The 57671-nt window shown below is 70.5% G+C and carries 51 protein-coding genes, 1 tRNA gene and 1 pseudogene (1 of these 53 running past the window's edge); 35 read left to right on the top strand and 18 right to left on the bottom strand.

Annotated features, from left to right (window positions below; genetic code table 11):
- Together BMY97_RS47340 and BMY97_RS33370 are read left to right on the top strand one after the other, a co-directional pair.
- A partial coding sequence (locus BMY97_RS47340) for a hypothetical protein (protein ID WP_218156933.1) occupies positions 1 to 328 on the top strand: 328 nt, incomplete at its 5' end.
- A 31-nt stretch (positions 329 to 359) separates the two neighbouring features.
- Entirely contained in the window at positions 360 to 539 is a 180-nt protein-coding gene (locus BMY97_RS33370) for a YegP family protein (protein WP_091624921.1), read from the top strand.
- A gap of 708 nt (positions 540 to 1247) precedes the next feature.
- Here BMY97_RS33370 and BMY97_RS33375 read toward each other — a convergent pair.
- Positions 1248 to 1318, bottom strand: a tRNA-Gly gene (locus BMY97_RS33375).
- Positions 1319 to 1424: 106 nt separating this feature from the next.
- Here BMY97_RS33375 and BMY97_RS33380 point away from each other — a divergent pair.
- The gene (locus BMY97_RS33380; RefSeq protein ID WP_245787627.1) at positions 1425 to 2738 is read left to right on the top strand and encodes an oxygenase MpaB family protein; all 1314 of its coding nucleotides are present in this window, start codon (positions 1425 to 1427) and stop codon (positions 2736 to 2738) included.
- A gap of 24 nt (positions 2739 to 2762) precedes the next feature.
- Positions 2763 to 3344 (top strand): dCTP deaminase, encoded by a 582-nt coding sequence (gene dcd, locus BMY97_RS33385; RefSeq protein WP_091624924.1) that lies wholly within the window; start codon positions 2763 to 2765, stop codon positions 3342 to 3344.
- On the opposite strand, the gene BMY97_RS33390 is transcribed toward dcd, so the two are convergent.
- Entirely contained in the window at positions 3341 to 4531 is a 1191-nt protein-coding gene (locus BMY97_RS33390; RefSeq protein WP_091624926.1) for an FAD-dependent oxidoreductase, read from the bottom strand. The two genes, dcd and BMY97_RS33390, sit on opposite strands and share 4 nt — an antisense overlap.
- A gap of 73 nt (positions 4532 to 4604) precedes the next feature.
- On the opposite strand from BMY97_RS33390, the gene BMY97_RS33395 reads away from it, so the two are divergent.
- From BMY97_RS33395 to BMY97_RS33410, 4 genes are all read left to right on the top strand, one after another.
- Positions 4605 to 5069, top strand: coding sequence for a MarR family winged helix-turn-helix transcriptional regulator (locus BMY97_RS33395; RefSeq protein WP_091624929.1), 465 nt, complete (start codon positions 4605 to 4607; stop codon positions 5067 to 5069).
- On the top strand, positions 5066 to 10825 hold the full coding sequence (locus BMY97_RS33400) for a DUF7507 domain-containing protein (protein WP_245787628.1): 5760 nt from the start codon (positions 5066 to 5068) through the stop codon (positions 10823 to 10825). Before BMY97_RS33395 ends, BMY97_RS33400 begins: the two co-directional genes overlap by 4 nt.
- A 103-nt stretch (positions 10826 to 10928) precedes the next feature.
- A complete protein-coding gene (locus tag BMY97_RS33405) occupies positions 10929 to 12353 on the top strand; it encodes a sugar porter family MFS transporter (RefSeq protein ID WP_177231666.1) in 1425 nt (474 codons plus the stop codon).
- A 165-nt stretch (positions 12354 to 12518) separates the two neighbouring features.
- Positions 12519 to 13145, top strand: coding sequence for a CAP domain-containing protein (locus BMY97_RS33410; RefSeq protein ID WP_091624931.1), 627 nt, complete (start codon positions 12519 to 12521; stop codon positions 13143 to 13145).
- Here the strand turns inward: BMY97_RS33410 and BMY97_RS33415 are convergent.
- From BMY97_RS33415 to BMY97_RS33430, 4 genes are all read right to left on the bottom strand, one after another.
- The gene (locus BMY97_RS33415) at positions 13139 to 14143 is read right to left on the bottom strand and encodes a cation diffusion facilitator family transporter (RefSeq protein ID WP_091624934.1); all 1005 of its coding nucleotides are present in this window, start codon (positions 14141 to 14143) and stop codon (positions 13139 to 13141) included. The genes BMY97_RS33410 and BMY97_RS33415 overlap by 7 nt on opposite strands.
- 28 nt (positions 14144 to 14171) lie before the next feature.
- A complete protein-coding gene (locus BMY97_RS49205; RefSeq protein ID WP_281246947.1) occupies positions 14172 to 15647 on the bottom strand; it encodes a DUF742 domain-containing protein in 1476 nt (491 codons plus the stop codon).
- A 650-nt stretch (positions 15648 to 16297) separates the two neighbouring features.
- Entirely contained in the window at positions 16298 to 17236 is a 939-nt protein-coding gene (locus BMY97_RS33425; protein WP_091624936.1) for a hypothetical protein, read from the bottom strand.
- 121 nt (positions 17237 to 17357) lie between these two features.
- Positions 17358 to 19643, bottom strand: coding sequence for a (Fe-S)-binding protein (locus tag BMY97_RS33430; protein ID WP_091624939.1), 2286 nt, complete (start codon positions 19641 to 19643; stop codon positions 17358 to 17360).
- 167 nt (positions 19644 to 19810) lie between these two features.
- On the opposite strand from BMY97_RS33430, the gene BMY97_RS33435 reads away from it, so the two are divergent.
- Positions 19811 to 20137, top strand: coding sequence for a DMT family transporter (locus BMY97_RS33435; protein WP_091624941.1), 327 nt, complete (start codon positions 19811 to 19813; stop codon positions 20135 to 20137).
- On the top strand, positions 20134 to 20694 hold the full coding sequence (locus BMY97_RS33440; RefSeq protein WP_091624944.1) for a TetR/AcrR family transcriptional regulator: 561 nt from the start codon (positions 20134 to 20136) through the stop codon (positions 20692 to 20694). Before BMY97_RS33435 ends, BMY97_RS33440 begins: the two co-directional genes overlap by 4 nt.
- Positions 20695 to 20701: 7 nt before the next feature.
- Here the strand turns inward: BMY97_RS33440 and BMY97_RS33445 are convergent, their stop codons facing one another.
- From BMY97_RS33445 to BMY97_RS33465, 5 genes are all read right to left on the bottom strand, one after another.
- Positions 20702 to 21514 (bottom strand): IclR family transcriptional regulator, encoded by an 813-nt coding sequence (locus BMY97_RS33445; RefSeq protein ID WP_245787629.1) that lies wholly within the window; start codon positions 21512 to 21514, stop codon positions 20702 to 20704.
- A gap of 76 nt (positions 21515 to 21590) precedes the next feature.
- Entirely contained in the window at positions 21591 to 22253 is a 663-nt protein-coding gene (locus tag BMY97_RS33450; protein ID WP_091624949.1) for an iron-sulfur cluster assembly protein, read from the bottom strand.
- The gene (locus BMY97_RS33455) at positions 22250 to 23290 is read right to left on the bottom strand and encodes an amidohydrolase family protein (protein WP_091624951.1); all 1041 of its coding nucleotides are present in this window, start codon (positions 23288 to 23290) and stop codon (positions 22250 to 22252) included. The genes BMY97_RS33450 and BMY97_RS33455 overlap by 4 nt, the downstream gene beginning before the upstream one ends.
- 14 nt (positions 23291 to 23304) lie before the next feature.
- Positions 23305 to 24330 (bottom strand): NAD(P)-dependent alcohol dehydrogenase, encoded by a 1026-nt coding sequence (locus tag BMY97_RS33460; protein WP_091624954.1) that lies wholly within the window; start codon positions 24328 to 24330, stop codon positions 23305 to 23307.
- 102 nt (positions 24331 to 24432) lie between these two features.
- Entirely contained in the window at positions 24433 to 24972 is a 540-nt protein-coding gene (locus BMY97_RS33465) for a YbhB/YbcL family Raf kinase inhibitor-like protein (RefSeq protein WP_091624956.1), read from the bottom strand.
- 158 nt (positions 24973 to 25130) lie between these two features.
- Here BMY97_RS33465 and BMY97_RS33470 point away from each other — a divergent pair, with 158 nt between their 5' ends.
- The 7 genes from BMY97_RS33470 (at position 25131) to BMY97_RS33500 (ending at position 32406) form a co-directional block, all read left to right on the top strand.
- Complete coding sequence (locus BMY97_RS33470; RefSeq protein ID WP_091624959.1) at positions 25131 to 25898, top strand: DUF4097 family beta strand repeat-containing protein; 768 nt, start codon at positions 25131 to 25133, stop codon at positions 25896 to 25898.
- Positions 25895 to 26581 (top strand): hypothetical protein, encoded by a 687-nt coding sequence (locus BMY97_RS33475; RefSeq protein ID WP_245787630.1) that lies wholly within the window; start codon positions 25895 to 25897, stop codon positions 26579 to 26581. The genes BMY97_RS33470 and BMY97_RS33475 overlap by 4 nt, the downstream gene beginning before the upstream one ends.
- Positions 26578 to 27990: an alpha/beta hydrolase gene (locus BMY97_RS33480; RefSeq protein ID WP_091624962.1), complete on the top strand. Its 1413-nt coding sequence runs from the start codon at positions 26578 to 26580 to the stop codon at positions 27988 to 27990. Before BMY97_RS33475 ends, BMY97_RS33480 begins: the two co-directional genes overlap by 4 nt.
- Before the next feature lie 188 nt (positions 27991 to 28178).
- Entirely contained in the window at positions 28179 to 30038 is a 1860-nt protein-coding gene (dnaK, locus tag BMY97_RS33485; protein ID WP_091624964.1) for a molecular chaperone DnaK, read from the top strand.
- Positions 30035 to 30748, top strand: a complete 714-nt coding sequence (grpE, locus tag BMY97_RS33490; RefSeq protein WP_091624967.1) for a nucleotide exchange factor GrpE — start codon at positions 30035 to 30037, stop codon at positions 30746 to 30748. Before dnaK ends, grpE begins: the two co-directional genes overlap by 4 nt.
- Positions 30749 to 30781: 33 nt before the next feature.
- Positions 30782 to 31966: a molecular chaperone DnaJ gene (gene dnaJ / locus BMY97_RS33495; RefSeq protein ID WP_091624970.1), complete on the top strand. Its 1185-nt coding sequence runs from the start codon at positions 30782 to 30784 to the stop codon at positions 31964 to 31966.
- Positions 31967 to 31971: 5 nt separating this feature from the next.
- A complete protein-coding gene (locus BMY97_RS33500; protein WP_091625397.1) occupies positions 31972 to 32406 on the top strand; it encodes a heat shock protein transcriptional repressor HspR in 435 nt (144 codons plus the stop codon).
- A 52-nt stretch (positions 32407 to 32458) separates the two neighbouring features.
- On the opposite strand, the gene BMY97_RS33505 is transcribed toward BMY97_RS33500, so the two are convergent.
- The 3 genes from BMY97_RS33505 to BMY97_RS33515 all read right to left on the bottom strand — a co-directional run bounded on the left by BMY97_RS33505 (position 32459) and on the right by BMY97_RS33515 (position 35742).
- A complete protein-coding gene (locus BMY97_RS33505) occupies positions 32459 to 33151 on the bottom strand; it encodes a dienelactone hydrolase family protein (protein WP_091624973.1) in 693 nt (230 codons plus the stop codon).
- A 48-nt stretch (positions 33152 to 33199) separates the two neighbouring features.
- Complete coding sequence (locus tag BMY97_RS33510; RefSeq protein WP_091624976.1) at positions 33200 to 34375, bottom strand: globin domain-containing protein; 1176 nt, start codon at positions 34373 to 34375, stop codon at positions 33200 to 33202.
- A 191-nt stretch (positions 34376 to 34566) separates the two neighbouring features.
- Entirely contained in the window at positions 34567 to 35742 is a 1176-nt protein-coding gene (locus tag BMY97_RS33515) for a globin domain-containing protein (protein ID WP_091624979.1), read from the bottom strand.
- A 374-nt stretch (positions 35743 to 36116) separates the two neighbouring features.
- On the opposite strand from BMY97_RS33515, the gene BMY97_RS33520 reads away from it, so the two are divergent.
- From BMY97_RS33520 to BMY97_RS48755, 5 genes and pseudogenes are all read left to right on the top strand, one after another.
- The gene (locus BMY97_RS33520) at positions 36117 to 36590 is read left to right on the top strand and encodes a MarR family winged helix-turn-helix transcriptional regulator (RefSeq protein ID WP_091624981.1); all 474 of its coding nucleotides are present in this window, start codon (positions 36117 to 36119) and stop codon (positions 36588 to 36590) included.
- A gap of 52 nt (positions 36591 to 36642) precedes the next feature.
- Complete coding sequence (locus BMY97_RS33525; protein ID WP_091624983.1) at positions 36643 to 38727, top strand: MFS transporter; 2085 nt, start codon at positions 36643 to 36645, stop codon at positions 38725 to 38727.
- A gap of 160 nt (positions 38728 to 38887) precedes the next feature.
- Complete coding sequence (locus BMY97_RS33530; RefSeq protein ID WP_091624986.1) at positions 38888 to 40075, top strand: MFS transporter; 1188 nt, start codon at positions 38888 to 38890, stop codon at positions 40073 to 40075.
- 93 nt (positions 40076 to 40168) lie between these two features.
- Entirely contained in the window at positions 40169 to 42766 is a 2598-nt protein-coding gene (gene clpB / locus BMY97_RS33535; protein ID WP_091624989.1) for an ATP-dependent chaperone ClpB, read from the top strand.
- Positions 42767 to 42948: 182 nt separating this feature from the next.
- Positions 42949 to 43593: pseudogene (locus BMY97_RS48755) on the top strand (hypothetical protein); the annotation flags it as partial.
- Between the two features lie 368 nt (positions 43594 to 43961).
- Here BMY97_RS48755 and BMY97_RS33545 read toward each other — a convergent pair.
- Positions 43962 to 44963, bottom strand: a complete 1002-nt coding sequence (locus tag BMY97_RS33545) for a hypothetical protein (protein WP_091624996.1) — start codon at positions 44961 to 44963, stop codon at positions 43962 to 43964.
- A gap of 71 nt (positions 44964 to 45034) precedes the next feature.
- Between BMY97_RS33545 and BMY97_RS33550 the strand changes: the two genes are divergently transcribed.
- The 4 genes from BMY97_RS33550 (at position 45035) to pyrE (ending at position 49775) form a co-directional block, all read left to right on the top strand.
- The gene (locus BMY97_RS33550; RefSeq protein ID WP_091624999.1) at positions 45035 to 45799 is read left to right on the top strand and encodes an SDR family NAD(P)-dependent oxidoreductase; all 765 of its coding nucleotides are present in this window, start codon (positions 45035 to 45037) and stop codon (positions 45797 to 45799) included.
- A 76-nt stretch (positions 45800 to 45875) separates the two neighbouring features.
- Positions 45876 to 46646 carry an ABC transporter ATP-binding protein gene (locus BMY97_RS33555; protein WP_091625001.1) on the top strand — a complete coding sequence of 257 codons (771 nt, stop codon included), beginning with the start codon at positions 45876 to 45878 and terminating at the stop codon, positions 46644 to 46646.
- Positions 46646 to 49174 (top strand): ABC transporter permease, encoded by a 2529-nt coding sequence (locus tag BMY97_RS33560; protein ID WP_091625002.1) that lies wholly within the window; start codon positions 46646 to 46648, stop codon positions 49172 to 49174. Before BMY97_RS33555 ends, BMY97_RS33560 begins: the two co-directional genes overlap by 1 nt.
- Positions 49175 to 49211: 37 nt before the next feature.
- Positions 49212 to 49775, top strand: a complete 564-nt coding sequence (gene pyrE / locus BMY97_RS33565) for an orotate phosphoribosyltransferase (protein ID WP_091625005.1) — start codon at positions 49212 to 49214, stop codon at positions 49773 to 49775.
- 45 nt (positions 49776 to 49820) lie between these two features.
- On the opposite strand, the gene BMY97_RS33570 is transcribed toward pyrE, so the two are convergent.
- Entirely contained in the window at positions 49821 to 50015 is a 195-nt protein-coding gene (locus BMY97_RS33570; RefSeq protein ID WP_091625007.1) for a CsbD family protein, read from the bottom strand.
- Between the two features lie 160 nt (positions 50016 to 50175).
- Between BMY97_RS33570 and BMY97_RS33575 the strand changes: the two genes are divergently transcribed.
- The 8 genes from BMY97_RS33575 (at position 50176) to BMY97_RS33610 (ending at position 54889) form a co-directional block, all read left to right on the top strand.
- Entirely contained in the window at positions 50176 to 50742 is a 567-nt protein-coding gene (locus BMY97_RS33575; RefSeq protein WP_091625009.1) for an RNA polymerase sigma factor, read from the top strand.
- Positions 50733 to 51305 (top strand): anti-sigma factor, encoded by a 573-nt coding sequence (locus tag BMY97_RS33580; protein WP_091625012.1) that lies wholly within the window; start codon positions 50733 to 50735, stop codon positions 51303 to 51305. Before BMY97_RS33575 ends, BMY97_RS33580 begins: the two co-directional genes overlap by 10 nt.
- The gene (locus BMY97_RS33585) at positions 51302 to 51688 is read left to right on the top strand and encodes an Asp23/Gls24 family envelope stress response protein (protein ID WP_091625015.1); all 387 of its coding nucleotides are present in this window, start codon (positions 51302 to 51304) and stop codon (positions 51686 to 51688) included. The genes BMY97_RS33580 and BMY97_RS33585 overlap by 4 nt, the downstream gene beginning before the upstream one ends.
- Positions 51685 to 51987 (top strand): hypothetical protein, encoded by a 303-nt coding sequence (locus BMY97_RS33590; protein ID WP_091625017.1) that lies wholly within the window; start codon positions 51685 to 51687, stop codon positions 51985 to 51987. The genes BMY97_RS33585 and BMY97_RS33590 overlap by 4 nt, the downstream gene beginning before the upstream one ends.
- Before the next feature lie 102 nt (positions 51988 to 52089).
- A complete protein-coding gene (locus BMY97_RS33595) occupies positions 52090 to 52587 on the top strand; it encodes an Asp23/Gls24 family envelope stress response protein (protein WP_091625019.1) in 498 nt (165 codons plus the stop codon).
- 164 nt (positions 52588 to 52751) lie between these two features.
- Positions 52752 to 53138: a DUF2784 domain-containing protein gene (locus tag BMY97_RS33600; protein WP_091625400.1), complete on the top strand. Its 387-nt coding sequence runs from the start codon at positions 52752 to 52754 to the stop codon at positions 53136 to 53138.
- Positions 53139 to 53154: 16 nt separating this feature from the next.
- Positions 53155 to 53814: a TrmH family RNA methyltransferase gene (locus BMY97_RS33605; RefSeq protein ID WP_091625022.1), complete on the top strand. Its 660-nt coding sequence runs from the start codon at positions 53155 to 53157 to the stop codon at positions 53812 to 53814.
- Positions 53815 to 53866: 52 nt separating this feature from the next.
- A complete protein-coding gene (locus tag BMY97_RS33610; protein WP_091625025.1) occupies positions 53867 to 54889 on the top strand; it encodes a glycoside hydrolase family 76 protein in 1023 nt (340 codons plus the stop codon).
- A 5-nt stretch (positions 54890 to 54894) separates the two neighbouring features.
- Here the strand turns inward: BMY97_RS33610 and BMY97_RS33615 are convergent, their stop codons facing one another.
- Positions 54895 to 55761 carry a LacI family DNA-binding transcriptional regulator gene (locus BMY97_RS33615; protein ID WP_091625027.1) on the bottom strand — a complete coding sequence of 289 codons (867 nt, stop codon included), beginning with the start codon at positions 55759 to 55761 and terminating at the stop codon, positions 54895 to 54897.
- 107 nt (positions 55762 to 55868) lie between these two features.
- Positions 55869 to 56897 (bottom strand): LacI family DNA-binding transcriptional regulator, encoded by a 1029-nt coding sequence (locus BMY97_RS33620; RefSeq protein WP_091625030.1) that lies wholly within the window; start codon positions 56895 to 56897, stop codon positions 55869 to 55871.
- Between the two features lie 113 nt (positions 56898 to 57010).
- On the opposite strand from BMY97_RS33620, the gene BMY97_RS33625 reads away from it, so the two are divergent.
- Positions 57011 to 57671: the 5' portion of a substrate-binding domain-containing protein gene (locus tag BMY97_RS33625; protein ID WP_091625402.1), read on the top strand. 359 nt of this gene lie beyond the right edge of the window; 661 of the gene's 1020 nt are visible here — the first part of the coding sequence; its start codon is at positions 57011 to 57013; the stop codon falls past the right edge of the window.

Genomic DNA, 57671 nt, shown 5'->3' on the forward strand with positions numbered 1-57671 from the left:
GTGGCAGGTCTGGCACCTGACCGGCGGACTGCCGGTCGCCGTCGACCTCGCCCTTGAGATCGACCTGCTGTCCGACGCGACTTCCACAGCGAAGGCCAATGCCTTGTTCCACCTTTCCAAAGAGGCGATCAAGCGACGGCTGCTGGACGAGCTCTGGAAGGCGAAGGCGGCCACCGCCCCGCGTTCGCTGGCCGCAGTGCTCGTTTCTGAGCCGGTGCTGGAAGCGGTGCGCAAGGAAGTCCGCCGGAGGACGACGTACAACAGCGATGTCCGGGAAATCGAAAAGATCATCAGGGCCGACGTCGTCCGAGCCGAGCTGCAAACCTGAGATAGCCCAAGAAATCGAAGAGGAGAATATCATGGCCGGCAAATTCGAACTGTACAAGGACAAGTCAGGCCAGTTCCGTTTTCGACTCAAGGCAGGAAACGGCGAGATCATCGCCACGGGTGAATCCTACCCAGCCAAGGCCTCCGCACAAAAAGGTATCGACTCCGTCAAGCGAAACGCCGGCGACGCGGAGGTCGTGGACCTGACCTGAGCTGGTCGAAAGATTTCGGGAAAAAGAACGGCTTCGGCAAGATGGTTAAGTATCTTGCCGAAGCCGCTTTCCGAGCGGATGACCTGCGGTATGCGGGGTGCCCTGCTGACGGTGGTGACCGGGGCGCGTTGCTGTGGTCTGCGTGCGCTCGACCCGATCATCGGTCGGCGGTGCTGACCTGTCCTCCCTCGGGCGCGCCGTGAGGGGTCACCGGACTGTCGTTCCCCTGATCTCTGAAGCGGTGTCGGGGTTGGGGCAGAGCCCCGGCCGCCGGAGGCCTATTCGTCCCGGACCTCGTCTACGTGGAAGTAGCCGACCGGCTTGGGACCCTCGCTGATCACGACGACCGTTCCCGGCTGGATTTGGTACGGCCCGATGTTCTCGACCATCAGCCAGCGCCCTTCGGCCAGCGAGGCCGGAGCTGGCTGTATGTGGTGGCACGAACGCGTTCGCCGCGTAGTCATGTTCGCGACCGGCTCGCGGCGGTCCGGAAGTGCGTCCGCCCTGTTCGGGGGTCAGCCACACGACCTGTCCACGGAACGGGAACGGCGCATCATCCGCTATTTTCGCCATGAGCCTGAGTATGCCCGTGGGTGGATCCGCCGAATGATGTCGCTGGGATATTGTTGGAACAGTCCGTAAAAAGCCAGAAGGGGTGCTTTCCAAACTAGGAAAGCACCCCTTCTGAGCTACCAAAACAACGATGAGAGCGGATGACGGGAATCGAACCCGCGTATTCAGCTTGGGAAGCTGATGTTCTACCATTGAACTACATCCGCAGTGCCTTGTCAGCATACACGGGGCCGGGACGAGTCTGTCCAGTGGGTTGACGGCGCGTCGGGAAAGTGACAAAGCTTGTTGTCTACTTCTGCGGAGGTGACGGTGATGGACGACCCGGTGTTGTTCCGCCAGGGTGGGTTTCGGCTGGCGGCACGTGGGCGAGGTGCCGGGGTGAGTGCGGACGAGGCCCAGGTCAGGCGGCTGCGGGAGTTCGCGCAGCGGGAGGACCAGGCTGCCGACGACCTTGTGGCGTGGAGCCGGGGGACCCGAGACAGCCAGGGAAGCCAGCCGAGCCGTGGCAACCAGGCGAGCCGCAACGACCAGCCGAGCCGCGGCAACCAGTCAAGCCGGGGAAGCCAGCCGAGCCGCGACAAGCAAGCGAGCCGCGACAAGCAAAAGCAGCTGGACCTGGCCCTGACCCAAGGCATCGACGCCGTCCCCAACCCCGCGCCGGAACTCGAGGCGTTCTTCCGTCAGGTCGAGGCCACCCCATACTGGGTCGACAGCGAGCGTCTGCAGCGCGGCGCCAAAGCGATCACCCGCGCGGGTCTGCTCGGCCTCTTCCCCCTCGGTGACATGTCGTTGATGGGCGGTTACCTCGCCTCGCGCGCGACGAAATCGCTGGTCGGGACCGGGGAGATCGAGTACCGCGCCACGCGGCGGCTGGTCGAGACCGCGACGTGGTGGATCGACGTCACCACGCCCGGCGCGATGGTCAAACACCAGACCGGCTATACCGCCGCGGTCCGGATTCGGCTGGTGCACGCCCATGTCCGGCGGGCCATGAACGAGCGCGAGGACTGGGATTACGAGGCGTGGGACCGGCCCGTCAACCAGGTCCAGACCGCCGGCACCCTCCTGCTCTTCTCCCTCGTCTACGTCTTCGGCACGCAGCTGCTCGGCCTCCGCTACTCCGCGCGCGAGCGCGCCGACATCCTGCACCTCTGGCGCTACATCGGCTGGCTGATGGGCGTCGACGAGGGGCTGCTGCCCGCCGACGAGGACGACGCGTGGCGGCTGCTCTGGGTGCTCGCCGCCACCGAGTTCATTCCCGACGAGGACTCGAAACGGCTGGCCAAGGCCCTTGTCGAAAGCCACGCGTCGATCGGTGCGGGACGGGGCGCTGCCGGGAAGGTGCTGGCGCACGTGAACGTCGGCGTCCACTCCGCGATCAGCCGGCTCGTGCTCGGGAAGGACAACGCCGACTTCCTGGAGCTGCCGAACGACCCGGTCGCGCAGGCGGCCGTGTTCGCCGTGGCGGGGCTGAACTTCGCGGCCGAGACGGTGCGGCTCTGCGTGCCGGGCGCGACCGCGCTGCAGGAGCTGCTCGGCCAGGCCGGCCGCCGCCGTTACCTCAAGCGGCTGCACGAAGTGTTCAAGCTGGACCCGTCGTACCAGCAGCACATGCGCGCGGCCTGAACCGGCCCGGATAGGCTTCGCCCTGTGTTGCTCAGTGACCGTGACCTCCGCAAAGAGCTCGATGCCGGCCGGCTCGGCATCGACCCCTTCGACCCCGCCATGGTCCAGCCGTCCAGCATCGACGTCCGGCTGGACCGGTTCTTCCGCGTGTTCGACAACAGCAAGTACACCCACATCGACCCGCAGCTGCAGCAGGACGAGCTGACGTCGCTGGTCGAAAAGGAGGGTGACGAGCCGTTTGTGCTGCACCCCGGCGAGTTCGTGCTCGGCTCCACGTTCGAGCTGGTCACGCTGGCCGACGACCTCGCGGGCCGGCTCGAGGGCAAGTCCTCGCTCGGCCGCCTCGGGCTGCTCACACACTCGACGGCGGGCTTCATCGACCCCGGTTTCTCCGGCCACATCACGCTGGAGCTGTCGAACGTGGCGAACCTGCCGATCACGCTCTGGCCGGGCATGAAAATCGGCCAGCTGTGCATTTTCCGGCTTTCCAGCGCGGCGGAATTCCCGTACGGCTCAACCCAGGCCGGCTCCCGCTACCAGGGCCAGCGCGGGCCGACGCCCAGCCGCGCGTACAAGAACTTCCACCGCGTCGACACCTGGCGCTAGGCCGAAACCGGCTCCGCCCAATCGATCCGGTGGCTCCACATGAATTCGTTCGGGTCATCGGCGGACGGCTTGCTCAGGGCGCGCGTCATGAAGAAGTCGCGCAGCAGACGGCCGACGAGTCCGGGTGCGCCCTTCGCGTCGCCGTTGCGTTTGCCCTGCGCGACCACCGCTTCGACGCGGGCGCGGCGCAGCGATTCGAACGTCGCCAGCGCGGTTTCCGGCACGTCACGCAGGCAGCGAGCCAGCGTGACGGCGTCCTCGATCGCCATCGACGCGCCCTGGCCGGCGGCCGGTGACGTCGCGTGCGCCGCGTCGCCGATGATGCCGATCCGGCCGCGGTGCCAGACCGGGACCGACGGGAAGTCGTACGTCGCCCACGGCTGGTAGATCTCCTCGGTCGCCTCGATGATCCGCGTGGCCGGGGTCCGGTCGCGGGCGAACAGGCGCAGCAGCTCCGCCCGCCAGGCTCGGCCCGAGAGCGCGGCCAGCTCGGCGCGGCCGGGCTCGGCGGCGTGTGGCACGTTCGCGAACCACCACACTGAACCGTCCGGGTGCACGACGTGCGCGAAGAACGCCTTCCGGCCGAACGCCATGCGCATCACGCCCGGTTCGTCGCCGAGGTCTAGGCCGGTGACGCGGCCGCCGGTGTTCAGCAGCGGCACGTAGCGCGGCTCCGGCGCCGACGGGTCGATGATCCGGCGCACGCGCGAGCGCAGGCCGTCGGCGCCGATCAGCAGATCGCCCGAAGCCGTGGTGCCGTCCTCGAACTGCGCGGTGACCTGGGAAGACGTCTGGCTCGCGTCGACCAGCCGCTTGTCGTACGCGGTCGGCACGCCGCGTCTGGCCGCTTCGTCGCGAAGGGCGGCGTACAGGTCGGCGCGCCAGACGGTCTGGCTCACGGTCCCGTCCGGCAGCGGCCCGCCCAGCCGGAACTCCGCCAGGCGCTTGCCGTTGCCGAGCCCGATCGACATCCGCGGAGTGTCGAAGCCAACGTCCTTGACCAGCGGTTTCAGCCCGAACGGCGTCAGCGCGTCGAGCCCGTTCACCGCCAGCGTGAGGAACGCGCCGACGCCGTCCGCGCTCTTGTCATACGCCTCGTACAGCACCGGCTCGTGCCCCACCTCGTGCAGCGCGATCGCCGTGATCGTGCCCGCGATGCCCCCGCCGGCGATCAGTACGCGTGCCATGTCCACTCCCCTGATAAGTATCTCTGAAACTAATTCGTTCTGTCGAACTAAATACTCCGGCTAGACTGGGCGCGTGTCAAGCGAGCGCGAGAAGCTGGTGGACGAGCTGCTGCAGCAGTCCCGGGTGTTGTCCACGGAGACGGTGATGTTCCACGCGGCGCTCGCCGAGCAGCGCGGGCTGTCGGCGGTGGAGAGCAAGGTGCTGGACTACCTCGCGCGCCTCGGCCCGCTCACCCCGAAGGACCTGGTGAAGTACTCCGGCCTGGCGCCCGCGTCGATCACCGCGTTGATCGACCGGCTCGAGCGCAAGGGGGTGGTCAACCGCGCGCCGCACCCCGGCGACCGGCGCCGGGTGCTGATCGAGCTGGACGCGAGCAAGGTCCGGTCGTCGGTGTGGGACTACCTGGTCGGCGCGGTCAAGGCGCGCGCCGAGGGCTACACGGATGAGGAGCTCCGTACGGTGATCGGGTTCCTTCGCGACGCGGCCGAGATCACCCACGAGTCAACTGTGCGAGTGGGAGATCGCTCAGCGGAGTGACTTGCTGCCACGGCCGGGTAGGAAAGGGCCCTTCGCGTTCCGGTTCCTGGAAAGCTCGCGGGCATGTTACTGATCCGGCCGGAAGTAGGCGGACACGGGCCGCAGCCGATCTGCTTGCAGGAACCGATTCCGCCGTGGCTGTAGCCGGATCAGTAACGAATGGCACAGTCTCGGCCGGGAAACGTCTGCTCTTGGTGCTCGGCCTGATGGTCACGATGCTGGCGCCGGTCGCGCACGCGGACGACGTCAAGGATTTCCGGCAGAATTCCCACCAAGTGGTGTACGGCGATTTCCTCTACGCCGGCAACAGCGTGGTGGAATGCGCCCCGGGTGACGCTGTTTGCGCGAAAACCGCGGCCCGCACCGAGAAAAAGCCCGCCGCCGGATTCGCGCTGCGATGGTCCGATGTGGACAAAGATCCCACGACGTTCGACTCCTCCGCCGCGTCGGTGACCATCCCGCCCGGTGCGAAAGTCACCTTCGCGCGGCTGAGCTGGGGTGGCTCGCTCGGCTCGGATTGCTCGCGACCGCCGGGGAAGGCTGATGGCCAGGCTGTGCGATTCACTGTCGGCGGCGGGAAAGCCGTCGACGTCGGGCCCGGTTCGTACAGTGGCGATCCGCAGTCCTACTCCGCGTACGCCGACGTCACCGGCCAGTTCGCGACGGCGCCCACAGGTGCGCCACTGGAGCTGACCACTGGCAACGTGTGGACCGCCGTCGGACGCGGGTGCAGTGGCGGCTGGTCGGTGGCGATCGTGTTCGCCTACCCGGACCGCGATCCGCAGTACGCGCCGGACAAGCGCGCGGTTTTCGTCTACGACGGCCACGCGCGCGGCACTGTGAACACCACCGCCACCATCAGCGGGTTCCGCGCCGCTTCCGCCGACGCGCACATCGGCGTGACCGCGTTCGGCGGCGACTGGGGCACGGCGGGCGACCGGTTCCTGATCAACGGCAAACCCGTCGCGGAGCCGGCCACGGGCGCGACGGACAACTTCTTCATCGCCGCGGCCGACAACTCCACGCGCCCCGACGCGAAGAACAATTTCGGCGTCGATGCCAAGGCGTTCAACAGCGATGCGGTGCCGAGCGGTGCCACGAGCGTGAAGCTCGGCTTCAGCGGCACCGGATTCCTGGCGCAGGGGCTGGTGTTTTCCGTGCCGGTGCCCGACTTGCGCGTGGTGAACCACGCCTCGCCCGCCCGGGTGCACGCGGGCGACCGGGTGACGTTCACGGTCGGGGTCACCAACCCGAACGACACGGCGGCCGACGGTGTCGCGGTTGCCGACGACCGGTTTCCGGCCTGTGCCAAGAAGATCGGCACCTTGGCCGCGGGCGCGACCACCGGTTACCAGTGCACCGTCACCGCGCCGGGCGACGACTTCACGAGCACGGCCGTCGTGACCGGAACCAGCACACTCGGTGACGCGCTCGACGGTTCCAGCACCAGTCGCGTCGACGTCATCCACCCTGCGATCGGGCTGAAGCATCAGGTCGACAAGCCGGCCTATCGCGCCGGCGACCAGGTGACGTCGACGGTCACCGCGACGAACGCCGGTGACGTTCCGCTGCACGACGTCGCCGTGACCGGCGCGTGCGCGAGGACGGTGGGGACTCTCGCGCCGGGTCAGTCCACCACGGGCACCTGCGCGGCGAAGGCGCCGGTGCCGGACGGCGTGACCACCGCGGACGTCGCCGGCACCGACCCGCTCGGCCAGGTCGTCACCGCGACGGCCGGCGCGAAGGTCCCCGTCATCGCGCCCGCCGTCAAGGTGACGAAAACCGTGGACCAGGCCGTGGTCCACGCGGGCGAGCCGGTGACGTTCACCGTGGAGGTCACCAACACCGGCGACAGCCCGCTGGATCCGGTGACGGTATCCGACGACACCACCACGTCGTGCTCCCGGACGTTCGGCGCGCTCGCCGCCGGGGCTTCCCAGCGTTATACGTGTACTGCCAATCCGTCGTTGACCAGCACGAACACCGTCACCGCGAGCGGCACCGACCTGTCCGGGCAGACGGTCACCAGCACTGCCGCGACCACCGTGACGGTGATCCACCCGCAGCTCACGATCACGAAAACGGCCGCGCCCGCGCTCGTCCGCGCCGGGGATCAGGTGACCTTCACGATCACCGTGACGAACGTCGGGGACGTGCCGCTTGACGATGTCGCCGTGGTGGACGACCGCACTCCGGGCTGCGTGCGTACCTTCGGAACCCTTGCGCCACAAGGGAAGCAGACGTACGGCTGCACGATGCTCGCACCGGCGGACGACTTCACCGACACCGCCGTCGCGACTGGTAAGGATCAGCTCGGCCGGGTACTCAAGGTGGCCGCGGACGCGCCGGTTGACGTTGTCCACCCCGCTGTGGCTGTTGCTGTGGCAGTTGCGCCTTCGGTTGTCCGCGAAGGGGACTCGGTGACCTTCACGGTCACGGTGAGCAACACCGGGGATGTGCCGTTGCACGACGTTTCGGCTGCGGACGATCAGCTGCCGGATTGCGCACGATCTCTGGGAACCATTGCGCCGCAAGGAAAACAGGTCTACAGCTGCACGACGGTCGCGGGCTCGGGTGGACTGACGAACACCGTGGTCGCGACCGGGACCGACCCGACGGCGCGACCGGTGACGGGGTCCGCGAACGCCGCGTTTTCCGTCGTGCATCCCGCGCTGACGCTCGCCGCCGACGTGCCGGGCGGCCCGTTCCGCGAGCACGACACGGTGCCGTTCCAGCTCACCGTGAAGAACACCGGCGACGTGCCGCTCACCGACGTCCACGTGGCCGATGCTCTGGTCGCGGACTGCGCGCGGCCACACGACGGCGCGCTGGCGGCGGGCGCGACCTGGACTTTCGCGTGCGCCGGCACCGCGCCCGCCGACGACTTCACGAACTCGGCCACGGTCGCCGGCACACCACCGGTCGGCGCTCCGGTCACGGCGGGTGACGAGGCGGCGGTGGACGTGATCCACCCGGCCGTCGCGATCACGCAGAGCGCGGCGCCCACCGCCGTCCGCGCGGGGCAACCGGTGACGTTCACGGTGGTGGTGACCAACACCGGCGACAGTGACCTGCACGAGGTGACCGTTGACGATCCGGCCGCACCCGAGTGTGTCAAACGGCTGGGAGTCGTTGCCGCACAAGCGAAGCAGACGTACACGTGCACGCATGCCGCTGGGGACGACTTCACCAGCAGTACCCGGGTCACCGGCACGGACGCGACGAACCGCCTGGTCACGGCGGCGGCCGATGCGCACGTGGACGTCGTGCACCCGGCGGTGGCGGTGGCTTCGGTCGTTGCCCCTCCTGCGGTCCGCGAGGGGGACTCCGTGACCTTCACGATCACGGTGAGCAATACCGGCGATGTGCCGCTGACGCGTGTGTCCGTTGTGGACTCTCGAACGCCTTCATGTGGACGTGACTTCGCGGGGTTGGCGCCGGGCGCGGTGGAGAAGTACAGCTGTGACACCAAAGCGGGCGCGGACGGGTATACGAACACCGCCGTGGTGACCGCGGCCGATCCGCTCGGCGGCACCGTGACGGCATCCGCCGACGCGACGTTCACCGTGGTGCATCCGGGACTCTCGCTCACCAAGACCGTGCACGGCGGTCCCTTTCGCGCCGGTGACCCGGTCACCTTCACGCTGACCGTCACCAACACGGGAGACTCGCCCGTCACCGCGGTCAAGGTCACGGATCCGGCCTGTGCGAAGACGTTCGACACGCTCGCGGCGGGCGCGAAGCAGGCGTACGACTGCACCACACCCGCGCCGGCGGACGACACGATCACCACCGCGACGGCCACCGGCACGGCGTCGAGCGGCCCGCCGCTCACCGCGACGGCCGACGCGAAGATCGACGTGATCCACCCGGCCGTCACGATCAAGCCGGCCGCCGCGCCGACGGTGGTGCGCGCGGGTGACGACGTCACGTTCACCGTGGTCGTCACCAACACCGGCGATGTCCCGCTGACGAAGCTGTCGGTCACCGATCCCGGCTGCGCCAAGTCGATTGACATCTTGGATGTCAGCGCCGCGGAGACCTACCAGTGCAAGATCAAGGCGACGCCGGACGATTTCACGAACACTGCTTCGGTCACCGGCACCGACCCGACGAACCGCGCGGTGACGGCTTCGGGCAGTGCGGCGGTCGACGTGATCCATCCGGAGATCGCGATCATGGCGGACGCCGAGCCGTACGAGGTCCGTCAAGGTGACACGGTGACGTTTTCCGTGCTGGTGAAGAACGTCGGCGACGTGCCGCTCGCGCTGGTGTCCGTTGTGGACGATCAGATCCCGCCGTGCGCGCACCAGGTGCCGTCGCTGGCGCCGGACGCGGAGGAGACGTACAGCTGCACCACCGTCGCGGGCGCCACGGGGCTCACGAACACGGTGAAGGTGACCGGGACCGACCCGACCGAGCGGCCGGTGGACGCGTCGGCGCAGGCGTCGTTTGTGGTGAAGCAGCCGGGTTTCACGATCAGCCGACGCACTGACGGCGGCCCGTTCCGCGCGGGCGACTCGGTTCCGTTCGAGGTGACGGTCACGAACACCGGCGATTCGGCCCTGCGTGACGTCGTGGTGACCGACCCGGGCGCGCCGGAGTGCGCCCGGACGTTCGTGAACCTGCCGGTCAACGGGATTCAGCGGTATTCCTGCACGGTCGCGGCGGCCGGGGTGACTGACGTCGTGAGGGGCACGGCCACGCCCGTGGTGAGCCTGCGTAGCTCGGCGGCCCGGCCGGTCACCGCCTCCGCTGAGACACCGATCGACGTCGTCCGCCCGGCGGTCCGGGTTGAGCGTGACTACTTGCGGCAGCCGATTCGGCCAGGGGATCCCGTCACCTATTTCACGACGGTCCGTAACAGCGGTGATGCTCCGCTGCGCGAGGTGACCGTTCGCGACCCGTCGGCGGACTGCGCGTTCACGCTGGCCTCCCTGGCCGCGGGCGCCACCGCGGTGCGGGACTGCACGGTGCCCGCGCGCGTCGACGGCACGACAGTGACCACCGTGACCGGCGTCGATCCGGCTGGGCGGACCGTCGCGAGCGACACCGCCACCACGCTCGACGTCACCGGGCCCGGCCTCACCGTGACGGCGACAGGCCCGGCGAAACCGGTGCTTCCCGGACAGCCCGCCCACGTGACGGCGGTGGTGACGAACACCGGTGACGTTCCCCTGCATGCCGTCGTCATCACTGGCGATCGAGCCTGTGCCGCCGCGCCGCTGGACCTCGCTCCCGGCGCGGCCTCGCCGCCGTTGTCGTGTTCCACCAGCACGTTCACCGCGGTCGGAACAACTGACGCCGGGGCGCGGGTCAGCGCGCAAGGCCAGGCCGAGCCGCGTGTCGGGCGGCCCCGGCTCCAGCTCATCGAACGGGCCGAGCCCACCGCGAGGCCTGGGGACGTGGTCACCTTCAGCGTCGAGGCCGTCAACACCGGGGATGTCGCGCTGGCCGCCCCCGGGTACCGGCTCGAGCCCGGGGAACGGCGGGAATGGACCAGGACCGCCCAAGCCCCGGCCGGTGGGGTGCTCACCGACGACGTCGCCGCCACTCTCGAAGCGGATACCGAGACGCCCGTTGCCCTCACGGTCCGGGCGGCGGCAACCGTGCGGGTCGTCCCGCCCGGTGGCGAACAACACGTGGCCCCGAAGGCGTTCCCCGAAACCGACCCGGACCTGCCGACGTACGGGCTGGCCGGGCTGGGGCTGCTCGGCGCGGGCGCGCTCCTGTTGCGGATCACCCGCCGTCCTTGATCATCAGGGGTGCGAGAGGTCACCCCGGCACCTGACACGATCCGGCCCGGGGCCGAGGTTACTTCGATCGAGTAAGTAATTTTCCACGGCGAAAGGCGGGGTCATGACCGACGTTGTTCCCGGCGAGCGGGCTGGCCAGCAGCACCTCGCCCACGTCGTGTTCATCGCGGGCGCGGCGGCGGTCGGCGGGTTCTTGTTCGGTTATGACAGCTCCAACATCAACGGAGCCGTGCTCGGCATCCAGAAGCACTTCGAAGTCGGCGCCGCCGCCACCGGGCTCACCGTCTCCAGCGCCCTGATCGGCTCCGCCGTCGGCGCGTGGTTCGGCGGGCTGCTGTCCGACCGGGTCGGGCGCATCCGGACGATGCAGCTGGCCGCGGTGCTCTTTTTCATCAGCGCGATCGGGGCGATGTTCCCGTTCGGGATCTGGGACCTCGCGCTGTGGCGGGTGATCGGCGGGGCCGCGATCGGCGTCGCGTCGGTGATCGGGCCGTCCTACATCGCGGAGGTCGCGCCGCCCGCCTACCGCGGCCGGCTGGCGAGCCTCCAGCAGCTCGCGATCGTGCTCGGCATCGGGGTGTCCGCGCTGGTCAACTGGGTGATCAAGGCGTTCGCGCCGGTTCTGCCCGACGGCTCCCACAACCTGAACGGCCACCTCGGCGGACTAGAAGCCTGGCAGTGGATGCTGGGCGCCGCCGCCATTCCCGCGGTGATCTACTTCGTGCTCGCCTCGATCATCCCCGAGTCTCCGCACTACCTGCTTTCGATCGGCAAGACCGACCGCGCGCGCAAGGTGCTCGCCGAGGTCGAGGGCTCCGACGGGGTCGAGGCGAAACTCGCCGACATCAGCCGCGGCCTGCGCACCGAGCGCCAGTCGAAGGTGCGTGACCTGCTCGGCGGGAGGTTCGGGCTGCTGCCGGTGGTCTGGATCGGCATCGCGCTCGCCGTGTTCCAGCAGTTCGTCGGCATCAACGTGATCTTCTACTACTCCGACACGCTGTGGCACTCGGTCGGGCAGAACACCGACTCGCTGCTGATCTCCATGGTCAGCCCGGTGATCAACATCCTCGGCACGTTCATCGCGATCGCGTTCATCGACCGCGTCGGGCGCAAGCCGCTGCTGCTCATCGGCTCGGTCGGCATGGCGATCGGGCTCGGTGTCGCGGCCATCGCGTTCGGCCACGCGCAGAAGGTGAACGGCGACCTGAGCCTGCCCGGCGCGTGGGGGCCGGTGGCGCTGGTGTTCGCGAACGTCTTCGTGCTCTCGTTCGCGCTGTCCTGGGGCGTGATCCTCTGGGTGCTGCTCGGCGAGATGTTCCCGCTGCGCATCCGCAGTGCCGCCCTCGCCGTCGGCACGGCCGCGAACTGGGTGGCGAACTGGCTGGTGACGGTCAGTTTCCCGAGCATGTCCGACTGGAATCTGAGCGCCACGTACTGGATCTACGCGGCCTTCGCGCTGCTGTCGATTCCGTTCACGGTGAAGTTCATCCGCGAGACCAAGGGGACCGCGATCGAGGACGTTTCTTGATCATTTCCCCCATTTGATCGAGTGGGGCACTGGGCCTTTCGGTGGTAACGGCCGTAATCTGTTCGTGATACTTTCCGCTTCGTGTCCCCCATTGGTGCTCGTGGTCGTGTGGTTTTGGTGTCGCTGAGTGTTCTCCTGGGCGGGTTTGCCGCCGCTGGAGGGACGATGTGGCTCCACGACCCGGCCGGCGCGGCGACTCTCAGTAGTGCCGCGTCCGGCCAGTCCGACCTCGGCGGGGACCCCACCGGCTCGTTCGCGAAACCGCCCTCGCCCAGCACCTCGAGCACCCCGACGGTCACGAGTTCCGCGCCGGCCCCGTCGACCTCCGACAGCCCCTCCCCGACGCCTTCCTCGCCGCCGGTCCCCACTCCTTCGTCCTCGCCGCCCAGCACCCCGAAGCCGACCCCTCAGCCGAAGGTGGACACCTCGCTGGCGGGCCAGATCGTGAGCCTCGTCAACGACCAGCGCGCCGACGCCGGCTGCGACCCCGTCGCCGAGGAACCGCACCTCGACACCGCCGCGCAGAAGCACAGTGACGACATGTCGGCCCGCGATTACTTCTCGCACGACACCCCCGAGGGCGTGCACTTCGACGAGCGCATCCGCGACGCCGGCTACAGCAAGCCGGGCGCCGAGAACATCGCGAAGGGCGCGACGAGCGCCGCGCAGGTGATGGAGATGTGGATGAACTCCAGCGGCCACCGCGCGAACATCCTCAACTGCTCGCTGACGAAACTCGGCGTGGGCGTTGCCAAATCCGGCTGGTACTGGACGCAGGACTTCGGCTACTGATAATCCTCGACCGGGTTCGCCCGGAGGTCGCCGTAACGCGCCAGCACCGTCGCGCGCAGGTTCGGGTCGGTGCGCGGCACGGGCTCGATGAACACCTCGGTGACGTCGTGGAATCCCTCGGCCAACTCGGCGGCGATGCGCACACAGGCGCGTTCCACGTCGGCCGCGCCCAGCGCGTCGTCGAAGTCGACGCGGGCGCACACCAGCACCTGGTCGGTGCCCATGAGCATGGTCTGCAGGTCCACCAGCGCCTCGATTTCGGGCGCGGCCGCGAGGTGGTCGCGCACCCCGCGCACGAGCCGCGGGTCGGCCTGGCGCCCGATGAGCAGGCCGCGATTGGTGCGCCCCAGCAGGTACGCGACGCAGGCGAGCAGCAGTCCGATCAGGATGGACGCCAAGCCGTCCCAGACCGACGAGCCGGTGAGCTGGTGCAGGCCGATGCCGGCGAACGCGAGCACCAGCCCGACGAGCGCGGCGGAGTCCTCGAACAGCACGGTCTTCGGCGCGGGGTCGTCGATCATCCGCAGGTAGCCGAAGAACGAGCGGCTCTCGGCCTTCGCCTCCGTGCGCACCTGCCTGATCGCCTGCAGCCACGACCTGGACTCGAGCACGAACGCGACGGCCAGCACGATGTAGCCGACGAGCGGGTTGTCCTGGTCGCTGTTCTCGCCGAACACCGTGGTGAAACCCTCGTACAGCGCGAACATCGCGCCCGAGGCGAAGATCGAGACGGCGGCGAGCAGCGACCAGAAGTAGCGCTCCTTGCCGTAACCGAAGGGGTGCACGCGGTCGGCCGGGCGCTCCGAGCGTTTCAGCGCGGTGAGCAGCAGGGCCTCGGTGATGGTGTCGGCGACCGAATGCGCGGCCTCCGAGAGCATCGCGCCGGAGCCGGTGATGATGCCGGCGACCAGCTTCAGGATCGCGATGGCCAGGTTGACCCCACCGGCCAGCAGAACGGTGAGGGTGCTCTCGCCGCCCTTTTCTTCTTCCTCGGTCACTCGCCGAAGCGTAGTCGGAGTGGGCGGTTCAGAGGCGCTGGAGCCCGGAGAGCACCCGTTCCATCAACTCCAGCGCCGGCCTGCCGTCGCCCGCGCCTTCGTTCTCGTGGATCCGCACCAAGCCCAGCTCGGCCATGTCGTCGAGCAGGATCCGCGCGACGCCCAGCGGCACGCTCAACGTCGCGGCCACCTCGGCAACCGACCGCGGCGAGTGGCACATCATCCGCACGGACCGGAATTCCCCGCTCACCTGCGGCGCATCCCACTGCCCCTCCCCGGCGCAGGTCGACACGAGCGCCTCGATCGCGAGATGCCGCCGCGACTGCGTACGCCCGCGAGTGAGGACATACGGGCGGACGAGCGTGCGCGGCCCCGGCTGCGACGGCGGCTCCTCGGCCCAGTCGTCCCACTGCCGGTGGGCGAAGTCGGGCTCGTCTGGCGGCTGGGTGGGATCCGGGTGGGCGTGTGGCCGGACGGGGTCTTCGCCGAGGGTGCCGGGGTAGACGGCATCGGTGCGGTTGGTGCGGTTGGTGCGGTTGGTGCGGTTGGTGCGGTCGGGGTGGTCGGGGTGGTGCGGGTGGTTGGGGTCGTCGGGGTGTTCGGCGGTCCGGGCGGTCAAGCGGGATTGGTCGGTCAAGTCGGCCTGGCCAGCGCGGACGGGCTGGCCTGCCTGGTCGGGATGGTGGGGGGCGTTGGCGCGGCCGAGGAGGTCGGCTCGGCCGGAGCGGTTGGTTTGGGCGGTCGAGGTGGTCAGGTCGGGGTGGTCGGTCGGGTTGGGCTGGCCGGTCCAGTCGGTCCGGTCAGTCCAGTCGGCCCAATCGGGTTGGTCTGCCCAGTCGGGGTGGTCGGCCCAGTCGGGTTGGTCGGCCCAGTCGGGTTGGTTGGTTGGGTTTGGCCGGATGGCTTCGTTGGGGTGGTTGGTCGGGTTTGGTCGGGCGGTTTCGTTGGGGTGGTTGGTTGGGTTTGGCCGGGCGGTTTCGTTGGGGTGGTTGGTTCGGGTGGGCCGGTTCGAGGGCGAGTCGGCGGGGGTGGGGTGGGTTTCGGGTTCGCCGGTCAAGCGGTTGGCGACCTTCGGGCTGGGGAAGCGGGCGCCGGCGCGGCCGACGGTGCTGTGGTCCGGCTCGGGCACCTCCGCCATCCGCTCGGCGAGCTCGGCACTGGCGAACTTCGCCCGCACCCGGGTGACGGGTTCCGGCTCGTCGCTCAGGCGGGCGGCGAGTTGCGGGGCGGGGAAACGGGCGCCGGTCGGGCCGTGGATGGGACCGCCGGCTTCGGATTGGGACGGGGCAAAGGCAGCCGAGCCGGAGTCAGCCGAGCTGGACTTTGCCGAGCCGGAATCAGCCGGGGCGGAATCGGTCGAGCCGGACTTTGGCGGAACGGCCTTGCGCGGGTTGGACTTGGCCCGTCGCTTCGTGGCCTTGGCGCTCGGGAAGCGGGCGCCGACGGGACCCTGGACGGGTTCCGGCTCCAGCTCGGGTTCCGGTTCGGCGAGTCGCTCGGTCACCTTCGCGCTCGGAAACCGCGCGCCTGCCCGGCCGACGGCACTCTTCGGAGCCGGAGCCGGAGCCGGAGCCGGAGCCGGAGCCGGAGCCTGGGGAGGGTCCTGCCGGGCCGAGGGCGAGGGAAAGTCCGGGCCGCTCGCTGGCTGGGGAGGGTCCTGCCGGGCTGAGGGTGAGGGGAAGTCCGGGCGGCTCGCGGGCTGAGGAGACGCTTGCCGGGCTGAGGGCGAGGGAAAGTCTGGGCCGCTCGCGGGCCGGGGGAGCTGGTTCGTCGGCCGGGGCGGGGTCCGGTGGTTCGCGGGGTCGGGAAGGCCCGGCTGGTCCGGTGGCGCGGGAACAGGTTCGGCGGCCGGGGAATCCGTTACCACGGGGGTTTCGCCGGTCAGTCGTTCCGCTTGTTTGGCCGAGGGAAACCGGGCGCCGGAACGGCCGGTCGGTCGTGCTTCACGGTGCCCGCCCATCCCGCGCTCCCCTTTTTCCCGTGCTCAATTTCGACCCCGCGGGCGGCGGTGGTCGCGAGGAAAAGCCAGGATACGCCCGTTGTCCAGTCCTTCGGTTCGAATGTGACATCGGGCGTTCGAGTGTGCAGCGAATATGCACCAAGACTCCGCGGAAACCGTTTACCACCGGAATTCCGGTACGGTCGTACCTTTCTTCAAACGGTTAACAGAATGTTTCGTCGAGTGGCGCTTCCGAGTAACACGAGCGTCCCCGCCACGAGCACGCCTTGCTCCACGAGTGCGGCGAATCCGGCGTCGGCCGCGGTGGAAAGGCCCAGCCAGCAGTACGTGACGGCGGCGCCCGCGGCGAGTGAGACGGCCGGCGGGCGCGCCTTCAGCACATATCCGACGGCCACCGCCTCCAGTGCCAGCAGCACACCCGTCTGCAGCCACGGCGAGATCCCGAGGCCCGTCTTCATCACCTGGAACGCGCTGCTCAGCCCGAGCGCGACCGCGAAGCCCAGCCAGGCGTTGCCCGAAGGCGCCTGCGCCGGCGCACGCAGCCGCAACGCCACCAGGATCAGCGCCACCACCACGACAAGCGCGCCGGCCAGCTGTCCCGGCGCCGCCAGGAAGTGCGCGGCGTCCAGCCCGAGTGACACCGCGAAAGTCCCCACCGCGCCGACGGCCAGCAGGACGCTCCACGACCACGTGCCCGGCGTCCGCAGCCACGGCGAACGGCCGAAAAACGCCTCCGCGATCGCGATCGGTGTCGCGATGCTCCAGACGACGTGCAGCGTCAGCACGTACACCGTCCACGGGGCTCCGAGGCCGAGTACCGGGATGTGGCCGGGGCTGAGCAGGTCGAGGCCGAGGTAGTGCGGGTTGAACAGCGTTTCGGTGAGCAGCCCCTCTTCGGCGACGCCGAAAGCCAGCGCCAGCACCAAGATCGTCGGCCAGCCGAGGCCGCGTCGACGTGCGGCCTCGCGGATCAGCAGCGCGCCCGAGCCGTACAGCGCGACGTACATCGAGTACATGCCCAGCTGCTTCCCGATCTCCGGGGGACCGGCCAGGTACTGGTCGCCGAGCAGGAACTCGGCGATGAACGGGGCGAGCAGGGCCAGCGTGGCGAGCGCGGTCTTCCGTTTCGGCATTCCCCGATGGTTCCGCCGCGGGGCCGGGCGCACGCGGGCCGTCGATCACGATCGGGCCATGACAAATGTCCCGGGCAGCAAAACGGCCCCTCCGCGTGCGGAGGGGCCGTTCGCCCGAAGATTACTCCTTGTCCGGCAACGGTTCCGGCTTGTCCTCGGCGGGCTCGGCCGCCAGCTCCGCGTCCGCCGCATCGCCTTCCAGCGAAGGCGCGCCGGCCGCCACCAGCGCCGGCTCCGGCTTCCGCTTCACGGAGGTGAGCAGCAGCTGGGCGACGTCGACGACCTCGACCCGCTCGCTCGCCAGCCCGTCGCTCTGGCGCGCGGTGACGCCGTCGGTGAGCATCACGCGGCAGAACGGGCAGCCGGTCGCGATCTTCGACGGTGCGGTGCCGAGCGCCTCGTCCACCCGCTCGACGTTGATCCGCTTGCCGATCTTCTCCTCCATCCACATCCGCGCGCCGCCGGCGCCGCAGCACATGGACCGGTCGCCGTGCCGCGGCATTTCGCGCAGCTTGGCCCCGGAAGCCCCGACGAGCTCACGCGGCGCGTCGTAGACCTTGTTGTGCCGGCCCAGGTAACACGGGTCGTGGTAGGTGACGTCCTCGGCGACGGGCGCCACCGGCGTCAGGTACTTCTCGCGCACCAGGCGGTTCAGCAGCTGCGTGTGGTGCACGACGTCGAACTGGCCGCCCAGCTCCGGGTATTCGTTGGCGAGGGTGTTGAAGCAGTGCGCACAGGTGACGACCACCTTGCGCGCCTTGCGTTCGCGGCCCTCGAACACCGAGTTCAGCACCTCGACGTTCTGCTGGGCGAGCATCTGGAACAGGAACTCGTTGCCCGCGCGGCGCGCCGGGTCACCGGTGCACGACTCCTCCGAGCCGAGCACGGTGTACTTCACGCCCGCGATGTGCAGCAGCTCGGCCACGGCGCGGGTGGTCTTCTTCGCGCGGTCCTCGAACGCACCGGCGCAGCCGACCCAGAACAGGTACTCCGCGTCGCCGAGGTCACCCTCGAAGACCGGCACCTCGAAGTCGAGGTCTTCCGTCCACTGTAGACGGTCCTTGGCGTTCTGGCCCCACGGATTGCCCTTGTTCTCCAGGTTCTTGAACATGCCGTTGAGCTCAGTCGGGAACGACGACTCGATCATCACCTGGTAGCGGCGCATGTCGACGATGTGGTCGACGTGCTCGATGTCCACCGGGCACTGCTCCACGCAGGCGCCGCAGCTGGTGCAGGACCAGAGCATGTCCGGGTCGATGATGCCGTTTTCCTCGGCGCCGCCGATCAGCGGACGTTCGGACTCGGCGAGCGCGAGCACGTCGATGCCGGCGTGCGGGTTGTCGCCGGTCAAGCCGATCTCGTCGCCCGCCATGTCACGCTTGCCGCCTGCGAGCAGGTACGGCGCCTTGGCGTACGCGTGGTCGCGCAGCTGGGTGATCAGCAGCTTCGGCGAAAGCGGCTTGCCGGTGTTCCACGCGGGGCACTGCGACTGGCAACGGCCGCATTCGGTGCACGTCGAGAAGTCGAGCCAGCCCTTCCAGCTGAAGTCCTCGACCCGGCCGACGCCGAAGGTGTCCTCGTCCGGGTCGGCCTCCTCGAGGTCGAGCACCTTGCCGCCGGACATCATCGGCTTGACCGCGCCGAGCGCGACCCCGCCGTCGGCCTCGCGCTTGAAGTAGATGTTGAAAAACGCGCTGAACCGGTGCCACGCGACGCCCATGGTCATCGTCCGGGCGACCACGATCAGCCACACGGTGGCGCTCATCAGCTTGACGAACGCGAAGACCGAGACCAAGGCGGCGCTCGAGGGCAGCAGCTCGCTCAACGGGTTCGACACGAACGCGGCCCAGGTCGGCACCTCGTGGACGTGCATCGCGGCCTTGCCCGCGCGCACGCCGATGATCCCGATGCCCTCGATGATCACCACGGCTTCGACGAAGTAGGCCCACTTGAAGTTCGAGCCCGCGAAGCGCGACTGCCGGTCGGCGCGGCGGGGGTGGTTCAGCTGCCGGATGACCGCCAGCGCGACGCCGCCGACGACGGTGCCGACGCCGAGCAGCTCCATCAGCAGGCTCCACAGCGACCAGTCCTCGAGCACCGGCCAGCCCCAGGTCGGGACGAACACCTCGCCGTAGGCCTCGAACAGCGCGAGCGACCCGATCAGGAAGCCCCACATCACCATCCAGTGCCACGGGGCGACCTGGCGGAACTTGGCCATCCGGGTGTGGGCGGCGAACTCCTTGACCATGGTCATCAGCCGCGGCGTGAACGGCCCGTTGCGGGTCGGGTCGGGCTGGCCGAGGCGGATCACGCGCACGAACCGGGCCACGGTCGCGATGAACATTCCCCAGGCGACGATGCCGAGGAGAACGGAGATCCCCCCGAGCGTCAGCTGTACAGCGCCCATCGTCGGGTGCCTTTCGTCCGGTGTGGTGGTGCCGGTGCCGAAGCCCCGGTTGTCGAGCAGGGTAACGCTTCTTACTGATGGGTAACCGGTTGGAGAGCCCTAAGTCCCACCGATGTGGTGCACGCCTCGCTAGCTAGTGGGACGATGGTTCAGGTAGTTTCGCAACCATGGGTGCTTACTTGTACCTCGCTTTGGCCATCGCCGCAGAAGTGACCGCGACCGTGTCGCTGAAGCTCTCCGACGGTTTCTCCCGCCTCGGGCCGTCGATCTTCGTGGTGATCGGTTACGGCGTGGCGTTTTTCGCGCTCGCGCGGGTGCTGAAGCTGGGGTTGCCGATCGGGGTGGCGTACGCGGTCTGGGCCGCGGCGGGCGTGGCGCTGGTCGCGATCGTCGGGGTGCTGTTCCTCAAGGAGCCGTTCAACCTCGCGATGGCCGCCGGGCTGGTGCTGGTGATCGGCGGCGTGGTGCTGATCGAGGTGGGGAGCAGCCAGTGAAGATCCAGGTCGACGGGCGCAAGGCGCGCGGGGACAAGCGGCGCGCGGAGATCATCGCGGCCACGCTGCGGGTGATCGAGCGCGACGGCGTCGCCGGGGTCACCCACCGCACCGTCGCGACGGAGGCGGGCGTGCCCACGACGTCGACGACCTATCACTTCTCCTCACTCGACGACCTGCTCGTGGCCACGCTCATCTCGTGCGCGCGGGACATGGCGACCGAGGTGTACTGGATGATCGACCGCGCGCGCTCGCGCGGCAGCCGCGGCGCCGAGGAGGTGGCCGGGCTGCTCGCGGAGGCGCTGGGCCCGCGGCGCGGCCGCACGATGGCGGAGTACGAGCTGTACCTGCTGGCCGCCCGCAAACCCGAGCTGCGCCCGGCCGCGCGCCGCTGGCTCGACGTGCTGACGTCGATGGTCCGGCACGACGACGAGGTCGCGTTCCGCGTGTTCCTGGCGGGGATCGACGGGCTGCTGATCCAGGGCCTGATCGACGACGAGCCGCCGTCGGCCGACGAGCTGCGGCCGGTGGTGGACTACCTGCTCAAGCCGCACTGAACAGCACTTATGAGGGTTTTGCCGCCAGCAGCCGGGAAAAGCGGGCGGCGCCGGCGCGAGCCGCGCGCTCCAGGTGCCAGCGGCGGGAAGCGAACTGCTCCGCGGGGACGGAGAAGGCGACCGCGCCCGTGACGTTCTGGGCCGCGTCCAGCACCGGCGCCGAGAGGCAAGCCAGCTCCGGCAGGAACTCCTCGATCTCCAGCGCCATCCCGGAATGCGCGACGGCCTGCAGCTCCGTCTCGAGGTCGGGCGAGCGGACCGTGGTGTGCGCGGTGAGGCGCGGCATGCCCGCGCTCGTCAGGTAATCGCGGCGCTGCTTCGCCGGCAGGGACGCCAGCATGACTTTGCCGAACGCGGTGGCGTGCGCGGCTTCGTGGAAGCCGAAGTCCAACGGTTGCGCGCGCGGGAACTCCGGCGAGTCCGCGACCGCGGCGACGACCACCTCGGTGTCGCGGAACACCGTGTAATACGCCGCCGCGCCCGCGCGCAGGTGGAGCTTGTGCAGGCCGTCGCGCAGCTCGCGGCCGACGTCCAGCTCGTCGAGCAGGCTCTCGTGCAGCCCGCCGATCTTGTAGCCGAGGCCGAAGCCCCGGCCGTGGCCGAGCCGGATCAAATAGCCTTCGTGGACCAGGGTGTTCAGCAGGTGGTACGTGGTCGACAGCTTGTAGCCCGCGCGCCGGGCGACGGCCTTGGCGGCGATGCCGTCGCCCGCGCCGGCCACGATCTCCAGCACCCGCAGGGCCCGCTGCGCCGAACCGATCAAGCCGCTGGGCTCCTCGGCATTCCGGTCGTCCGGACTCGGCTGGGCGGGGACTGACACGGCGTGACCTCCGCGAGTGGCGTTCGGCGGTGAACGAGTGAGGCATGCAACGTCCACCATACTTGCTCCGAACGGCTCAAGCGGAGTATCTGGTCTGCAACAATCCCCTGCAGAGCCCGGCGTTGCCGTCGATGCTGATCCGGACCGCCCGCGCGAACCGCAGCCGCAACGCCGCTTCGCCCGCCGGGATCACCACTCCCTTCTCGTCCACGAGCAGTGGCGCGTCCGGGCCGCAGTCGATGTCGAGGTCGCGCCGCCTTCGCAGCAGGCTGGACCGAACGGGTGACTCCGGCACGTCGCCGAGGGTGAGCCCGGCGATCTCCGCCGGGGTCCGCCCGTCCTGCACCAGTTTTGTGCCCAGCCGGTCGAGGCCGGCCAGGTAGGCCTTGCGCCGGAAGATCAGCCGCAGCTCGTCCAGCTCCCCGATCGCCTCCGTCGGGAACGTGCCCTCGAAGCCCGCCTGGCCCGCGACCCCGGCGTTGATCTCTTCCGACGCGAAGTGGTCGTCCAGCCGGATGTCGACCGAGGTGACGCCCTCGACCGCGGTGACGGCGTCGTGCGCGTCGGCCACCATCAGGTAGGCGAAGTTCGGCGCGCAGAAGTACGTCGGCAGCCGCAAACGCACCTCCGCGTGCCCTTCGACCAGCGTCGCCGAGTGCACAAAACCCAGCTCTGTCACGGGTTCGTCCAGTTCGGGGTCGCGCACCGTGTCGAGCGCGGCCCACAACCGCGGGTTCACGCCGGCACCTTGGGCGCGGACCCGACGGCGTCACCGCTGTCGGCGGACGCCTCGCTGACGCCGAGGCCTTCGGGCACTTCGAGGTCGTACAGCTTCGCCACGTTCAGGCCGAGGATCTTCTTCTTGATGTCGGTGGTCAGCACGCCGTACTCGCTCTGCATGTCCTCCGGGATTTGGAAGTCCACAAAGGCCTCGATCAGCCACTTGGGCGTCCAGATCGCGTAGTCGCTGGCGAAGGTGATCCGGTTTTCGTCCGTCCAGTACAACAGTTCGCCGATGATCTGCGCGAAGTACCGCGGCCGCGTGTGGATGAACGGCAGCGCGACGGCGAGGCCGCCGTATACGTTCGGCTCCTGTGTCGCGATCCAGCAGTAGTCCTCCAGCCGCGGCAGGCCGACGTGCTCGACGATGAACCGCAGGTCCGGGAACGCGCTGGCCACGTCGTCGATGTCGGCCACGTCGAAGGCGTCGCGGTTGAGCGGGTAGATCGTCGGTCCTTTGTGGACGTGAATATTGCGGATGCCGAGTTCCTGGCACTTCTCCAGGTACCGGTACGACCACGGGTCGGACAGCTTCCAGCCCTTCGAATCGCCCTTCCACTCGGCCGTGTAGAGCTTGACGCCCTTGAGGTTCCAGCGTTCGGCGAGTGCTTCCAGCTTCTCGAGGCCGGCTTCGCCGTCACGCGGGTCCCACGCGCCGTTGACGGTGAACTTGTCCGGGTGCTTCTCGGCGAGCACGCCGTCCTGCTCGGTGGTGTTGAAGCCGTTGACGTAGAAGTCGGTGAGGTAGGTCGGCTGGAACACCGCGTGGTCCACGTAGCCGACCTCGAACAGGTCGTGGAGGATCTTTTCCTCGCTCTGCTGCCAGAACTGCTCCAGCGTCCACTTCGCGTGGTCCGGCGAGAGGTTCTTGTGGTAGTCGTAGAAGCAGTTGATGAAGCCCTCGCCGTAGCGGTTGGCCTGGTTGGCCGGGCGCGCGTCCCAGAAGTGCACGTGCCCGTCGACGATGAAGTAGCGCTCGCCGTCCTTTTCGTACATGAGCTTCGACTCCCTTACGGTACGAGGATTCCGCGGCCCTGCAGCCGGCCGTTGTCCAAGTCGTCCATGGCTTCGTTGACCGCGTCCAGCGGGTACGTCCTGGTGTGCAGGCGGACCTTGCCCTGCGCCGCGAGCGCCATCAGCTCGTCCAGGTCGTTGTAGGAGCCGACGAGGTTGCCGACGATGTTGATCTCGGTCGAGATGATGTCGATCGTGGGCACGTCCACGTGGCCGCCGTAGCCGATCACGAAGTACGAGCCGGCGCGGCGCAGCATCTTGATGCCCTGGGCCTCCGTGCCCTTCTCGCCGACGAAGTCGAGCACCACCTGCGCGCCCGCGCCGCCGGTCAGGTCGAGCACGGCGTCGACCTGGCCGCCGTCGGCGAGCACGGTGTGCGCGGCGCCGTAGGACTTGGCGAGGTCGAGCGCGGCCTGGTTGGCGTCGACCACGATCACCTCGGCCGGCACCATCGCGGCGAGGCACTGGATGCCGATGTGGCCGAGCCCGCCGGCGCCGATCACCGCGACCTTCGTGCCGGCGTACAGCAGCGGCACGGCCTTGCGGACGGCGTGGTAGGCGGTCAGCCCCGCGTCTGCCAGCGCGGCGACGTCCGCGGGCTGCAGCGAAGGATCGAGCTTGACCACCGAGCGCGCGTTGGTGAGCAGGTACTCGGCCATGCCGCCGTCGGTGTCGATGCCCGGGAACTGGGAGTTCTCACAGTGCACGTCGTCGCCGGCGCGGCAGGCGCGGCACAGCCCGCAGGTGGCCAGCGGGTGCAGGATCACCGGGTCGCCGGGCTCCACTGTGGACACTGCCGAGCCGACCGCCTCGACCCAGCCCGCGTTCTCGTGGCCGATCGTGTAAGGCAGCGTGACGCCGGACTTCTCGGCCCACTGCCCCTCGATGATGTGCAGATCGGTGCGGCACAACCCGGCGCCGCCGATCCGCACCACGACGTCGAGCGGCCCGGTCACCTCCGGCTTGGCGACGTCCTCCACCACCGGGCGTTTTTCGTACTCGTGGACCCGCACCGCTTTCATGACCCGCTCCTCGTCCTCGTCGACGTCCTTTGATCGTCGGACGGCGGGGAGGGCGGGTCAACGGCCGGGATTTCACCCAGCGGGAAATCCCGGCCGCCGGGGTCAGCCCTTGTTCTCGTAGACCGGGGTCAGGGTCGCGCGGCCGAGGGTGTGGCCGAGCAGGTTGAAGCCGAGGAACGCCGGGGTGGCGTCGCCGTCGATGTCGAGCGAGTCGACGTCGAGGGCGTGCACCACGAAGTAGTAACGGTGCGGGCCGTGCCCGGGAGGCGGGGCGGCGCCGAGGTACTGCTTGACGCCGCCGTCGCCCTTGAGCGTCACGGCGCCCTCGGGCAGGCCCGAGCCCTCCGCGTCGCCGGCGTTCGCCGCCAGCTCCGTCACCGAAGCCGGGATGTTGAACACCGCCCAGTGCCAGAACCCGCTGGCCGTGGGGGCGTCGGGGTCGTACACCGTCACCACGAAGCTTTTCGTCTCCGCGGGGAAGCCCTCCCAGGACAGCTGCGGCGACCGGTCTTCGCCCCCGGCCCCGAAGATGCCGGATCGCTGCGGGATCGCCAGCGTCTCGCCGTCGGCGATGTCGGTGCTGCGCAGCGTGAACGACGGCGCGGAAGGCAGGAAGTCGTAGGGGTTGGGTGACTGAGGCATGAATCCTCCTGAGCACGGAAGTCCGAACGACGCCAGGCTAGGCCCGCCGACCCCGGGCGTCTCCTCAGGGATGTATCGGGGGGTTTACCGGATGTCGAGCACCCCGGCCTGCTCATAAGGTCACCCGGGACGGATCGTTACTGAGGGGACGGATCGAAATGGCGCGCCCGCTGCTGGCACTAGGTGGGATAGTTCTGATCGGGGTCGGGGTGGCCATCGCGCTCGGCTGGGGGCTGGGCTCTTCGGTGGTGCGTGACGCGAAGGTGGCGCAGCCGATCCACAGCGTGAAGCTGGCCGCCGATTCCGGGGACGTCAAGATCCGCGTCGGCACCGGGGCCGTGACCGTGCACCAGAAGCTGCACTACAACTTCCGCTCGGCGCCGGACGACGCCTTCCGCGTGGAAGGCGACCAGCTGGTGCTCGGCAGCTGCGGCCGCAACTGCACCGCCGACTTCGACGTGGTCGTCCCCGCCGGCGTGCCGGTCACCGGCTCCACCAGCTCGGGCGGGGTGGACATCGTCGGCGTGGCCAGCGTGGACGTGTCCTCCAACTCCGGTGACGCGAATGTGGAGAACGTCGCCGGGCTGGTGAAGCTCACCCTCGACAGCGGGTCCATCGACCTGCGCGACGTCGGCGTGGTCCAGGCGCACAGCGACTCCGGCCACGTCTCGGGCGACGGGTTGCGCGGGCCGGTCGACGTCTCGTCGGACAGCGGCAGCGTGAAGCTCAAGCTCGCGCAGCCCAGCGACGTCAAGGTGAAGGCGGAGTCCGGCAGCGTCGACGTGCGCGTGCCCGACGGCTCGTACCGCGTGATCGGCGACAGCGACAGCGGCAGCCGGTCGATCGACATCCCGCCGGGCTCGTCCGAGGTGAAGACGCTCGACCTGAACACCAGCAGCGGCTCCGTCTCGGTCAAGGCCGCATGAACCGCGAAGCCCTGGGGCACAACACAAAGCGGCTGCTGATCGGGGCGGTGCTGCTGGGCTCGGCGGTCGCCGTGGCCGGCTGCTCGGGGATCGGCCGGCCGGACAAGCTCTCCGACGGCCAGCCGGTGACCACGCCGATCACCGCCGTCCGGGTCGACGTGCCGGCAGGCGGGGTGCAGCTGCGGGTCGAGGACGGCGCGCCGGTTTCGGTGCGCCGCGAGGTCGAGTACCGCGGCAACCGCCCGGGCCGGACGCACCGGGTCGAGGGCACCACCCTCGTGCTCTCCGGCTGCGGCCAGGACTGCGAGGTCCGCTACGACGTGGTCGTGCCGCGCGCGCTGCCGGTCAGCGGCTCACTCGACACCGGGACGGTCACGCTCGACCGGCCCGCCGACGTCGACCTGCGGCGCGGCACCGGGACCACCACGCTCACCCGCGTGACCGGCCCGGTCAAGCTCGACGGCGGCACCGGCACCGCGGAGATCGGGCTCGAGCAGCCCGGCGCCGTGCAGGCCAGGGTGAGTACCGGCGACCTCACCGTCTCCGTCCCGCCGGCCGCCTACCGGGTGGACGCGCACGTCGGCACCGGCCGGACGAACCTGGGCGTGGCACAGGACCCGGCCTCGCCGAACCGGCTCGACCTGCGCGTCGACACCGGCAGCATCACGGTGCGAACAGCGTGAAACTCGTCGCGGCGGCTCTTCTTCTCCTGCCCTTGCTCACGGTTCCCGCTTCCCCGGCGCTTCAGTGGACGCCGTGCGCGACGCGGCCGGAGCCCACAGCTCGGTGCGCGCACGTCGATGTCCCCCTCGATCGCACCCGGCCCGAAGCCGGCACGGCACGGCTCGCGCTGGCGGAGCTGCCTGCGACCGACCCGGCGCACCGCATCGGGTCGTTGCTGATCAACCCGGGCGGGCCGGGCGGCTCCGGGGTCGGTTACGTGCAGTTCGGCGGCTTCTCCGGCCCTGAATTCGCCCAGCTGCGGCAGCACTTCGACCTCGTAGGCTTCGATCCGCGCGGCGTCTGGTTCAGCACGCCCAAGATCACCTGTGATCCGGCGAAGCTGTACGACCCGGCCGTGAACCGGTATCCGGCGACGGAAGCGGAGTACGCCGCGCTGCTCGCCCACAACCGCGCGGCCGGCGAGGACTGCCTGGCCAAGACCGGGCCGATGCTCGGGCAGGCCGACACGCAAAGCGCGGCCGAGGACGTCGAGTCGATCCGGGTCGCCTTGGGCGAGCCGAAGATCTCGTGGCTCGGCGTCTCCTACGGCACTGAGCTTGGCGCCGTTTACGCCTCGAAGCACCCGGACCACGTGCGGGCGATGGTGCTCGACGGCGCCGTCGACCACGCCCGGCCGCTGCGTCAGGCGATCATCGAGGAGGCGGCCGCGACCGAGGATTCGTTGGTGCGCTTCGCTTCCTGGTGCGAGGGCTCGGCGGAGTGCGCGCTGCACGGCGTCGACGTGCTGCGGTATTACGACGACCTCGTCGCCCGCGGCGCCTACTCCAGCGCGCTGGGCCGGACGGCGACCGGGGACGAGTTGTCCTCGGGTGTCTACGGGTTCCTCGCTTCGCGGAGCCAGTGGCCGGACCTGGGCCGCGCGCTCGCCGCCGCCGGCGGGGACCATCCGGACTCGGCGGCGCTAACGCAGGTCGCTTCCTTCTTCTCGCCGATCTACGGCGCGTACCGGGCCATCGGGTGCCAGGACTTCCCTTCGCCGTTCACCGGGCTCGCCGACCTGCGCGTGACCGCCGGCCTGGTCCGCGCCGTCGCGCCGCACAGCTGGCGATACTCCGAGTTCTGGGACTTCACCAGCGGCTGCGCGGGGTGGCCGGTCCCGGCGAAGAACCCGCCGCAGCCGAGTCCGGTGCACGGCGCCCCGCCGATCCTCGTGGTCGGCGGCACGCACGACCCGGCGACGCCGCTGGCGTGGGCCCGCGGGCTCGCCGACAGCATCGACGGCTCGGTCCTGCTCACCCGGACCGACGACGGCCACACCGGGCTCGACAACTCGCCCTGCGCCCGCGCCGAAGAGGTGAAATACCTGGTGAGCGGGATCACACCCGGTCCGGGGAAGGTCTGCAGCTGATCCCGGGAACAAGCGCCCGCACCTGCTCGTTACCCTGATACGAAGGTTGAGCGCAGCCGACTCAAGTCTGGCTTGACGAGGCGCGCGAAGCCCAGCTAGAACTTGCCAGGGCCCCGCTCAAGGCGGAGCCGGTCCGTGCAGGTCACGAACATACCAGCAGCACAGCTGCCAACACAGGAGGAAGCACCATGGCGCGAGCGGTCGGCATCGACCTCGGCACGACCAACTCGGTCGTCGCCGTCCTTGAGGGCGGCGAGCCGACGGTCATCGCCAACTCGGAAGGCTCCCGTACCACCCCGTCCATCGTCGCCTTCGCCAAGAACGGCGAAGTGCTGACCGGCCAGCCGGCGAAGAACCAGGCGGTCACGAACGTCGACCGCACGATCCGCTCGGTGAAGCGGCACATCGGCACCGACTGGAAGACCGAGATCGACGGCAAGGGGTACACGCCGCAGGAGATCAGCGCGCGCGTGCTGATGAAGCTGAAGCGCGACGCCGAGTCGTACCTGGGCGAGGAGATCACCGACGCGGTGATCACCGTCCCGGCGTACTTCGAGGACGCCCAGCGGCAGGCCACCAAGGAGGCCGGGCAGATCGCCGGCCTGAACGTGCTCCGCATCGTCAACGAGCCGACCGCCGCCGCGCTGGCGTACGGCCTGGACAAGGGCGAGAAGGAGCAGACCATCCTGGTCTTCGACCTCGGTGGCGGCACGTTCGACGTCTCGCTGCTGGAGATCGGCGAGGGTGTGGTCGAGGTCCGCGCGACCTCCGGTGACAACCACCTCGGCGGTGACGACTGGGACGAGCGCATCGTCAAGTGGCTGGTCGACAAGTTCAAGGCCACCAACGGCATCGACCTGACCCGCGACAAGATGGCGCTGCAGCGCATCCGCGAGGCGGCGGAGAAGGCGAAGATCGAGCTGTCCAGCTCCAACTCCGCCAGCATCAACCTGCCCTACATCACCGTGGACGGCGACAAGAACCCGCTGTTCCTCGACGAGACGCTTTCGCGCGCCGAGTTCCAGAAGATCACCTCGGACCTGCTCGAGCGCACCCGCAACCCGTTCAACAACGTGATCCGCGACGCGGGCACCTCGGTCGGCGACATCGACCACGTCGTGCTCGTGGGTGGCTCCACCCGCATGCCGGCCGTGGCCGAGCTGGTCAAGGAGCTGACCGGCGGGCGCGAGCCGAACAAGGGCGTGAACCCGGACGAGGTCGTCGCGGTCGGCGCGGCGCTGCAGGCCGGGGTGCTCAAGGGTGAGGTCAAGGACGTCCTGCTGCTCGACGTGACCCCGCTTTCGCTGGGCATCGAGACCAAGGGCGGCGTGTTCACCAAGCTCATCGAGCGCAACACCACGATCCCGACCAAGCGCTCGGAGACCTTCTCCACCGCGGACGACAACCAGCCGTCGGTGCAGATCCAGGTGTTCCAGGGTGAGCGCGAGATCGCCGCGCACAACAAGAAGCTCGGCATGTTCGAGCTGACCGGCCTGCCGCCCGCCCCGCGCGGCGTGCCGCAGATCGAGGTCACCTTCGACATCGACGCCAACGGCATCGTGCACGTGACCGCGAAGGACCTGGGCACGAACAAGGAGCAGTCGATGACGATCACCGGCGGCTCCGCGCTGCCGAAGGACGACATCGAGCGGATGGTCAAGGACGCCGAGGCGCACGCCGAGGAGGACAAGACCCGTCGTGAAGAGGCCGAGACGCGCAACCAGGCCGAGACGCTGGTCTACCAGACCGAGAAGTTCCTGAAGGACAACGACGACAAGCTGCCCGAGGACCTCAAGGGCAAGGTCAAGTCCGCGATCGACGAGTCGAACGAGGCGCTCAAGGGCACCGACTCGGCCAAGATCCGGGAGTCCATCGAGAAGCTGAACACGGCTTCGCAGGAGCTGGGCACCGCGCTGTACGCGAACGCGAACGCCGAGGGCGCCCCGGGTGCCGACGCCGGTGCCGCGGGTGACGCCGCGGGCGGCGGCCAGGCCAAGGAAGACGACGTCGTCGACGCCGAGATCGTGGAAGAGGACAAGAAGAAGTGACCCCACGACACGAGGACACCGAGGGCCGGGGCCCGGACGAACCGGTGGTCGTGCGTGACCGGCGGCGGGTCGACCCGCAGACCGGTGAGGTCCGCCCACCTGCCCCGGACAGTGAAGCGCCAGTGCCGGCCGAGGAGGAGCCCGCGGGCAAGCACGCGGGCCCCTCGCTCGGCGACTCGGTGGTCGACGACGCCGTCTCGGTGGCGTCGGACGTCGAGAAGCAGCTGGCCGAGCGCACTGCCGACCTGCAGCGGTTGCAGGCGGAGTACGCGAACTACCGCAAGCGGGTGGACCGCGACCGCGAGGCCGTGGTGCTGCGTGCCAAGGCCTCGGTGGTCGAAGACCTGCTGCCGCTGCTCGACGACCTCGAGCGCGCGGAGCAGCACGGCGACCTGACCGGTGCGTTCAAGGCGGTCGGCGACAAGCTGGTCAGCGGTATGCAGCGGGCCGGCCTGGAGTCGTTCGGCGCGGAGGGCGAGCCCTTCGACCCGAGCGTGCACGAGGCCGTCCAGCACAACACCGCGCCGGACGTGACGGGCCCGACGGTCACCGTGGTCATGCGCCGCGGCTACCGCTTCGGGGACCGGGTGCTGCGGGCGGCGCTGGTCGGGGTCACCGACCACGAGCCGGCCGCGGAAACCCCGGTCGACCCGCCGGTCGAGGGCGAGCTGCCGCTCGACGGGTCGATCGATGAGCCGAACCAGCAGTAACAGTCGTTCCACAGTGGAAGGAGGAGGCACCCGGTGAGTGCTCGGGATTGGATCGGTAAGGACTTCTACCGTGAGCTGGGTGTCTCCTCCGACGCCACGGCGGACGAGATCAAGAAGGCCTACCGCAAGCTGGCCAAGGAGAACCACCCGGACGCCAACGCGGGCAACACGGCGGCGGAGAACAAGTTCAAGGCCGTCTCCGAGGCGTACGGCGTGCTGTCCGACTCGGCCAAGCGCAAGGAGTACGACGAGGCGCGCAGCCTCTTCGGCTCCGGCGGCGCGGGCGGGTTCGGCGGCTTCCCCGGCGGTGCCGGTGGGGCCGGCGGCTTCGACATGGGCGACATCTTCAGCCAGGGCGGCGCCCAGCAGGGCGGCTTCGGCGGGCTCGGCGACATCCTGGGCGGCATCTTCGGCCGGGGTGGCCGCGGCGGCCCGGCCGGTGCGGCGGCGAACCGGCCGCAGCGCGGAGCCGACGTCGAGACCGACGTCCGGATCGACTTCACCGAGGCGGTCAAGGGCGCGACCCTGCCGTTGCGGTTGTCGAGCCCGGCCACCTGCTCGACCTGCGGCGGCAACGGCGCGAAGCCGGGCACTTCGCCGCGCACCTGCCCGACCTGCAACGGGTCCGGGCTGGTCAGCCGCAGCCAGGGCGCGTTCGCGTTCTCCGAGCCGTGCCGCGACTGCCGCGGCCGCGGCCAGCTGATCGACGACCCGTGCCCCGAGTGCGGTGGCGAGGGCATCAGCACCCGCACCCGCACGCTGACCGTGCGCATCCCGCCGGGCGTCGACGACGACCAGCGGATCCGCCTGGCCGCGCAGGGCGAGCCGGGCCGCGGCGGCGCGCAGGCCGGTGACCTGTACGTGCGCGTGCACGTCGCGCCGCATCCCCTGTTCGGCCGCAAGGACCTGAATCTGACGCTGACCGTGCCGGTGGACTTCACCGAGCTGGCGCTGGGCACCACCGTCACGGTGCCGACGCTGGACGGCAAGGTGTCGCTCAAGGTGCCCGCGGGTACCGCGAGTGGACGAGTGTTGCGCGTGCGGGGAAAGGGCATTCAGAAGCGGGACGGCTCACAAGGTGACCTCATGGTGACCCTGCAGGCGGCGGTTCCGGCCAAACTGGATGACAAGGCGCGCTCGGCGCTCGAGGCCTACGCCGAGTCGATCAAGGGCCACGACCCGCGGCCCGAGATCACTGAGCTGCTCGAAGGCAGGTGAGGGTGATGTTCGGCGGACTACCGGGACTCCCACACGGCGCGGACGAGGACACGCCGGTGTTCGTGATTTCGGTGGCGGCGCAGCTTTCCGGGCTGCACGCCCAGACGCTGCGCTCGTACGACCGCCAGGGCCTGGTCTCGCCGGGCCGCACCTCCGGCGGCGGGCGCCGTTACTCGATGCGTGACATCGCGCTGCTGCGCGAGGTGCAACGCCTCTCGCAGGAGGCCGGCGTCAACCTGGCCGGCGTCAAGCGCATCATCGAGCTGGAGAACCAGGTCGACGCCCTGCGCGCCCGCGTGCACGAGCTGACCGAGGAGATCGCGGCGGCGTACGCGGCCGCCGAGCAGGCGACCGCCGCGGTCCACGCCTCCTACCGCAAGGACCTGGTGCCGACGCGGCAGCAGACCGCGCTGGTGGTGTGGAAACCCAAGCACCGCTGAACTACTCGTGAGTGTTTTTAGGACGGTGAGAACCGTCATGAACACTCACGAGTCATTTCAGGTGTTCGGCGAAGAACGCGGTCACCCGTTTCCAGGCATCGGAGTCCGAAGGCTCGTGGTAGCCGAAGTTCGCGATGCGCGCCAAGGTCTGGAGCGGGGCCGGGCCCATCTTGTTCGCGAAGCTGTGGCCGGCGTCGGGGTACTCCTTGACGTCGTGCGGGATGCCGCGCGACTCCAGTTCCGCCTCGAGCTTCGCGGCCGCGCCGCGCAGGGTCGGGTCGCGGCGGCCGAAGCTGGCGACCACCGGGCAGGCACCGTCCAAAGCGGACAGATCGCGGGGCAGCTGGCCGTAGTAGGGGGCGGAGGCGTCGAACTCGCGTGCCGCCGCGACCAGCGCGAAGCCGCCGCCCATGCAGTAGCCGACGACGCCGACCTTGCCGGTCGAGTCCGGGCGCGCGGCCACGAGTGAACGGGCCGCTTCGATGTCGTCGTACGCGCGGCCCGAACGGGCGAACAGCTCGCTGAACACCCGCTTCACGCAACGGAAGAAGCCGCCGCGCGAGTACAGGTCGGGGCTCAGCGCGAGGTAGCCCTCGGCGGCGAACCGGTCGGTGATGTTCCGGGCGTCCTGCGACAGGCCGATCGCGTCGTGGATGATCACCAGGCCGGGCCAGGGCCCGGGGCCTTCGGGGGTGGCCAGGTAGCCCTTGATGCCGCCGTCCGCGGCGGGGATCCGGATCTCCATGGCCCACAGCGTAGCCCGGCGGCGCCCGCTCTGTCCGAAATGGACAAATCAGTCGATGGTGAACGGGTCGTACGAAATGCGTTCCAGGTCGACGCCGGCCGCCAGCAGTTTCGCGATCGTCGCGCGGATCATCGACGGTGAGCCCGACACCAGCACGTTGTGCTTCTTCCATTTGCCACGCTGGGTCACGGCGGCGGCCAGAGTGCCCCGGTCGCCGCCGGAGACCGCGCCCTCCTCCGTCACCGGGGTCACCGTCAGCCACGGCGAGGTGACGGCCAGCCGTCGCAGCTCGTCCAGCGCGTACAGGTCACCGGGCCGGCGCCCGCCGAAGAACAGGTGGACGGGCGGGTTGCGCTTCCAGCGCGAAAGGTCGTCCAGGATGGACAGCAGCGGGGTGATGCCGGTGCCGCCCGCGATCATCAGCAGCGGCCGCTGGTCCGCCGCCGGCAGCACCGAGAGGGCGCCCAGCGGCGGCCCCAGCCGCCACACATCGCCGGCCCGGGCGTGGTTCACGATGGCGCGCGAGACCCAGCCGCCCGGCACCGAGCGGACGTGGAAGGTCACCAGCCCGTCGTCACGCGGCGCCGTCGCCGGCGAGAGGTAACGCCACAACCGTGGCCGCTGCGGGATCTCCACGCTCACGTAACCACCGGGGCGGTACGGCAGGAGCTGCTCGGTCCGCACCCGCACCAGCGCGATGTCACGCGAGAGCTTCCGGTGCTCCAGCACGGTCGCGGGCCACCAGGCCGGCCCGGTTTCGGCCGCCGCGGCCTTGCGCATGGTCTCCGAGATCAGCCCGTACGCCGAGGTCCACGCCGTTTCCACCTCGGGGGTCCAGGCGTCCTTCAGGAAACGTTTCAACGCGCTGACCAATGCCGTCCCGACGGCGTCGTAGTGGCGGGTCAGCACGTCGAACTTCCGGTGGTCGCGGCCCAGCTGGCCGAGGAAAGTGACGAGCTCGTCCGGGCGGTCCACCATTTGCACCACGTAGACAAGCGCGCGCAGCAATCGGCTTCGCTGGATCGTCATGCTGACCGGGAAAAGATCACGGGCGTCCGGGGCGAGCACGAACAAGGCGCCGTAGAAGTACTGGGCCAGTTCCTCGGCTTTCGGCTCCACCAGCGCGAAACTCTCGCGGATGAGCCGGGCGTGCTCGGTTCCCCGGGCGGAAGTGGCCGGGGCAGGGCGCGCCGGAAGATCGTACTTCAGGGATTCAGAACTCATCGGGAACGGTTTTCTCCAGTCCAGCCAGGCATTTCCAGTACCCACGCGGCTTTGCTGACGCGAGCCGCCCCCGAGAAGACAAGACTGTAGGCCGGATGACCGGAAAACTGGTGGAGACAACGGTTTTCCCGCTCGAACGGAGCAATAATCAATACGTCAGGTCAACCCGGTCTGGCGCTCAGTAAAAAGGATCAGTCGATGGTGAACGGGTCGTACTGGATCTGGCCCAGCACGCTGCCCGCGACGAGCATCCGCGACACCGTCGCGCGGATCATCGACGGCGAGCCGGACACGAGGATGTCGTGGTCCGACCAGGCGCCATAACGCGTGACCGCCTCGGCGAGAGTGCCCTGCTCACAGCCCGGAAGGTGGTCGCCGCGCTCGACCACGGGCGTCACGGTGAGCCACGGGTTGGTCGAGGACAGGGCCCGCAGCTCCTCGAGGTCGTACAGGTCTTCGCGCGACGGGCCGCCGTAGAACAGGTGGGTTTTCGGGTTCTCGCCCCACAGGGCCAGGTGGTCGAGGATCGAGCGCAACGGCGCGACGCCGGTGCCGCCGGCGACCATCAGCACCCCGCGCGAGCGCTCGCGGTCCACGGCCATCCGCCCGAGCGGCGGCCCGAGGCGCCAGACGTCGCCGGGCTGCGTGTGGCTCACGATGGCGCGCGAGACCCAGCCGCCGTCGACGGCGCGCACGTGGAACTCGATCCCGCCGTCCTCCCGCGGCGCGTTCGCCGGCGAGAGGTAACGCCACAACCGCGGCCGTTGCGGCACCTCCACACTCATGTACTGCCCCGGCAGGTACGGCACGGGCTGGGCCGGCACCAGGCGCACCAGCGCGAGGTCCCAGGTCAGCCGCCGGTGCTCGACCACGGTGGCCTGCCAGGACGCCGGGTTCGCGTCGGCCGAGGCGGCCTCCTGCATGGCGCGCGCGACGATGGTGAACGCCTCCGCCCACGCGCGCTCGACGGCCGGCGTCCACTCGGGTCCGAGGTGGTTCTTCAGCGCCGCGAGCAGCGCCGTGCCGACGGCCTCGTAGTGCCGCGGGATGACGCCGAACTTGCGGTGGTCGCGGCCGAGCTGGCGCAGGAACGGCACCAGGTCGTCGGGCCGGTCCACCATCTGCACGATGTGCACGAGGGCGCGCACCAGCCGGCCGCGCTGCACCTCCATGTTGATCGGGAAGAAGTCGCGGGTGACCGGCGCGAGGGTGAACAGCATCCCGTAGAAGAACTGCGAGATCTCCGGGATGAACGGCTCGGACTTGGCCCAGGTGTCGCGGATCAGCCGCACCATCGCGGTGACCGCGGCCGGCGCTTCGCGGGGCGCGGCCGAGCGGGGGATCGGGGAGACGGAATCGGCTGTCATGGGCTGTCGTTCGCTGGTCGGGAGTGGTGCGCGGGGACGGGCGGGGGCGTCACGGGCGGGCGGCGGCCTGATCCGGTGGCCGCGGCTCGCACCGTCTCGTCCCGGCGTTCCCGCGGGAATTCACCACTGCTCCACCTCGTTCTCCCGGACATGCTGCTCGAAGCTGTCGCGACGTCCACTTCACGTGGTCCGTCCGCAGAGTAGCCGCCCTGGGCCTCTTTGCCTGCAACGTTGCTCCGGTCGGGTTACCGGCCGGCGAACCGACGTGGGGCAGCTCACCGAATAGATAGTTGCCCTACGCAACCTTCCGGCGATAAACTTGTATTGCACAACCAATTGGGGTGCCTGAGCGGCGCCCGGCCCGGGAGGATCCGATGAGCTCTGCCGAAGACGTCAGGGTTGAGTTGATGCGGGAGCTGAAGACCTCGTCGCAGCTCCAGCACCTGTGGATCATGCAGGCGTGGCAGGAGGAACCCGGTCTGCACCCGGCCGCGGGAATGCTGCTGTCCGATCTCGTGAAGCACGGTGAAGCGCGGCCGTCCGAGCTGGCGAAACGCCGGCTCGTCGACCTCTCCGTGATCAGCCGCCAGATCGCCCAGCTGCAGGCCGCGGGCCTGATCACCCGCCGCCCGGCCCCGGAGGACGGGCGGGCGTCGCTGATCAACGTGTCCGAGAAGGGGCGGGGTGAGCTGGAGCGCTGGCGCACCCAGTACCTCGCCTTCTTCGAGAAGGCGCTCGTGGGATGGGACGAGGAACGGATCGCCGACCTGACGACCCGGCTCGCCGAAATGAACGGCGATCTGCGCGCGGTGCTGGGCAGCCCCGCCTGCGCGGCGGATCAAGCCTGAACGTCGGGAAAGTGAGTGGGAAGAATTGAGCACCACGGTTACCGGTGAGCCGATGACGCACCGGCAGATCATGAAGGCCTTCTCCGGCCTGTTGCTGGCCCTGCTGGTGGCGATGCTGTCTTCGACCATCGTGTCGAACGCGCTGCCGACCATCATCCGGGACCTGCACGGCTCGCAGAGCCAGTACACCTGGGTCGTCACCGCGACCCTGCTGACGTCCACCGCGACCACCCCGATCTGGGGCAAGCTCTCGGACCTGTTCAGCAAGAAGCTGCTCTACCAGCTGGCCATCGTGATCTTCACGGTCGGCTCGGCGCTGGGCGGCATCTCCGGCTCGATGCCCGAGCTGATCGCGTACCGCGCGCTGCAGGGGGTCGGCCTCGGCGGATTGCAGGCGTTGATCCAGGTGGTCATCGCCGCGATGATCGCGCCCCGCGACCGCGGCAAGTACTCCGGCTACACCGGCGCGGTGTTCGCCGTCGCCACCGTCTCCGGGCCGCTGATCGGCGGCCTGATCGTGGACTCGCCGCTGGGCTGGCGCTGGTGTTTCTGGGTCTGCGTGCCGATTGCGGTGATCGCGTTCGTGGTGCTCGGCCGCACGCTGAAGCTGCCGGTGCTCAAGCGCAAGGTGCGGATCGACTGGCTGGGCGCGACCCTGCTGGTCGGCGGCGTCGCGCTGCTGCTGATCTGGGTTTCGCTGGCCGGGACCAGCTTCGGCTGGGCCTCGTGGTCGAGCGTCGCGTACGTCGGCGGGGCGGTGGTTTCGCTGGCGCTGGCGCTGTTCGTCGAATCGCGGGCCGCGGAGCCCGTGGTGCCGCTGCGGCTCTTCCGCAACCGCACGTTCACGCTGTCGGTGCTGGGCTCGCTGGCCGTGGGCACCGCGATGTTCGGCGGCTCGGTCTTCCTCGGGCAGTACTACCAGATCTCACGCGGGTTCTCGCCGACGCACGCCGGCCTGATGACCCTGCCGCTGGTGCTGGGCCTCGCGCTCGCGTCGACGAGCGCCGGCCAGGTCATCTCGCGCACGGGCCGCACCAAGCCGTTCATGGTGGCCGGCGGCGCTTCGCTGCTGGCCGGGCTGTTCCTGCTCAGCACGGTGGACCACACCACCGACCTGACGCTGATGGGCGGCTACCTCGCGCTCGTCGGCATCGGGCTCGGGTTCCTGATGCAGAACCTGGTGCTGGTCGTGCAGAACACCGTCGCGATGAAGGACATGGGCGCGTCCTCCTCGGTGGTCACGTTCTTCCGCTCGCTCGGCGGGGCGGCCGGGGTGTCGGCGCTGGGCGCGGTGCTCTCGGCGCACGTCGCCACGAACATCACGAACTCGTTCTCGCGCCTCGGCATCCCGGCCGGCGGCGCGGTGCACGGCGGCGGCGGAACGCTCGACATCGGCTCGCTGCCGGTCGCGCTGCAGCCGGTGGTGCGCGCCGCCTTCGGTGACGCCACGGGCACGGTGTTCCTGTTCGCGGCCGTCATCGCGGTGGTGACGTTCCTGGCGGTGCTGCTCATGAAGGAGGTCCCGCTGCGCCGGACGCTGGACGCGGACTCCGCGCCCGCTGTCGTCGAAATCCAGGCTGGGGACGGGAACGTCACGACGTCCTTGCGCGGCCGGGTGCTCGACGCCGACGGCCGCCCGGTCTCAGGGGTCGTGCTCACGCTGACCGACGCGTCGGGCCGCCAGGTCGACGTCGGCCGCACCGGTCGCACCGGCGAGTACTCGCTGAGCGCGGACGCCGAGGGCCACCACGTGCTGCTGGCCACGGCCGGCTCCCTGCGCCCCAGCGTGTCGACCGTGCACCTGGCCGAGCGCCCGGTCTGGCACGACCTGCTGCTGGACGGCACGGGCGGCTTCACCGGCCGCGTCCGCACCGCCGGCCGTCACGCGGCGGTCCCCGGCGCGATCCTGACGGTCACCGACAGTGCCGGAGCGGTCGTCGCCTCGTCCCTCACGGGCGGCGACGGCACGTACTCCCTCACCGGACTGCCGGCGGGTTCGTACACGCTCACCGTTTCGGCCTACGACCACGAGCCGCACAGCGAACTCCTGCCGGTGACCACCGGCGCCGCGCTGCGGCACGACGTGGTGCTCGAACCCGAGGGCGAGTTCGCCCGCCACACGGGAACGCTGAACTGAACCGAAGAGCCCCGGCGACCGTTTCCCGGTCACCGGGGCTCTTCGCGTCACACGGCGCTCGTTCGTCCCCTTGCGCTCTACCGCCAGTGGCATTCGGGCCCCGACGAAGTCTCCTTCCGGACCTGACCCGCCGCGGTGGCCCGGCGGTAGCGTCGATCAAGTGACGCGGAGCAGGGTGGCACTGCTGTGTGCGCTGGGGATCGACAACTTCGGCTCGGGCCTGTTCCTGCCGCTCGCCCTGGTCTACGTCACGCGCGTAGTGGGCCTGCCGCTCGCGTTCGCGGGGACCGCCGTGACGCTCGGGACGACGGCCGGGCTGCTGGTGCCGCCGCTGGCCGGGCGGCTGGTGGACCGGATGGGGCCGCGGGTGGTCGTGGTCGGCGCGCAGCTGTTGCAGGCGGCCGGGGCTGGTGCGTACGCGCTGGCGGACGGCGTCGTCGAGGTGGTCATCGCGGCGGTGCTGCTGGGGGCCGGGCAACAGCTGTTCTACAGCTCCCTGTTCGCCCTCATCGCGGACGTCGCCGGCGACGTGCCGAAGGACCGGCCGTTCGCGGAGGTCGGCATGGCCCGGGCCGGCGGGTTCGGGCTCGGCGGGCTCACCTCGTCGGTTTTCCTGACCTGGTACGGAAATGCGGGCTACGGCGTGGCGCTCGCCGTGGACATCGGCACCTTCCTGGTGGCCGCCGCGGTGGTCGCGTTCGTCGTCCGGCCCGCGGCGCGGGCGCCCCGTCCGGCGCCGACCGGGACCGGCGTCCTGCGCAACCGGCCGTACCTCGCGCTCATCCTGTTGAGCGGAATGTTCGGCCTGTCCCTGGACTTCTTCCTGGTGGGCACGCCGGTGTTCGTGCTCGACCTGCTGCACGGGCCGACCTGGCTGCCCGGCACGATCCTGGTCGTGCTGACCGTGGTCACCAGCTTCGGCGGCACCCTGGCGTTACGGCTCACCCGGCGGCTCAACCGCATCGACGCGATGCGCGGCGGCTCCGCGCTGTTCGCCGCGTGGTGCCTGGTCAGCCTCGGCGTGCTGCTGGTCCCGGCCCCGTGGCGGCCGGCGTACCTGCTGGCGGCCACGCTGGTCTACGCGGCGGGCGACCTGGTCTTCGGCCCGCGCTCCGGCGCGCTCGCCGAGGCCGCGGCGCCGCCGGAAGCGAAGGGGCGCTACCTCGCGGCGTTCCAGTACGCGTTCACCGTCGCGCAGGTGCTGGCCCCGGCGGTGGTCGCCTTGTTCTCCGTGTCCAGCTGGTTACCCTGGGTGCTGGTCGGGGTCTGCGCTTGCCTGGCCGCGGCCGGGCTCGGCAGGCTGGGACCGAGATTGCCCGCGGAAGCCGTCACCCCGATTCAGAGTTGAGCGGAACAGACTCAAGTTTTCTGACGTTGTACTCGTCGACGGGCCTTGGTCAGGGCTGTCACCTGGACTTTCCACAAACGCATGAGGTGAGGGATGGACGCTTTCAACCCGACCACGAAAACCCAGCAGGCGATCTCGTCGGCGGCGCAGGCGGCCACCATGGCCGGCAACCCGCACGTTTCGGCCGCCCATCTGCTGGGCGCCCTGCTGGCGCAGGGTGAGGGGCTCACCGCACCACTGCTGACCGCGGTCGGGGCCGACCCGGAGGTGGTGCACAAGGAGCTCGACCCGATCATCCACGCGCTGCCGTCCGCGACCGGCGCGACGGTGTCGAGCCCGCAGTTCGACGGGCCCGCGGTCAAGTCGCTGACGCAGGCGCAGAAGCTGGCCACCGAGCTGGGCGACGAGTACGTGTCGACCGAGCACCTGCTCGTCGGCCTCGCCACCGACGGCGGCCAGGTCGCCGACCTGCTCAAGCGCCACGGCGCGACGCCGGACGCGCTGCGCGAGGCGTTCGCCAAGGTGCGCGGCTCCGCGCGGATCACGAGCGCGGACCCGGAGAGCACGTTCAAGGCGCTGGAGAAGTACGGCGTCGACCTGACCGAGCGCGCCCGCGCCGGCGAGCTGGACCCGGTGATCGGCCGGGACACCGAGATCCGCCGCGTCGTGCAGGTGCTTTCCCGCCGTACCAAGAACAACCCGGTGCTGATCGGGGAGCCCGGCGTCGGCAAGACGGCGATCGTCGAGGGGCTGGCGCAGCGGATCGTCGCGGGTGACGTGCCGGAGTCGTTGCGCGGCAAGCGCGTGGTGGCACTCGACCTCGGGTCGATGGTGGCCGGCGCGAAGTTCCGCGGCGAGTTCGAGGAGCGGCTGAAGGCCGTGCTCAAGGAGATCACCGACTCCGCGGGCCAGGTCGTCACGTTCATCGACGAGCTGCACACCATCGTCGGCGCCGGTGCCACCGGTGAGGGCGCGATGGACGCGGGCAACATGATCAAGCCGATGCTGGCCCGCGGTGAGCTGCGCATGGTCGGCGCGACCACGCTCGACGAGTACCGCCAGCACATCGAGAAGGACGCCGCGCTGGAGCGCCGTTTCCAGCAGGTGCTGGTCGGCGAGCCGTCGCCGGAGGACACCATCGCGATCCTGCGCGGGCTCAAGGAGCGGTACGAGGTGCACCACGGGGTCCGGATCACCGACGCCGCGCTGGTGGCCGCCGCGACGCTGTCCGACCGCTACATCACCGCGCGCTTCCTGCCGGACAAGGCGATCGACCTGGTCGACGAGGCGGCGTCCAAGCTGCGCATGGAGATCGACTCGCGGCCGGTGGAGATCGACGAGGTCGAGCGGGCCGTGCGCCGCATGGAGATCGAGGAGATGGCACTGTCCAAGGAGGACGATGCCCCCTCGAAGGAGCGGCTGGGCGCGCTGCGGGCCGAGCTGGCCGAGAAGCGCGAGACGCTGACGGCGCTGACCGCCCGGTGGCAGAACGAGAAGGGCTCCATCGAGCGCGTCCGCGAACTCAAGGAGCAGCTGGAGCAGCTGCGCGGCGAGTCCGAGCGCGCCGAGCGCGACGGTGACCTCGGCAAGGCCGCCGAGCTCCGGTACGGCCGGATTCCCGCGCTGGAGAAGGAGTTCGAGGCCGCGACCGCCGCTTCCGAGGCGAGCGCGCAGAACGTGATGCTGAAGGAAGAGGTCAGTGCCGACGACGTCGCCGACGTGGTCAGCGCGTGGACCGGCATCCCGGCCGGCCGGCTGCTGGAAGGCGAGACGGGCAAGCTGCTCCGGATGGAGGAGGAGCTGACCCACCGCGTGATCGGGCAGGAAAAGGCGGTGCAGGTGGTGGCCGACGCCGTCCGCCGCACCCGGGCCGGCGTCGCCGACCCGGACCGCCCGACCGGCTCGTTCCTGTTCCTCGGCCCGACCGGCGTCGGCAAGACCGAGCTGGCGAAGGCGCTGGCGGAGTTCCTGTTCGACGACGAGCGCGCGATGCAGCGCATCGACATGAGCGAGTACTCCGAGAAGCACTCGGTGGCCCGCCTGGTCGGCGCGCCGCCGGGGTACGTCGGCTACGACCAGGGCGGCCAGCTGACCGAGGCCGTGCGGCGCCGTCCTTACACGGTGGTGCTGCTCGACGAGGTCGAGAAGGCGCACCCGGACGTGTTCGACGTGCTCCTGCAGGTGCTCGACGACGGCAGGCTGACCGACGGCCAGGGCCGGACGGTGGACTTCCGCAACACCATCCTGATCCTGACCTCGAACCTGGGCTCGCAGGCGATCGCGGACCCGGGCCTCGACGAGCGCCAGCGCAGCGACGCCGTGCTGGAGACCGTGCAGCGCCACTTCAAGCCGGAGTTCCTGAACCGGCTGGACGACATCGTGGTGTTCCACGCGCTCGGCACCGAGCAGTTGACGTCCATTGTGGACATCCAGGTGGCCAGGCTCGCGGCCCGGCTGGCCCAGCGCCGGCTGCACCTCGAGGTCACCGACGGCGCCCGCGAATGGCTGGCGCTCAACGGCTTCGACCCGATCTACGGCGCCCGGCCGCTGCGGCGCCTGGTGCAGTCGGCGATCGGCGACCAGCTGGCGCGCAAGCTGCTGGCGGGCGAGATCCGCGACGGCGACACCGTCCGGGTCGACCTCCCGGAGCTCGAGACGGGCGGCACGCTCTCGGTCGAGCGCGTCGACTGAGCCACCCGGTGCGAACGGCCCTCTCACTTCGGTGGGAGGGCCGTTCTTCCGTTCACCAGGCGAGCCGGCCCGTGAATTAAGCGATTTGTCGATGTATCCGCCGAGGTGAAACCTCGAAAGGGGCGCGCCGACACGGTGCGGGCGCCGGGGCGAGACGGGCCGGGGGCGATACCCTGGCCGACGTGGGTATCTCGGCGTGGATCTGGTTCGTCATCGCCGCCGTCGCGCTGGTGGCGGGGCTCGGGCTGCTCGCGGCCGACCGGGCCAAGGAGGGCTCGCGCAACCGTGAGCGGATGCGCTGGGCCCAGTTGCGCGGCTGGCAGTTCGTGGAGGAGGACGATCGGCTGCCGCAGCAGTGGTCGGGCGGCGCGATCGGGTACTTCGGGGCCGACGCGGCGGTGAACGTCGTCGCGGGCTCCACCTTCACCTCCGACGGGCGACGGCCGGTGTTCATCTTCGACATCGAGTCCGAGGGCCAGGTGCCCGCGGTCGTCGTGGCCGTGCGCTGCAACAAGACGCACCGCGTGCCGGTGGAGATGTGGCTTTCGAGCGTGCCGTTCCAGCGCGAGAACATGCCGGAGATGCTCGGCCCGATCGGCCAGCGCTACGCCTTCGCGGACGACGCGGAGGGCGCGCGCCAGGTCATCACCCAGGAGCTGGTCGACGCGGCCGACCAGCTGGGCGGCGACGTCGGCGTGGCCTGGCTGGAGAACGAGTGGGTGCTGGCGAGCGTCACGCCCAACTCGGGCCCGTCCCGGCTCGAGCGCCTGCTCCGTGACCTCGGCGAGATCGCCGACATCGTCGACCCGTTCGACGAGGACTACGAGCCCATGGGCAGCGGCCACTACGACCCGGCCGCCCCGACCGGCAGCGCCTACGCCCCGACCGCGGCGGCTTCCGGCCCGGCCGCGGCAACGACCGGCCCGGGGACTGCCGGCGCTCAAGACCCGAGTGCGCCGTCCGGCCGGCACTGGACCCCGGCCGCGGGCACCCCGCTCCCGGCCGACTCCCGCACGACGCAGCCCGCCGAAACCCCGGGCAGCACCCACGCGCCGTCGCCCGCCGACACCCGAGCGACCATGCGGATGGACAGCCGCCCGACGGCCCCGTCGAACGGCCCCAGCACTTCCGGCTCAGTCGGCCCCCAGCCGACCCCGCCCCAGCAACACCCCGACGACGAGGCCTGAACCAGCGCCTACTGCGGCGTGATCACCAACGGCGGCGTCGAAACCGTCACCGGTGGCTGGCCCAGCGCCGCCCCCGTGACGGACGGGGACAAGGACAGCCGCCCACCCGCCCCGGAAGCAGTGACCGCACCGCCGGTGGAGCCGACTTCGTTGACGGTCAAGGAACCGCGGAACGAGTTGGACGCCCCGCCGGGGTCGGCGGACTGGGTGGTCGCGAGAAGGCCCGAGACCGGCCCGAAGGTGCCGCCGGCGATGTGGTTCGCGCCGAGGTTTCCGGACAGCGGGTGGTCGAGGCGGCCGGTGAACTGGCCCAGACCGTGCTGCTCCGAGTTCAGCACCACCGAGCCCAGCTGACCGGCGTCCACGGCCTGTGCCGCGGAGCGGTGCACCCCGGCGCCGCCGCGGAGGTCGCCCGTGAAGTGGCCCGCGTCGAAGGACAGGATGTGCCCGGCGTCGGCCTGGCCGGAGTCCTGGCTGAGCGCGTCGACGCCGTAGGGCAGCCAGACGCCGTTTTCCGCTGATCCGCCGACCCCGTTCAGACAGGTGTCCGCGCTGGAAGGGGCGAGCGTGCCGGCGCAGGAACGCGTGAAGTGCTGCTCGTTCCCGCTCATCAGGCGGACCGGCGAGCCGAGCCGGACGTCGTGGCGCTGGCTCCGCGAAACCGCCGCAGTGCCGCCCGCCGACTTCACCGCTGTGAGTGAACCGCCGCCGGTCAGTTCCTGCGTGTCGGACAGGGCGTGTCGGAAATCGGAGAGCGCGGAAAAGCCGCCCGCGCCGACCGGCAGGACGTCGTGGCGGGTGAGGCCGAGCGAGCCGTGCGCGGCGTCGGTGGTGGTGTGCAGACCATGGTCGAAAGTCGCGGTTTCCTGGTGGCCCAGCGGCAAACCCTCGATGGGCAGGGTCGGCTCGGCGAGCGCGGAAGCGGGGGCGGCGAGCAGCAGTGCGAAGGGTGCCGCACTGGCGGCCACCTTGGGCAGGTAGCCGGGCTTCCGCTGGGTGTGCTTGCCCATGGGCCGGACCATACGGCCGGGCCAGCGCAAATGCACATTCTCTCCCCGCCGCGGGGGGTACCTTGACCGTCATGACGACCGCCGTGATCACCGGGGCCACCGCCGGCATCGGCGCGCAGTTCGCGCGCCGCCTCGCCGCCGAGAAGTACGACCTGGTGCTCGTCGCCCGCGACGAGGCGCGACTGACCGCGTTCGGCGCCGAGCTGGCCGAGCGCCACGGCGTCGCCGTCGAGACCGTGGCCGCCGATTTGTCCGAAGTAGACGGACGCACCGCGGTCGAGGAGCTGCTCGCCGCCCGCCCGGTCGACCTGCTGGTGAACAACGCCGGCTTCGGCCTGAGCGGGCAGTTCTGGGAGATCCCGCCCGACGCCCTGCAGCGCCAGCTCGACGTGAACGTCACCGCCGTGCTCCGCCTCACCCGCGCCGTGCTGCCCGGCATGGTCGAGCGCGGCCGGGGCGACATCATCAACCTCTCCAGCGTCGCCGGCTTCTTCTCGGGCCGCGGCTCCACCTACACCGCGAGCAAGAACTGGGTCACGTCGTTCACCGAGGGCATCGCGACGTCGCTGCCGCCGGGGCTGCGGATGATGGCGCTCTGCCCCGGCTTCACCTCCACCGAGTTCCACCAGCGCGCGGGGCTGGAGAAGGAGGGGCCGAAGGCGTTCTGGCTCGGCGTCGAGCAGGTGGTGGACGAGGCGCTCGCGGACCTGCGCCGCGGCAAGGTCATCTCCGTGCCGAGCCTCCAGTACAAGGCGGTGGTCGCCGTCGGCGGGCTGCTGCCGCGCGGGGTGCTGCGCCGGATCAGCGGCAGCTTCGGCAACCGCGGCCGCACCTGAGGTAGGGCTGTCCCCACCCCGTCCCGGCGAGCTGGCACCAGGGTGCGCGCCCCTCGTTCTGCCTAGCGTTTTCCCCATGACGACTGGGTGGAACGAGACGGTCCGGCTCGACGCGGTCCGCAAGGAGTACGGGCGGGGCGCGGAGTCGGTGGTGGCGCTCGGCGGGGTGAGCCTGGCCTTCCCCCGCGGCGGTTTCACGGCCGTGATGGGCCCGTCCGGATCCGGCAAGAGCACCTTCCTGCACTGCGCCGCGGGCCTCGACCGGCCGACCTCGGGCTCGGTCTGGCTCGACGGCCAGGACCTGGCGAAGCTGTCGGAAACCGAGCTGACCAAGCTGCGGCGCGACCGCGTCGGCTTCGTCTTCCAGGCGTTCAACCTCCTGCCCGCGCTCACCGTGCAGCAGAACGTGGTGCTCCCGCTGCAGCTCGCGCGCAAGCGCGTGGACAAGCGGCTGGTGGCGGACATGCTCGCGCACGTCGGGCTCGCCGATCGCCGCAAGCACCTGCCCGGCCAGCTTTCCGGCGGCCAGCAGCAGCGCGTCGCCATCGCGCGGGCGCTGGTGACGCGCCCGGCCGTGGTCTTCGCCGACGAGCCGACTGGCGCGCTCGACACCCGCACCGCGGCCGACGTGCTGGGCCTGCTCCGCCAGTCGGTCAGCGGCGGACTGACCGTGGTGATGGTGACGCACGACCCGGTCGCGGCCGCGCACGCCGACCGGGTCGTCTTCCTCGCCGACGGCCAGGTGGCCGACGAGGTGCAGCGGCCGAGTGCCGAGGCGGTCGCCGAGCGGATGACGCACCTGGGCGCGTGGGCCGCGCAGCGCCGGGTCGCCGTGGGCGGTGCGTGATGTTCCGCCTCGCACTGCGCACCCTCCGCCTGCGCAAGGGCGGTTTCATCGCGACGTTCGTGGCCGCGTTCTTCGGGGCGGTGATGATCTCGGCGTGCGGCGGCCTGATGGAGACCGGCATCCGCGCCGACGCGCCGCCGCAGCGGCTCGCGGCCGCGCCGATCGTCGTCAGCGGTCCGCAGGAAATCCAGGTGTACCGGGACAATCCGGCCGACGACGACAAAGGCAAGACGAAGAGCGCGACGCTGCCCGAGCGTTCCCGCGTCGACGCCACGCTCGCGGACCGGCTTAGCGCCACACCCGGTGTGTCCACTGTGGTCGGTGAGCTGAACTTCCCCGTCGTGCTGCCCGACGCGAGCGCGCTCGGCCACGCTTGGGATTCCGCTGTGCTGACGCCGTACGCCCTCACCGCCGGGCACGCGCCCGCTGCGGGTGAGGTGGTCGTCGATGCCGCGCTGGCCGGGGAAAAAGGCCTCACGCCAGGTAGTTCGTTTGCCTTCGCGGCCCACGGCGCCACGGCCGATTACCGGGTCGCCGGGATCGCCGAAGGCCCGCACGCCACCACCCAGCCCGCGGTCTTCTTCGCGGCCGCCGACGCCGAGCGCCTCGCCGGGCACCCCGGCCAGGTCGACGACTTCGGCGTCTTCACCGACCAGGACGCCGCCACCGTCGCGGGCCGGATCACCGGGATCGGCGACGCGGTGGTGCTCACCGGCGACGACCGCGGCCACGCCGAATTCCCCGAAGCCGTGTCGAGTGGCGACAACCTCGTCGTGCTCTCCGCCGTCACCGGTGGACTGTCCACAATGGTCGCCATCTTCGTGGTGGCGAGCACCTTGCTGCTCTCCACCCAGCAGCGCCAACGGGAATTGGCCCTGTTGCGCGCCATCGGCACCACCCCGCGTCAGCTGCGCCGGATGGTGCTGGGCGAGGCACTGGTGGTCGGCCTGCTCGCCGCCGGGGCCGCCGCGGGACTCGGCCCGCTGCTCGGCCGGTGGCTGTTCGACCGGCTGTCCGGCGCCGGCGCGGTCGCCGAAGCCGTCGAGTTCCACCTCGGCTGGCTCCCGAAGGTCGTCGCGGCGGGCGCGACGCTGGTCGCCGTGCTGATCGCGGCGTTCGTCGCGGGCCGACGGGCCGGTCGCGTCCGCCCGACCGAGGCGCTGGCCGAATCGACGGTGCCGCGCCGCTGGCTCACTCCGGTGCGGCTGATCGTCGCCATGCTGTCCTTCGGTGGCGGGACGGCGCTCGGCATCGTCACGCTGGCCGTGATGACCGGCCCGGTCGCGGCGAGCACCGCCGGGCCCGCGGTGCTGCTGTGGGCGATCGGCGTCGCGGCGATCTCCCCCGGCGTCACGAAACTCGTGGCCGCGCTGCTGCACCTGCCGATGCGCGCGCTGGGCGGGGTGGTCGGGCGGACCGCGCTGATCAACACCCGGGCCGGCGCGCTGCGGGTGTCGGGCGCGGTCACGCCGATCATGCTGGCCGTCGGCATCGCGACGGCGAACATCTACCTCCAGACCACGCAGCAAGCCGTGTCCCAGCAGGCTTTCACCGAGGACCTGCGCGCGGACGCCGTGGTCGCCGCGCCCGCCGGCGTGACGCCCGAGCTGACGCGCCGGATCCAGCGGACGCCGGGTGTCGGCGGCGCTTCGGAGTACGTGACCAGCACCGTGTTCGTCACCGAGCCGTTCGACGACAGCCAGGACCAGGACGGCAGCGCCGCGATCGGTGTCACCGGCGGAGCGGCCGCGCAGACGTTGTCGGTCAAAGTCACCGCGGGGACCCTCGACGCGCTCACCGGCAACACCGTCGCGCTGCCGGACACCGTCGCCGCGGACCTGCACCGGAACGTCGGCGACCGGATCACGCTGCGGCTCGGCGACGGCAGCCAGGCGGACGTCCGCGTGGTCGCGCTCGTCAGCCAGCGCACCGGGTTCGAGAGCCTGGTGTTCCCGGCCGGGCTGCTCGCCGCGCACACCACCGCCGGCCTTTCGCCGCAGCTTCTGGTGCGCGCCGCCCCGGGGATCGACGCGGCCGCGCTCACCACGAACCTGAAGACCGCGACCGCGGGGTTGCCGGTTTCGGTGGGCGACCGGGATTCGCTCGTCGCCGCGCACGCGAAGGGTGACCAGGTCGGCGCGTGGGTGAACTACCTGATGGTCGGGATGATCATCGCGTACACGGTGATCTCGGTGGTGAACACGCTGGTGATGGCCACCGCGCGGCGACGGCGCGAGTTCGGGGTGCAGCGCCTCGGCGGCTTCACCCGCACGCAGGTGCTGCGGATGGCCGGCGTCGAAGGCGGGCTGGTCGCGACGATCGGGGTGCTGCTCGGCACCGTCGTCTCGGCCGGCGCGATCGTGCCGTTCTGCCTGGTGGCCAGCGATTCCGTGCTGCCGAGCGGACCGGCCTCGATCTACCTGTCCGTGATCGGGATCGCCGTGGTGCTCGCGCTGTTCGCCTCGCTGGTGCCGGCCTGGGCGGCCACGCGGGCACGCCCGATCGACGCGGCTGCCGTCGGGGAGTGACCCGCCGCCCGCCGCGCCGTGTGTAAGACTCTGGGCCGTGGCGTACCCCGGGTTGGATCAGACCGCGAAACTCGAATTGGCCAGGCTGGTCACCGAACTGGCCGTGGTGCACGGCAAGGTGACTCTCTCGTCCGGGAAGGAAGCCGATTACTACATCGACCTCCGCCGCGCGACCCTGCACCACGCGGCGGCGCCGTTGATCGGCAAGCTCCTGCGGCAGCTCACCGCCGACTGGGACTACGTCGCCGCCGGCGGCCTCACCCTCGGCGCCGACCCGGTCGCGCTGGCGATGCTGCACTCCGCCGCGGCGGACGGCATGGTGCTCGACGCGTTCGTGGTGCGCAAGGCCGTCAAGGAGCACGGCATGCAGCGCCGGATCGAGGGCGTGGAGGTCCGCGGCCAGCGCGTGCTGGCCGTCGAAGACACCTCCACCACCGGCGGCAGCGTGCTCACCGCGGTCGAGGCGCTGCGCGAGGCCGGAGCGATCGTCGCCGGCGTCGCGACGGTGGTCGACCGGGACACCGGCGCCCGCGAGGCCATCGAGAAGGAAGGCCTCGAGTACCGCTACATCCTCGGCAAGGACGACCTCGGCCTGAACTGAGCCGGCAGCCCTCCGCACCCCCGAGGGCGGAGGGCTGCCGTCCGCTCACTTCTTGAACAGGTCCTTCGCCTTGTCGACGGCGTCGCCGGCGGCGTCCTTGACCTTGTCCACGGCCTCGGAGAGCCCGGCCTTCGCCTGGTCGGCCTGGCCCTCGGCCTGCAGCTTGTCGTCGCCGGTCGCCTGGCCCGCGGTCTCCTTGGCCTTGCCGCCGAGGTCCGTGATCTTGTCGCCCAAGGACATCGGGCACCTCCCGTTTCCCGTGGCGCCCGTGGTCGGACGCGCTGCCTGATGGACACGGGCTGCCACGGATTCGTCACGGATTCGCCGCCGTGACCACCATCACCGACAATGCGTGCGTGACGTTCGCCCGCCTCGCCGTGTCCTCCTTCCAGGAGGTGCCGTGACGACAGCCAGCGCGGAGCCCGGAACACCGCTCGACGACGTGACCCTCGTGGGCCGCGCTCGCGACGGCGACGTCCGGGCGTACGAACAGCTGGTGCTGCGCTACCAGGGACCGATGTTCCGGCTCGCCGTGAAGATGCTCAACCATCGCGGCGACGCCGAGGACGTCGTGCAGGAGGTGTTCCTCGGTGCGTGGCGCAAGCTGGAGCAGCTCAGTGACAACAGCGCGTTCGTCGGCTGGCTCTACCGGAGCACGACGAACCGCTGCCTCAACGTGATCCGGGCCCGCCGCCCACTCGCCGACGTCGACCTCGACCTGGCCGAGTCCCCGCGGACGGACACCCAGCCGGAGCACGCGGCGCAGGTCAGCGGCCAGCTGGCCGCGCTGAACGAGGCACTGCAGCAGCTCACCCCGCAGCAACGCGCGTGCTGGCTGCTGCGTGAGGTCCACGGTCGCTCCTACGACGAGATCGGCGAGGTCGTCGGTGCCAACGGGACGGCGGTGCGTGGCCGCATCGCGCGGGCCCGCGCGCAGCTGGCGGAGGTGATGAAGCCGTGGCGGTGAACCAGAGTTACGAACTCCCGTGCGGCCGGGACCTGGACACGGTCTGGGACCGGCTCGACGAGGTCGGGTCCGGGCACGCGGACGAGCACGAACTGACCTGCCCCCACTGCCGCACCGCGCGGGAGAGCCTGCTGGCCCTGCGCGAGGCGACCCAGGAGCTGGTCGACGAGCCCGACCCGGTCCCGCCGGACCTGGTGGGGCGCATCATGTCGGCGGTCCGCGCGGAGGTGCGGCGCGGGCAGATGCTGAGCCTGCCGACGCCGGAGCCCGGCGGGGTCGAGGTGAGCGAGCAGGCCGTCGCGGTGATCCTGCGCTACGCCGCGGACTCGGCCGGCGGGGTCCGGGCCCGGCGGTGCCGGGTGCGGAAGGCGGGCGTCGACTCCGACGGTGCGAGCGTCGTCGAAGTCGAGCTCACCCTGGTCGTCCGGCTCGGGAACCGGGACGGCGGCGAGACGTTGGCCAGGGTGCGCGAGCGCGTCGTGGCCGCGGCCGCGGCACGAGTGGGACTCTCGCTCGCGAAGCTGGACCTGCTGGTGGAAGACGTGTACGAGGACGGGGAATGACAGTCGAGGCCGAGTACGTGATCGCGGACCCGGTGGTGGCGAGTGTCGCGGCGCGGGCCGCGCTCGCCACCCCGGGGGTGGTGCGGCTCGAACCGGGCCTGGTCGGGCTGGTCACGGCGTGGACGCGGGCGGCGCGCCAGCGGTGGAAGGGGCTCGACCCGGCGCCGGCCGACGGCGTCCGCGTGCGCAGCGCCGACGGGCGGCTGACCGTGCAGGTCGACCTCGTGACCTCCGGCGTCGACCAGGCCGCCGCCGTCGGCCGCGCGGTGCAGCGCTCGGTGACGCGGGTGGTCGCCGAGCAGACCGGGCTGGCCGTGACCGAGGTGCTCGTGTCCGTGCTGGACATCGATCCCGTCGCGCCGATCGAGCCGGAGGGCCGGTGACGACCACGACCGCCCGCGAGACGACGGACCGCATCGTCGCCGCGCTGGAAAAGGTGGACGGCCTGCGGCCGGCGACGCCGATCGCGCCGGAGCACTCGTGGGTGCCCGGCGACTGGTCCGGCACGGCCGTCGACCTCGATCCGGAAACGGTGCAGATCCGCCTGATCGCGACCCGGCTGCCGCTTCCGCCGTTGCTGGACGCGGCGGCCGACGCGGTGCGCGCGGTCCTCGACGGCACCGAGTGGGACTCGGCGAAGCTGCGGCTGGTCGTCACCGACATCGACGGCGCGGCGTTCTGAAGTCCACACGATCGGGTCGTGACGATGGCCGGGTAGGTGTGTCGATAGGGCGAACGGGGCAAGAAACCGTTGTGTGAACAAGGCAATCGAGGGAGGAACCTGATGACGACCGTCGAGAAGACCGTGAAGCAGGCCGGCCGCGGCACCGCCGAGAAGCCGGTGGTGAAGACGGCCGAGGTGGCCACCAGGACGGACACCAGCCCGCTCGTCACCGAGCACGGCACCACCACGATCGCCGACACCGTGGTGCAGAAGATCGCCGGCCTCGCGACGCGTGAGGTCTCCGGCGTGCACGCGCTCGGCGGCGGGGCCGCGCGGGCGTTCGGCGCGCTGCGCGACCGCATCCCGGGCGCGTCCGCCAGTGCCGGCCAGGGCGTGAGCGTCGAGGTCGGCGCGAAGCAGGCCGCGGTGGACCTGGAGCTCGTCGTCGAGTACGGCGTGCCCATCGCCGAGCTGGCCCGGGCCGTGCGGCGCAACGTGGTCGGGTCGATCGAGCGGATGACCGGGCTGGAGGTCGTCGAGGTGAACATCAACGTCGGCGACGTCTACATCCCGAGCACCGACGAGGAGCCTTCTTCCGGCGGGGATCGCGTCCAGTAGGCGCCCCACCCGGAGTGACTCCTCCGTTACCGCCTGGGTGAACAGGTTGCTCCTGTGGGTTGAACATCACAGCGAGCAGCCTTTTTTCCTGCTCCCACACGACTTCAGCGGAGTATCGTCGCTGGTGGGGGGTTCGGGAAGGGGGCGCGACGGTGAACGAATCGGTGGCTCATTTCCTCGCCGACCTCACGGTCGCGGTGCACATCCTGGCCCTGTTGTTCATCGGGCTCGGCGGCTTCCTCGCCTGGCGCTGGCCCAAGCTCGTCTTCGTGCATGTGTTCTTCGCGGTCTGGGGCGTGCTGGTCAACGTCACGCCGGTGCCGTGCCCGCTCACCGCGGCGGAGAACTTCTTCCGCCATCAGGAGGGCCTCGGCGACCTGCCGGGCGGCTTCAACGCGTACTACCTCTACGACACGGTGATCCCGCGTTCGCTGCTGCCGGTGGTCGTCGTTGTGGCGCTGGGCCTGCTGGTCTTCTCCTACGTCGGTGCCTACCAGCGCTGGCGTCACCGCCACGAGGACCCCGCGGCGCACCGCGTCCGCCTGGGCTGAGCGAGAATCGTCGTCGATGACGACGGAATCCCACGAGATCGGCCCCACCGAGTGGGTGGGCCGCGAAGAGGTCGGTGTCGGACCGTGGCCGGGGCCATGGCCGGACGATCCGCGCTACGACCCCGAGCTGCTGGCGAACGGCGACCGCCGCAACGTGGTCGACGCCTACCGCTACTGGCGCCGTGAGGCCATCGTGTCCGATGTGGACTCCCGGCGGCACCCGTTCCACGTGGCGATCGAGAACTTCCAGCACGACCACAACATCGGCACCGTGGTCCGCACCGCGAACGCCTTCGCCGCCGCGGAGGTGCACATCGTCGGCCGCCGCCGCTGGAACCGCCGCGGCGCGATGGTCACGGACCGCTACCAGCACCTGCGGCACCACGAGGACGTGAGCGGGCTGCTCACGTTCTGCGCGGAGTCGGGGCTCGCGCTGGTCGCCGTGGACAACACCCCGGGCTCCCAGCCGGTCGAGACGGCCGAGTTGCCGCGCGAATGCCTGCTGCTCTTCGGCCAGGAGGGCCCCGGGCTTTCGGCGGAGGCCCAGTCGGTCGCCGCGCTGGTGGTGTCGATCGCCCAGTTCGGCACCACGCGCTCGATCAACGCGGGCGTCGCGGCGGGCATCGTGATGCACTCCTGGGTGCGCCGGCACGCGGACCTGTCCCAGGCCTGGTGAGCTCCACAAAGGACGGAGTGCGCGCGTCCCTGGAACGGGGCATCATCGTGGGATGACCGTTGACTGGGCCGATCGCGCCGCCACCGCCGAGCGGGCCGTGTGCGCCCGGCACCTGCGCCGGGTCTGGGGCCGTCCGGGGACCGTGCTGGGCCGCAGCGGGTGGCCGCCCAGCCTCGGGCAGCGGCTGCACTGGCACTGGAACTACTGGTGGCAGGCGCACCTGCTGGACACCCTCGTCGACGCCCAGCTGCGCACACCGTCGACCGAGCGCGGGGCCCTGATCGGCCGATTCGTCACGTCGGTGCGCTCCCGCAACTTCGGCCGCTGGACCAACGAGTACTACGACGACATCGCGTGGCTCGGCCTTGCCCTGCAACGGGTCCGCGCGCTGAAACTGTCCGATGTAGACGAAGCGCTGACCGCGATCGACGCCCAGCTGCACGAAGGCTGGACGGCCGAGGCCGGCGGCGGCATCTGGTGGCGGCGCGGGGACCGGTTCAAGAACGCGCCCGCGAACGGCCCGGCCGCCATCTTCCACGCCCGCCAGGGCGACGCCGCCCGCGCCCGCGAGATGACGGACTGGCTCAGCGACACCCTGGTCGACCCGGCCAGTGGGCTGGTCTGGGACGGCATCAACGCCGACACCGGCGAGCTGGCCAAGCACATCTTCACCTACTGCCAGGGCGTTTACCTGGGCGCTTGCCTGGAGCAGTCCGAGCCGGAGGACGCCGCGCGCACCATCCGCGCCGTCGCCGAGCACCTGACGCCCGGCGGCGTCCTGCGCGGGCAGAACGGCGGGGACGGCGGCCTGTTCGCCGCCATCCTGGCCCGTTACCTGGCGCTTGCGGCGGCCAAGCTGCCCGAGCCGGAGGCGTCCACCGCCCGCGAGCTGGTGCTGGCCTCGGCCGAAGCCTGCTGGTCCGGCGCCACGGATGCCCCGAACGGCCCGCTGTTCAGCGCGGAATGGTCCAGGCCGGCCCCGGCACTGCCGCTGGCCTCGGACGCGCCCGAGCGTGACCTGTCTGTCCAAACTGGAGCGTGGATGCTCCTGGAAGCCGCCGCGACCCTGGCCTGAGCGGTTCAGCAGCCGCAGGACGCGCCGTGCAGGAAGCGGGGGGCCAGCCGGACCGCTTCGGGACGCCGGCTCGCGTCGGTCACGCGGGAAAGCAGCAGCTCAACGGCCTTGCGCCCGATTTCGGCGATCGGCTGCGCCATCGTGGTGACGGCGGGCGAGACCGTGCGGGCCCACTCCATGTCGCCGTAGCCGACCACCGCCAGCTCCGACCCGATGCGGATGCCGCGGCGATGGGCCTCCCACTGGACGCCGATGAGCATCGACTCGCCGCCGACCACGATCGCGGACGGCGAGGGCCAGCCGTCGAGCAGCCGGGCGGCCGCGCGCGCCGCCCCGCCGGGCGAGGACATGCCGCAGGCCACCAGCTCGGAGTTGAACCGCAGGCCCGCGCGGCCGATGCCGAGCCGGTAGCCGAGCGCGCGCTCCTCGCTGACCGTCGAGCCCTCTTCGCCGGTGATCATCGCGATCCGGCGGTGCCGCCGTCCGGCCAAGTGCTGCACCAGCGCCGAAACGGCCTGGATGTTCTCGGAGCCGACCTGGTCGACGTCGTTGCGGCCGGCGATCCGGTCGACGAGCACCGTGGGGACTCCCGTGCGCACCAGCCCGTTGATCACCGCGTCGTCGCCGGGTGCCGGGACCAGCAGGACGCCGTCGAGGCGATCGGCCCCGAGCGCGCGCACCACCGCGGCCTCTTCGCTGACGACGTCGCGGGTGTCGGCGAGCACGAGGTCGCAGCCCGTCCGCGCGGCGGCCGCCCGCATGGCCCGCAGCAGCTCGCCGGAGTACGGGCTCGCGTGCATGCCCATGGCCACCCCGAACCGGCGCGTCACCGGTGGGGTCCAGAGGGGCATCTCCGGCGCCAGAGCGGTCATTTCCCGTGCTCTCGTAGTAGTTACCTACCCAACGGTAACCTCTGGCCGGGCCCGGCTGGGACGTCAGAACGGCCGACTTGCTCAGGTTCACCAATCCGAGTGAACGGCTAGGGCACTTCCGGGCAACCGCACGACCTCCGATGCCGCAGCGTCGGCGGCAGCCGGACGGTTTCGGCGGCGCGGCCCGGGTCCGCCAGCCGGGCCAGCAGCAGCCGCACGGCCCGGCGGCCGATGTCCTCGATCGGCTGCGCCATCGTGGTCAGCGGCGGCTCGACCAGATCGGCCCACTCGACCTCGTCGTAGACCACCACCGGCAGGTCGCCGCCGATCCGCAGCCCGCGCCGCCGGGCCTCGTGCAGGACGCCCACCATCATGCTGTCGTTGGCCACCACCAGTGCCGTCGGCGGCTCGGGCAGCGCGAGCAGGGTGCTCAGCGCCAGCGCCCCGCCCTCGCGTGCGGAATGCCCGCACGCCACCAGATCCGGCGACCAGGTCAGCCCGGAGCGGCCCAGTCCCAGCCGGTAGCCGAGCACCCGCTCCTCCGAGGTGGTCAGCCCGGGGACGCCGCTGATCATGCCGATCCGCCGGTGCCCGAGCGACGCGAGGTGGGCCGTGAGCGCCGACGTCGCCTGGATGTTCTCGGCCCCGACCTGATCGACGTCGCCGCGGGTGGCGAGCCGGTCGATCAGCACCGTGGGCACGTCGAGCGAGACCAGCTCGCCGATCACCGAGCCGTCGCCGGGCGCCGGCGTGATCAGCAGGCCGTCGACGCGACGGGAGCGAAGCGCCCGGACCACGTCACGCTCGGTCGAGGCCGTGTCGTGGGTGTCGGCGAGGATGACGGTGTAGCCGTTCGCCGACGCCTCCCGTTCGATCGCCTGCATCAACGCCGCGAAGTAGGGGTTCGCGACCAGCGAGACCGCCATCCCGATCGACCGCGTGCCGCCCGTGACGAGGGATCGCGCGATCGCGTCGCCGGTGTAGCCGGTGGTCTCGATCGCCCGGAGCACCGCGGCCTTCGTATCCTCCGCGACGGCGCGGGTGCCGTTGACGACGTGGGAGACCGTCGTGATGGACACCCCGGCCAGCTCCGCGATGTCTCGCTGGGTCGGCCGTGAGGAGCGGGGTTGTGGCATGTCAGTCCTTCACCAAGTTCACTCGCAAGCGTTTGCGCAAACGCTTGCGCCAGGCCTTGAGTCTGTCTACCTTGCCGACCATCGGCAACCTCGCACCTTCGGAGGGCATCTCCATGAGACAGCGCAGTCTCACCGCACTAGCCCTGGTGGCCGCGGTCGCGGTCGGCACGGCCGGGTGCACCGTCGAGCGCCACTGGGGTGGCAGCACGAACACGGCGGGCAGCGGCAAGGCCAAGATCGGCCTGGTCACCAAGACCGACACCAACCCGTACTTCGTGGAGCTCCGCAACTCGGCCAGCGCGGCCGCCAAGGCGAACGGCGCGGACTTCAGCGCGCTCGCCGGCCAGTTCGACGGTGACAACGACGGCCAGGTCCGCGCGATCGAGAACCTCACCCAGCAAGGCGTGAACACCATCCTGATCACCCCGAGCTCGTCCACCGGCGTGCTCAAGGCGATCAAGGACGCGCGTGACGCCGGGATCCTGGTGATCGCGCTCGACACCGCGACCGAGCCCCCGGACGCGGTCGACGCCACCTTCGCGACCGACAACTTCGCGGCCGGCCAGCAGCAGGGCGCGTACGTGAAGGCCGCACTGGGCGGCACCGATCCGAAGCTGCTGATGGTCGACGGCACCGCGGGCAGCTCCGTCGACACCGAGCGCCACGGCGGGTTCCTGAAGGGCATCGGGCTCACCGACGCGTCCCCGGAGATCAAGGGCCACACCGCGGCCAACGGCGACCAGAGCCTCGCGCAGCAGGGCATGGAGAACCTGT

The organism is Amycolatopsis saalfeldensis, assembly GCF_900110575.1.
Lineage (GTDB): Bacteria > Actinomycetota > Actinomycetes > Mycobacteriales > Pseudonocardiaceae > Amycolatopsis > Amycolatopsis saalfeldensis.

Bases quoted from the DNA above. Each gene is read 5' to 3' on its own strand.
- BMY97_RS33550 (WP_091624999.1), top strand. From the start codon at position 45,035: ATGACGACCGCCGTGATCACCGGGGCCACCGCCGGCATCGGCGCGCAG.
- BMY97_RS33520 (WP_091624981.1), top strand. From the start codon at position 36,117: ATGAGCTCTGCCGAAGACGTCAGGGTTGAGTTGATGCGGGAGCTGAAG.
- dnaK (WP_091624964.1), top strand. From the start codon at position 28,179: ATGGCGCGAGCGGTCGGCATCGACCTCGGCACGACCAACTCGGTCGTC.
- BMY97_RS33475 (WP_245787630.1), top strand. From the start codon at position 25,895: ATGAACCGCGAAGCCCTGGGGCACAACACAAAGCGGCTGCTGATCGGG.
- BMY97_RS33585 (WP_091625015.1), top strand. From the start codon at position 51,302: ATGACAGTCGAGGCCGAGTACGTGATCGCGGACCCGGTGGTGGCGAGT.
- BMY97_RS33370 (WP_091624921.1), top strand. From the start codon at position 360: ATGGCCGGCAAATTCGAACTGTACAAGGACAAGTCAGGCCAGTTCCGT.
- BMY97_RS33615 (WP_091625027.1), bottom strand. From the start codon at position 55,761: ATGACCGCTCTGGCGCCGGAGATGCCCCTCTGGACCCCACCGGTGACG.
- BMY97_RS33460 (WP_091624954.1), bottom strand. From the start codon at position 24,330: ATGAAAGCGGTGCGGGTCCACGAGTACGAAAAACGCCCGGTGGTGGAG.
- BMY97_RS33570 (WP_091625007.1), bottom strand. From the start codon at position 50,015: ATGTCCTTGGGCGACAAGATCACGGACCTCGGCGGCAAGGCCAAGGAG.
- BMY97_RS33610 (WP_091625025.1), top strand. From the start codon at position 53,867: ATGACCGTTGACTGGGCCGATCGCGCCGCCACCGCCGAGCGGGCCGTG.
- BMY97_RS33380 (WP_245787627.1), top strand. From the start codon at position 1,425: ATGGACGACCCGGTGTTGTTCCGCCAGGGTGGGTTTCGGCTGGCGGCA.
- BMY97_RS33525 (WP_091624983.1), top strand. From the start codon at position 36,643: ATGACGCACCGGCAGATCATGAAGGCCTTCTCCGGCCTGTTGCTGGCC.
- BMY97_RS33455 (WP_091624951.1), bottom strand. From the start codon at position 23,290: ATGTACGAAAAGGACGGCGAGCGCTACTTCATCGTCGACGGGCACGTG.
- BMY97_RS33560 (WP_091625002.1), top strand. From the start codon at position 46,646: ATGTTCCGCCTCGCACTGCGCACCCTCCGCCTGCGCAAGGGCGGTTTC.
- BMY97_RS33605 (WP_091625022.1), top strand. From the start codon at position 53,155: ATGACGACGGAATCCCACGAGATCGGCCCCACCGAGTGGGTGGGCCGC.
- BMY97_RS33410 (WP_091624931.1), top strand. From the start codon at position 12,519: ATGTGGCTCCACGACCCGGCCGGCGCGGCGACTCTCAGTAGTGCCGCG.
- BMY97_RS33505 (WP_091624973.1), bottom strand. From the start codon at position 33,151: ATGGAGATCCGGATCCCCGCCGCGGACGGCGGCATCAAGGGCTACCTG.
- BMY97_RS33555 (WP_091625001.1), top strand. From the start codon at position 45,876: ATGACGACTGGGTGGAACGAGACGGTCCGGCTCGACGCGGTCCGCAAG.
- clpB (WP_091624989.1), top strand. From the start codon at position 40,169: ATGGACGCTTTCAACCCGACCACGAAAACCCAGCAGGCGATCTCGTCG.
- BMY97_RS33500 (WP_091625397.1), top strand. From the start codon at position 31,972: ATGTTCGGCGGACTACCGGGACTCCCACACGGCGCGGACGAGGACACG.
- BMY97_RS33545 (WP_091624996.1), bottom strand. From the start codon at position 44,963: ATGGGCAAGCACACCCAGCGGAAGCCCGGCTACCTGCCCAAGGTGGCC.
- BMY97_RS33515 (WP_091624979.1), bottom strand. From the start codon at position 35,742: ATGACAGCCGATTCCGTCTCCCCGATCCCCCGCTCGGCCGCGCCCCGC.
- BMY97_RS33470 (WP_091624959.1), top strand. From the start codon at position 25,131: ATGGCGCGCCCGCTGCTGGCACTAGGTGGGATAGTTCTGATCGGGGTC.
- BMY97_RS33425 (WP_091624936.1), bottom strand. From the start codon at position 17,236: ATGCCGAAACGGAAGACCGCGCTCGCCACGCTGGCCCTGCTCGCCCCG.
- BMY97_RS33620 (WP_091625030.1), bottom strand. From the start codon at position 56,897: ATGCCACAACCCCGCTCCTCACGGCCGACCCAGCGAGACATCGCGGAG.
- BMY97_RS33510 (WP_091624976.1), bottom strand. From the start codon at position 34,375: ATGAGTTCTGAATCCCTGAAGTACGATCTTCCGGCGCGCCCTGCCCCG.
- BMY97_RS33465 (WP_091624956.1), bottom strand. From the start codon at position 24,972: ATGCCTCAGTCACCCAACCCCTACGACTTCCTGCCTTCCGCGCCGTCG.
- BMY97_RS33435 (WP_091624941.1), top strand. From the start codon at position 19,811: ATGGGTGCTTACTTGTACCTCGCTTTGGCCATCGCCGCAGAAGTGACC.
- BMY97_RS33390 (WP_091624926.1), bottom strand. From the start codon at position 4,531: ATGGCACGCGTACTGATCGCCGGCGGGGGCATCGCGGGCACGATCACG.
- BMY97_RS33430 (WP_091624939.1), bottom strand. From the start codon at position 19,643: ATGGGCGCTGTACAGCTGACGCTCGGGGGGATCTCCGTTCTCCTCGGC.
- BMY97_RS33405 (WP_177231666.1), top strand. From the start codon at position 10,929: ATGACCGACGTTGTTCCCGGCGAGCGGGCTGGCCAGCAGCACCTCGCC.
- BMY97_RS33595 (WP_091625019.1), top strand. From the start codon at position 52,090: ATGACGACCGTCGAGAAGACCGTGAAGCAGGCCGGCCGCGGCACCGCC.